The organism is Curtobacterium guangdongense (assembly GCF_049341845.1).
Lineage (GTDB): Bacteria > Actinomycetota > Actinomycetes > Actinomycetales > Microbacteriaceae > Curtobacterium > Curtobacterium guangdongense.
Window position 1 is genome coordinate 1 of sequence record NZ_JBMPIT010000016.1, and the last position, 50,741, is coordinate 50,741.

Consider the following 50,741-nt stretch of genomic DNA (forward strand, 5'->3'; position numbering starts at 1 on the left):
TTCGGGGTGTCGGTTGCGGTGGACATGCGTCCCACCTTGCCAGCGTCCCCCGGCAGCCCGCCTGGAGGCTCGGCGCGCGTCGGGCGCGCGTGCCGCGCCCGACGCGTGGTGCGGTGCGCTTCCGCACAACCGAAAGCAGCTCGCGCCACGGGATTCCGTGGCGCGAGCTGCTTTCGGTTGTGCAAGCGGCGGCGGGGCCGCGTGCGAGGGCTACATGCGCTCGGGGGCGCTCACGCCGAGGAGCCCGAGGCCGTTGCGCACGACCTGGCCCGTCGCGTCGTTCAGCCAGAGTCGCGTGCGGTGCAGGTCGGTCACGTCCTCGTCCCCGAGCGGCGTCACCCGGCAGGCGTCGTACCAGCGGTGGTAGAGGCCGGCGAGCTGCTCGATGTAGCGCGCGATGCGGTGCGGCTCCCGGAGTTCGGCGGCCTGCCGGACCACCCGCGGGTACTCGGCGAGGGCGCCGAGGAGCGCACCCTCGGTGTCGTGCGTCAGGAGCGACGCGTCGAACGCCGAACGATCGACACCCGATGCCGCGGCGTTCCGTGCGACGGACTGCGTGCGGGCGTGGGCGTACTGCACGTAGAACACCGGGTTGTCGTTGGTGCGCTTGGTCAGCAGGTCGAGGTCGATGTCGATCGCGGTGTCGATCGCGAACCGCACGAGCGCGTACCGACCGGCGTCGACACCGACGGCCTCGACGAGGTCCTCCATCGAGACGATCGTGCCGTTGCGCTTCGACATCCGGAACGGCTGGCCGTCCTTCAGCAGGTTGACCATCTGCCCGATGAGGATCTCGAGGTTCTTGCCCGGCTCGTCGCCGAACGCGGCGCACATCGCCATCATGCGGCCGACGTAGCCGTGGTGGTCGGCGCCGAGCATGATGAGGTTCCGCTCGAACCCGCGCTCGCGCTTGTCGAGGTAGTACGCCAGGTCGCCGGCGATGTACGCGGGCTCCCCGTCGGACTTGATGACGACGCGGTCCCGGTCGTCGCCGAAGTCGGTCGTGCGGAGCCACTGGGCGCCGTCGGCCTCGTACATCTGGCCCTGCTCCTGCAGGCGCTCGATGGCGCGCTCGACGGCCTTCGACTCGTGCAGCGAGTTCTCGTGGAAGTAGACGTCGAAGTCGACGCCGAACTCGTGGAGGGACTGCTTGATGTCGGCGAACATGAAGTCCACGCCCTCACGGCGGAACATCTCCTGCGCCTCGTCGCGGGGGATGTCGCGGACGTCCCCGTCGAAGGTGGACAGCACCCGCGCCGCGATCTCGGCGATGTACGCGCCGCCGTAGCCGTCCTCCGGCGCCGGCTCCCCGAGCGCCGACGCGACGAGCGACCGGGCGAACCGGTCGATCTGGCTGCCGTGGTCGTTGAAGTAGTACTCGCGGGTGACGAGGCCGCCCTGCGCCTGGAAGACCCGCGCGAGGCTGTCGCCGACCGCGGCCCAGCGGACGCCGCCCATGTGGATCGGGCCGGTCGGGTTCGCGGACACGAACTCCAGGTCGATGCGCACGCCGTCGTACAGGTCGCCGTGCCCGAAGGACTCGCCGGACTCCACGATGGTGCGGGCGATCTCGCCGGCCGCTGCGGCCTCGAGCGTGATGTTGATGAAGCCGGGGCCAGCGACGTCCACCGAGTCGACGCCGTCGAGCTCGGTCAGCTCGCCGGCGATCTCGGTCGCGAGCTCGCGCGGGTTCGTGCCGAGGCGCTTCGCGAGCTGCATCGCGGCGTTCGACGCCCAGTCCCCGTGCGCCCGGTTCTTGGGGCGCTCGAGGGCGACGTGCGACTCCTCGACGGTCACGGTGTCGGACGCGCCTCGGCGCTCGACGATCCCGGTCAGGATCGACAGGTACGCGGCGGAGAGTTCGGCAGGAGTCACGGCGGACGAGTCTACCGGGCGAGCGGGAACCCACCGGTCCTATCCGGCGACGTGCAGCATCATGTCCGCATGACCACCCGACGATCCGCCCGGGCGATCAGCGTCGCCGCGCTCGCCGTCCCCGCAGCCCTCGTGCTCGCCGCCTGCTCCGGTGGCGACTCCGGCGGGTCCCCCACGCGGACCCCGACGACGGCTCCGAGCGCGAGCGCCACGGCCGCCCCGATCGGCAAGCGCATCAGCCAGACGTGCGCCGAGCTCGTCCCGGACACCGCCTTCGCCGTGTACGGGAAGCAGTTCGAACTCGACGCGTCAGCGACCCCGGAGAAGGGGTCGGCAGCGGCGAAGATCGCCCAGCAGCGCGGCCGCGTGTGCGTGTTCCACGAGGTGTCGGACGAGTCCGTCACGATCACGTTGGCCGTCGCGAACCTGCCTGAGAAGTCGCTCACGAACCTCAAGGACGCCCTCTACGAACGCGGTGGCTCGGTGCCGACCTACCGCGTCGAGGGGTACTTCGCCCTGACCGACGACGTCGGTCGCGCCGACGCGTTCGCCGATCCGTACTGGATCACCACGTCATCGACGCTGTTCACGGAGCCGGGCTCCGCCCAGCCGGTCGTGGACGCCGTCCGCCAGGCGCTCGCGCCGACCGCCTCCTCGACCGCGACCCCGGCAGGCTGACGCGGGTCGGACCGACTGGAGGCGCGGGGCCGGGCCGCCACGGGCCTCCCGTCGGTCGTCAGTCGCGTGACGGCAGCATCGCGACCAGCAGGTCGCGGAGCGCGGTGCCACGGGCACCGGAGTCCTCCGGGTGCCACTGCACCGCCCAGAGCGGCGCGGTCTCGTGCTCCACCGCCTCGACCGTGCCGTCCGGCGCGGTGGCGACCACGCGGAGTCCGTCGCCGACCCGCCCGACCGCCTGGTGGTGCGACGACCGCACGTCGAGCTCCTCGGACCCGAGCGCCGCTGCGAGCCGGCTGTCCGGCGCCACCGACACCCGGTGGTCGACCATGCTCTCCGCGGGGTCCCCCGGCGCCACGTGCCCGCCGTGCTCGAGGTGCTGGACCAGGTCGCCGCCGAGCGCCACGTTGATCACCTGCATGCCACGGCAGATGCCGAGCGTCGGCGACCCGTCCGTGACCGCCGCCCGGACCGCTGCGATCTGCGCGAGGTCGGCGACGGAGAAGTGCTGCCCGCGCCCCTCGTAGTCCTCGGGACCGCCGTAGTGAGCGGGGGCGACGTCCTCGCCGCCCATCACGAGCACCCCGTCGGCGTCCGCAAGCGCCCGCTCCAGGCCAGCGGTCCCGAGCTGCTCGGCGGCCACCCGACGCGGCTCCCACCCTGCGGCACGGGCCACCTCGACGGCGCGCCCGGTCAGTGTCGTGAGGGCGTCGTGGAACGCGGGATCGTGTCGGCCGGTGTCGCTGACGTCGACCACGGCGAGGACGGGACGGACTCCTTGCTGCATGGGACGATCCTGGCGCAGGTCGGGCACGCCCGGGTGAGGTCGGGTGGTCTCGGGGCCGCGTCGGGACCTGCTACGGTTGTTCCCACCCAGGGCCCCCATAGCTCAGGGGATAGAGCACTGCCCTCCGGAGGCAGGGGCGGAGGTTCGAATCCTCCTGGGGGCACAAGGACGGTAGCGTCCGGTGCATGTTCTCGTTTCCGGTGCACACCGCTGAGCCGCTTCGAGGCGGGCCGACACTGGGCTGGGGCGTGATCGGGCCCGGCGTCATCGCGAACGACTTCACGAGCACCCTGCACGCCAACTCCGACCAGCGCGTCGTCGCCGTCGGGTCCCGCTCCCCCGAACGCGCCGCGGCCTTCGCCGCCCGACACGGGATCGACGGCGTGCACGGCTCGTACGAGGCACTCGTCGCCGACCCCGCGGTCGACGTCGTCTACGTGGCCTCCCCGCACCCGCAGCACCTCGGACACGCACTCCTGGCGATCGCCGCCGGCAAGCACGTCCTCGTCGAGAAGCCGATGACGACCTCGGCCACGGACACCCGGCGCCTCGCCGAAGCAGCCCGCGCCGCCGGGGTGCTCGCCATGGAGGCGATGTGGACCAGGTACCTCCCGGGCACCACCGTCGTCGCGCAGCTCATCGCGGACGGTGTCCTCGGCGACGTCCACCTGGCGACCGTCGACGTCGGCTGGCCGCACGAGCCGGACCCGGCCGACCGGCCGGTACCCCTGGATCGGATCCACGACCCGGAGGCCGGCGGAGGCGCCCTGCTCGACGCCGGCGTCTACGGCCACTGGTTCGCCCGCTTCGCCACCGGTGCCCCGGCGACCAGTCGGACGACGGGAGCGGTCTCGGATCGCGGGGTGGACCTCCAGTCCGTCACCGTGTCGACGGCCACCGGCGGCGCGCAGTCCGTGGTGACCACCTCGATGACGGCGTGGACCCCCGGTCTCGCCGTGGTCGCGGGCAGCACGGCGACCGTGCGGTACACCGACCACTTCGTCTTCCCCGCCTCGTTCGTGCTGCACCACGCCGCCGGTGAGGACCGGTGGTCCGAACCGACCGGACTCCGCGGCAGGCAAGGTCTGGCGTGGCAGGCGGCAGCGCTCGCACGGTACGTCGCGGACGGCCGGACGGAGTCACCGCTGCACGGGCTCGACGACTCGATCGGACTCGCGACCGCGCTCGACGACGCCAGGTCAGCCCTCGGCGTCCGGGGTGTTTCCGAGCACGACACCTCGGCCCCCTAGGATCACCGGCCGGTCGACCAGTCCACGACCGGGAAGAGGACGCGATGCCCATCGTCACCGGGAACCCGCAGCGGGAACTCGCCCGCGGCGACCTCGCCGCCGACCCGCGGACGCTGCTCGACGTCCTCACCGCGACCGCGGACGCGCACCCGGAGGCCCTCGCGCTCGAGGACCCGGACGGGACCATCGACTACCGGACGCTCATGCGGCTGGTGCGCGAGCGGGCGGACGACCTCGCGGGGCGCGGTGTCCGGCGGGGCGACCGGGTGGGCATCCGGATCCCGTCCGGCGGCCGTGACCTGTACCTGTCGATCCTCGCGGTGCTCGCTACCGGCGCCGCGTACGTGCCCGTGGACGCGGACGACCCGGAGGAGCGCGCGACGCTCGTGTTCGGGGAGGCCGACGTCGTCGGCGTGATCGGCGCGGGCGGGGTGCTGCGGACCCGCGACGGCGACGCGATCCCGGTCGGCAGCGACGGGGACCAGGCCCGGACAGCGGGGGCTCCGACCGTCGACGACGACGCGTGGATCATCTTCACGTCCGGCTCCACCGGCGTCCCGAAGGGCGTCGCGGTGACCCACCGTTCCGCAGCGGCCTTCGTCGACGCCGAGGCGCGGATGTTCCTGCAGCGCGCACCGATCGGGCCGGGCGACCGCGTGCTCGCCGGGCTGAGCGTGGCGTTCGACGCGTCCTGCGAGGAGATGTGGCTCGCGTGGGGCCACGGCGCGTGCCTGGTGCCCGCGCCGCGCTCCCTCGTCCGGACCGGCGTCGACCTGGGTCCGTGGCTCATCGTGCACGGCATCACCGTGGTGTCCACGGTCCCGACCCTCGCGGCGCTCTGGCCGGACGACGCCCTCGAGCAGGTCCGCCTGGTGATCTTCGGTGGCGAGGCCTGCCCGCCGGAGCTCGCCGCCCGCATCGCCTCCAGGGACCGCGAGGTCTGGAACACCTACGGCCCGACCGAGGCCACCGTCGTCGCGTGCGGTTCCCTGATGGACGGGTCGGCACCGATCCGCATCGGCCTGCCGCTCGACGGCTGGGACCTCGCCGTCGTCGACCCGGCGGGCGCCAGGGTCGCCCCGGGCGAGGTCGGCGAGCTCGTCATCGGCGGCGTCGGACTCGGTCGGTACCTCGACCCGGCGAAGGACGCCGAGAAGTACGCGCCGTTCCCGTCGCTCGGGTGGGAGCGCGCGTACCGGAGCGGCGACCTCGTCCAGTACGACCCGGAGGGCCTCGTGTTCCAGGGCCGCGCGGACGACCAGGTGAAGCTCGGTGGGCGCCGCATCGAACTCGGCGAGATCGACGCCGCGCTGCAGGCCCTCGACGACGTCGCGGGCGGTGCCGCCGTCGTGCAACGGACCCCGGCGGGCAACCAGGTCCTCGTGGGGTACGTCGCCCCCGTCGCGGGTGCGACGATCGACACCGCGGTCGCGAACGCCCGGCTCCGCGAGGAGCTGCCCGCGGCGCTCGTCCCGTTCCTCGCCGTCGTGGACGCCCTGCCCACCCGGACGTCGGGCAAGGTGGACCGCGCGGCGCTCCCCTGGCCGCTGACCGGTCCCGCCGGCGGCGACACCGCGGTGCTCCCGCCGACGGTCGCCTGGATCGCCGAGCGCTGGGCCGCGATCCTCGGCGTGCCCGTCACCGGCGAGGACGACGACTTCTTCGCGCACGGCGGCGGGTCCCTGACGGCCGCGCAGCTCGTGTCAGCGATCCGTGAGCGCTACCCGACGACGACCGTGGCCGACGTGTACGACCACCCGCGGATCGGTGCGCTGGCCGACGCGCTCGACGCATCGGGACCGGTCGCCGCCGCCTCGCGCGACGTCCGTCCGACACCGCCGGCGACGGGGCTGGCACTGACGTTCCTCGGCCTCCCGGTGCAGCTGCTCCGCGGCCTGCGGGTCCTGACGTGGACGGCGCTCGTCGCCGGGGTCCTGCACGTCACCACACTGCCGTTCCTGCCGGCACTGCCGGTCCCGGTGCTGGTGGTCGCACTGCTCGTGTTCGTCACCCCGATCGGGAAGATGGCGCTCACCGTCGCCCTGGTCCGGCTCGTGCTGCTCGGCGTCCGCCCGGGTGACCACCCGCGCGGCGGATCGGTGCACGTCCGGGTCTGGCTCGCCGAACGCATCGCCGAGGCAGTCGACGGCCCGTCCACCGCCGGCGCCCCGTGGATCAGCTACTACGCCAGGGCTCTCGGCGCGACGATCGGCCGCGACGTCGACCTGCACACGCTGCCGCCGGTGACCGGCATGCTCACGATCGGCAAGCGTGCGTCGATCGAACCCGAGGTCGACCTCGCGGGCCACTGGGTCGACGGCGACGTGTTCCGACTCGGGCGCGTCCAGGTCGGCGCGGACGCGGTCGTGCACAGCCGCACGACGCTGATGCCGGGTGCCGCGGTCGGCGCGGGTGCCGAGATCGAGGCCGGCTCCGCCGTCGCCGGGCAGGTCCCGGACGGGGAGCGCTGGGCGGGATCGCCGGCGGAACGCGTCGGCTCGGCCCGGCACGACCGGGAGGCTCGTCCCCCGGCCCGTCGTCGCTGGCTCGTCGCCTACGGGGCCGGGTCCGTGGCCGTGGCCGGGTTGCCGGTGATCGGCGTCGCGGTCGGCCTGCTGGTCGCCGTCGCGATCGTCGGCCGCGCCCCCTCGCTCGGCGCCGCCGTGTTGCACGCCCTCGCCCTGGTCCCACTCGCGACGGTCGTGGCCGGCGCCGTGTACGCCGGGCTCGTCGTGGCGGTCGTCCGGCTGCTCGGGATCGCCCTGCACGAGGGCAGGCACCCCGTCCGCTCCCGGATCGGCTGGCAGGCGTGGTGCACCGAGCGGGTCCTCGACGCGGCTCGGACGCTCCTGTTCCCCCTGTACGCGAGCCTGGTGACGCCGCTGTGGCTCCGGCTCCTCGGCGCCAGGGTCGGCCGCAACACCGAGATCTCCACGGTGCTCCTCCTGCCCTCCCTCACGCAGATCGCATCCGGAGCGTTCCTCGCCGACGACACCATGGTCGCCACGTACGAGCTCGGCGGTGGCCGGGTCACCATCGGGAAGTCCAAGGTCGGGCGTCGTGCGTTCCTCGGCAACAGCGGCATGACCGGCGCCGGACGGAGCGTCCCGCGCGAGGCGCTCGTCGCGGTGCTCTCCGCCGTGCCGAAGAAGGCCAAGCGCGGGTCGTCGTGGCTCGGCTCCCCGCCGGTCCGGCTCCGACGTGCAGCCACGACGTTCGACGAGGAGCGCACGTTCCGTCCGCCGGCGCGTCTCCGTGTCGCCCGCGGCTGCTGGGAGGTCCTGCGGGTGCTCGCACCGATGGTCTCCGCGGCGATCGCGCTCGGCGTCGGCGCCGCCCTCGTCGCGCTGTGGTCGGCCGTCGGGATCGGGTGGACGGTCCTCCTCGCCGCGCCCGTCCTGATCGTCGCCGGAGCCGTCGCCGCGATCGTGTCGACGATCGCGAAGTGGGCGTTCGTCGGTCGGATCACCGCCACCGAGCACCCGCTCTGGTCGTCCTTCGTGTGGCGGAACGAGGTGCAGGACACGTTCGTGGAGACCGTCGCACGGCCGTGGTTCGCCGAGCAGGCGACGGGGACGCCGGCGTTGGCCGCGTGGCTCAGGAGCCTCGGGGCGACGATCGGGCGGGGCACCTGGCTGGAGACGTACTGGCTGCCGGAGGCCGACCTCGTCACGATCGGCGCCGGGGCGACCGTCGCGCGCGGCACCGTCGTGCAGACGCACCTCTTCCACGACCGCGTGATGCAGCTCGACGAGGTCCGCATCGATGCCGGCGGCACGCTCGGGCCGCACAGCGTCGTCCTGCCCGCCGCCGGCATCGGCCCGGGCGCCACCGTCGCACCGGCGTCCCTGGTGATGCGCGGCGAGCAGGTCCCTGGTGGCACCCGCTGGGCAGGGAACCCCATCGCGCCGTGGGAACAGGCGCCGTGGGAGGACTCCGCCGGGGAGTCCGCCTGGGATGGGCCGTCCGCCCGCGTGGCAGACTCGACGGCACCGTGAAGCCGACGAACGCAGCCGACCCGTACACCCCGCACAGTGGAGACCGTCGTTGGCGTGCCGACCACTACGACCTTCGACTCGACTACCGCGTCGCGACGAACCGGCTCAACGGCACCGCGACGATCACCGCGACCGCCCTCGAGGACCTGGAGAAGGTCCCCCTGGACCTGCACGGACTGTCGGTCGACCGGGTCGACATCGACGGGCAGCGTGCCAGGAAGACGACCACCGCCGTCCACAAGGCCACGGTGACGCCGGCGACCCCGATCGCATCGGGGACCGAGTTCACGGTGCACGTCCGGTACCGCGGCACCCCGCGACCGCTCCGGAGCCCGTGGGGTCAGATCGGCTGGGAGGAACTGACCGACGGTGTCATCGTCGCGGCCCAGCCCACCGGTGCGCCGTCGTGGTTCCCGTGCAACGACCGTCCGGATGACAAGGCCACCTACCGCTTCGAGATCTCGTGCGAGACCGGGTACGACGTCGTCGCGAACGGCGAGCTGCTCGGCAAGGAGCGCACCGGGCGCGGCACCAGGTGGACCTACGCGACGACCGACCCGATGGCCACGTACCTGGCGACCGTGCAGATCGGGCGCTACCGGACGCACGCGCTCCGCCGTGCCGACGTCCCCGTGACGCTCCACCATCCCGCTGACCTCGCCGCTGCGGCGAAGACCGACTTCGGCCGGGTGTCGGACATGCTCGCGCTCTACGCCGACCGGTTCGGGCCGTACCCGTTCCCGGCGTACGGCGTGGTCGTGACCGACGACGAGCTCGAGATCCCGCTCGAGGCCCACGGCCTGGCGGTGTTCGGCCGGAACCACGTCGACGGCGAACACGGCACCGACCGGCTCATCGCCCACGAGCTCGCGCACCAGTGGTTCGGCAACTCCGTGACGCTCGGACGATGGCAGGACATCTGGCTGCACGAGGGCTTCGCCTGCTACGCGGAGTGGCTCTGGTCCGAGCACCGCGGTGGTGACGACGCCGATCGACTCGCCGCCGAGCACCGCGCCGGACTGCTCGACCAGCCGGAGGACCTCGTCGTCGCGGACCCCGGGCCGAAGGACATGTTCGACGACCGGGTCTACAAGCGCGGTGCACTCGCCCTGCACGCGCTGCGGCGGACCATCGGGGACGACGCGTTCTTCGACGGGCTGCGCACGATCACCGAGCGACACCGCCACGGCACGGTCGCACCGGCCGACGTGCTGGACGCGTTCGCGACGGCGTCCGGCCGGGGTGTCACCGCCATCGACGCCGTCGTCTCGCCGTGGATCGACGACCCGGGCGTCCCGGAGCTCCCCTAGCGGCGGTCCTCGAGCTGCAGCGGCACCCCGTCCGCTGCGACGGCGAGCACGAGGTCCTCGTCCAGGCGCACGACGGTGACCGCATGCGTGACGCCCTCGAGGACGGCCGACCCCGCTGCCACGTCGACGTCGACCGCGCCGGGATCGACGCGCATGCCCCTGCCGTCGCGCTTCAGGACGGCTTCCTTGCCGGCCCAGCACGCTGCGAGGAGCGCCGCATGGCCAGCAGACCGTGCACGCTCCCCCGGGGCGAACACGTCGAGCGGCGCCGCGGCCACCCGTCCGACGCGCTCCACGTCGACGCCGAGCGCTGCTGGACAGAGCGCTCCTGGACCGACCGCGAGTGCGAGGGCGCCGTCCGTCCGCGACAAGCTCACGCCGAGCTGCCGGTCGCCCACCGCGGCCCACGGCCGCCCGTGCGCGGTGCTGCCGCAGTGCGCGCACCGACGGCCGCCACTGACCATCGTGGGGTCCGCTCCGGTGACCTCCGCGACGAACGCGAGCAGGGCCTCCCTGTCGGCGGTCCGCGTCTCGCCGGGCGCGCTGACGCGCACCGACACGGTCTGGAGGCCCGGATCACCCACACAGGCACCATACGGCCGCGCGTGCCGACGTCCCGCGAACACAGCGAGACACCGCCGGACGCGGCGGTGTCTCGGAGGTGGTGCGGTGTTCCGGAGGATCAGGCGTGCGTCAGTGCGATGAGCGCGACGTTCATCGTCGAGTAGAGCCCCTCGGAGCGAGTTGCCTGGCGCACGCGTCCACGGAGTACCTCGTACCGGCCGTCGTGCTCGCGCACGAACCCGATCACCCCACTGGCGGGCGTCGAGACCCGGTGGAAGCCGTCCTCGAGCGGGACGACCTCCGTGCTGGTCGTTCGTTCCATCGTCGACCCCTTTCGTCGTCGAAACGGTCACCGCGGATACTACCCCGACCGGGGGACAGACGGTGTCCCCCGTGAGTGTTCTCCACAGGTGCGACGCTTCCCGGACGAGTGCTGCACTGCCTGGATAGACTCCGGGCGACGGCGCCCTTCCGCGGCGTTCCGGGGATCCACCGGGGCGGTCGGGACGGTGCCGCCGACGGACGGAGGACGGATGCGAGCGGTCCAGGGCGGATCGAGCAGGATCGGGTCGACCACGGGCAGGGGGACGTCCAGGCGCTGGGCAGCGCGACTCGCTGCGGCGACGATCACCGCCCTGCTGGTGCTCGCGCCGGCGACCGCGGCTCGGGCGACCGCGCCGGTGGACCTCGGGGGCGCCTACGTCCTCGACGACGCCGATGCGCTGACCTCGTCGCAGCAGTCCGACGTCGAGCAGGCGGTGCAGGACCTCTACTCGGAGACGAAGACGCAGCTCTACGTCGTGTTCGTGCCGGAGTTCACGGACCCGACCGACCACGGCGCCTGGGGCGACGCGGTGATGAGCGGGAACCAGATCCAGAACGACAGCATCCTGCTCTCGATCGCGGTGGACGAGCGCAACTACGACGTCCAGCAGACGAACGAGACCTCGATCAGCTCCGGCGACGTCGAGTCCGCCGTCAACGACGACCTGCTCCCCAAGCTCAAGGCGAACGACTGGGCCGGGGCCGCCACCGCCTTCGCGAACGGACTCGCCCAGACGCAGCAGCCGCCGAACCTCACGTGGCTCTGGATCCTGCTGCTCGTCGTGGTGATTGCGATCGTCGTCATCGTGCTCGTGATCCGGACGCGGAACAAGCGGAGGACGGCTGCCGCGACCAAGGCGCAGCAGGCGTCCCTGGCGGATCTCGAACGCACGGCGGGCGCCGCGCTCGTGACCATCGACGACGAGCTCAGGACCGCCGAACAAGAAGTCGGGTTCGCGACGGCCCAGTTCGGCCCCGACGCCGCGAAGCCCTTCGCCGACGCCGTCGCCACCGCGCAGAAGAACGTCCGCAAGGCGTTCACGTTCCAGCAGCAGCTCGACGACGAGATCCCGGACTCCCCCCAGCAGCGGGCCGACTGGTCGAACCAGATCATCGCGATCTGCGAGCAGGCCCACGCCTCGATCGAGGAACAGACCGACTCGTTCGACAAGCTGCGGTCGCTGGAAGACGGCGTCGAGGCGGCGGCCGTGTCCCTCGGTGAGGCAGTCCGTGCCGCCCCGGCGGCGGTGACCGAGGCAGCCGCATCGCTGGAACGGATCAGGAGCACCTACAGCGGCCGCACCCTCGCGACCGTCGCCGACAGTGTCGACCAGGCGCGCGAGGTCCTCGGCTACGCGACCGAACGGTCGCAGGCAGCAGACGCCGCCATCGCGAACGGCGACAAGGGCCAGGCCGTCGTCGCCGTCCGGGACGCCCAGCACGCACTCGCGCAGGTGCAGCAGCTCAGCGCGTCGGCGACCGGCGCAGAGGCGTCGTTCCGCGAAGCGACCGCTCGGGTGGACGCGATGCGCCTCGACATCGAGGGCGACGTCGCGGCGGCCCGCGCCATGAAGACCGGCGATCCTGACCTGGCGTCGGCCGTGGTCACCGCGGAGACCGTCCTGCGAGAACGCCTCGACCCGAAGGACCCGATCGCCGCCGTCGACGCGCTGACCCAGGCGAACACCGCGATCGACGCCGCGCTCGCCTCGGCCCGTGGTGCCGAGGAACAGAACCAGCGCGCGATGCAGGCCCTCGACGCGGCACTCCGTGACGCCCGGACCAGGATCAGTCAGGCGCGCGAGTTCATCTCGTTGCGTCGCGGTGGCGTCGGCCCGACGGCACGGACCCGCCTGTCCGAGGCGGAACGGGCACTCGACGACGCGGTCCAGCTCGCCACCACCGACCCGCAGCGGGCGCTCCAGGCGGCCCGCGCCGCCGAGCAGTACGCGGCGGCGGCGATGGACGAAGCCGGCAACGACATGGGCGGGTGGCCCGGCGCAGGCGGCGGGGGCGGCGGGAACGGCGCGCAGCTCGGCGGCCTCGTCACCGGCATCATCCTCGGTGGGCTCCTCGGCGGCCGTGGCGGCAGCTACGGCGGCGGGTCGTTCGGCGGCGGCGGGTTCGGCGGCGGGGGCGGGGGCTTCGGCGGCGGAGGCGGCGGCGGCGGCGGCGGGGGCGGCTTCTCGGGCGGAGGTCGCTTCTGAGCTGATCCGCTGAGTCGCACCACCTCGCACGGCACAACCACCATCCCAAGAAGGGGAAACAGCAATGGCAAAGCAGTCGATCTTCGGTCGCATCTCCACGCTCGTCCGGGCGAACATCAACCAGCTCATCGACAACGCGGAAGACCCGCAGTTGATGCTCGACCAGCTCGTGCGCGACTACACGAACAACATCGCGGACGCCAAGAGCGCGGTCGCCCAGACCATCGGCAACCTCCGCCTGCTCGAGCAGGACAACGAGGAGGACGTCAAGGCCGCGCAGGAGTGGGGCCAGAAGGCGCTCAACGCGTCGGCAGCGGCGGACAAGTACCGCGCAGAGGGCAAGACCGAGGACGCCGACAAGTTCGACAACCTCGCGAAGATCGCGATCGGCAAGCAGATCGCCGCCGAGCAGGAGGTCAAGGACAACGCCTCGCCGCTCGCCACCCAGAACGAGCAGGTCGAGAAGCTCAAGACCGGCATCACGAACATGGAGCAGAAGCTCGAGCAGCTGAAGTCCAAGCGCGACAGCCTGGTGGCGCGGTCGAAGACGGCGGAGGCCCAGTCGAAGGTCAACGACGCGATCGGCAACATCGACATCACCGACCCGACGAGCGACCTCAACCGCTTCGAGGAGAAGGTCCGCCGCGAAGAGGCGAAGGTCATCGGCCAGCAGGAGCTCCAGTCGTCCAGCCTGGACTCCCAGTTCGAGAGCCTCGAGGACGTCGGCAAGGACGCCGAGGTCGAGGCGCGTCTCGCTGCCCTGAAGTCCGGCGGCTCGTCGACGCTCTGAGCTGAACCGGCCACGCACTGCGGACGACGCTGGACCCGCCTGACAGACTGAGGAGATGCAGTTCCTCGTCGTCGGTCAGTGGCAGGGTTCGGCGTCGTCGCGTGCGATGCGCCTCGGCGACGGTGCCGCAGCCATAGCAGCCGATCTCCCCCGCACCGCGACCACCGTCGTCGACGTCCCGACCGGGGCCGGCGACCGACTCGAGACCGCGCTCGCCCGCTACACCTCCGTGCTCCACGTCGCGGAACGGGTGGCCGAGGAAACGTCGATCGCATCCGAACCGGTGCTCGTCATCGGCGGTGACGGGTCGAGCGCCCTCGGCGGCAGCGTCGCCCTCGAGCCCGGCACCGCGTTCGTGCGCATCTCGGGGTCGAGCGGGTACCGGGCGCTGAACCGGGCGCAGCCGATCGCCGCCGAGACCGCTGCGCTCCGGATCCTCGTCGACCGTCCGACCGACCTGTTCCCGTCGCTGCCCACCCTCGCTCCTGCGTCGGTGGTGCTCGCCGGGACGCGGGGTGTCGACGAGGCCGAGGCGAACGCCGTCGCGAGGGCTGGCATCACCCACCTCGACGTCGACGCGGCGACTCCCGAGGCGATCTCGGCTGCGGTCGACGCGACCGGTTCGGAGTCCGTCTACGTGCACGTCGACCTCGACGTCCTCGACCCGTCCGAACTCGACGGGCTCCTCGAACCCGTCCCGTTCGGCCTCGACGGCGCCGGACTCGTCGAGCGGATCCAGGCCGCCACGCGCGGACGCCGCCTCGTCGGTGCGGCACTCACCGGCTTCGCACCGGTCGATCCGGACCGTGCTGTCGACGACATGGGCGTCATCCTGCGGGCCGTCGGTGCCCTGAGCGCGGCCGCCCGGGTGGCGTAGCCCGGGGGACGCACCGCATTCGGAGTGGTTCCATGCCACTCCGAATACGCTCGGCCGCATGACGGACTACGACCTCATCGTGATCGGCGCCGGCGCTGTCGGCGAGAACGTGGCGGACTACGCCCACAAGCGCGGCCTCTCGGTCGCGATCGTGGAGTCGGAACTCGTGGGTGGTGAGTGTTCGTACTGGGCGTGCATGCCCTCGAAGGCGCTCCTCCGCAGTGGCCACGCGCTCGCGGCGGCGAAACGGCTCGCGGGCTCGGCAGAGGCGGTCACGGGTTCGCTCGACGCCGCGGCGGTCCTCGCGCGACGCACCTCCTTCACGAGCGACTGGAAGGACGACGGGCAGGTCTCCTGGCTGGAGTCCGCCGGCATCGACCTCGTCCGCGGGCACGCCCGCATCACCGGCCCGAAGACCATCGAGGTCGACGGCACCACCCACACCGCCCGTGCAGCCGTCGCCGTCGTCACCGGGTCGCTCCACGCCCTCCCGGACGTCCCGGGGCTCGCGGACGCGAAGCCGTGGGGCACCCGGGAGGGCACGAGCGCCCAGTCGGTGCCGGAGAGCCTCCTGGTGATCGGTGGCGGCGTCGCCGGGACCGAGCTCGCGACCGCATGGGCGTCCCTCGGCGCGAAGGTGACGCTCGTCGCTCGCCACGGGCTGCTCGGCGGGATGGAGCCCTTCGCCGGGGAGCTCGTCGCGGACGCCATGCGCGAGTCCGGCATCGACGTCCGCACGGGCGTGAACCCGACGCGCGTCGACCGCGACGAGCACGGACTCGTCACCACCACCCTCGACGACGGCACCACGGTCATCACCAGCGAGGTCCTCGCGGCCACCGGGCGCACGCCGCACACCGCCGACCTCGGGCTCGAGTCGGTCGGGCTCACCGCGGGCGACTGGCTCGACGTCGACGACACGATGCTCGTGACGGGGACCGACTGGCTGTACGCCGTGGGTGACGTCAACCACCGCGTGCTCCTCACCCACCAGGGCAAGTACCAGGCCCGTGCTGCCGGCGAGGCGATCGCCGCGCGGTACCAGGGCACGCCGCTGCACACCGAGCCGTGGGGCGCGCACGTCGCGACGGCCGACCACGCCGCGGCACCGCAGGTGACCTTCACGGACCCCGAGGTCGCGAGCGTCGGCCTGACCGAGGCGAAGGCGAAGCAGCAGGGGCTGAACGTCCGCGCGGTCGAGTACGAGCTCGGGAACATCGCCGGCGCGGCCCTGCAGGCGGACGGCTACACCGGCCGCGCGAACATGGTCGTCGACGAGGACCGCGGGGTCGTCGTCGGCATGACCTTCGTCGGCCAGGACGTCGCGGAGATGCTCCAGGCGGCGACGATCGCCGTCGTCGGGGAGGTCCCGCTCGACCGCCTGTGGCACGCCGTCCCCGCGTACCCGACGATGAACGAGATCTGGTTGCGCCTGCTCGAGACCTACGGCCGCCCGGAGTAGCCGATGCGCAACCCGCTGCTCGACTCCCCCGTGTCGTGGGCGGGCTGGGCGTTCGCGACGCTCGTCGGGTTGTCGATCGGCGTCCCGCTGTCGACCGGGCCGATCCGCCGCGTCGACGGGTTGATCGTGTGCTCCGGCCTGCCGCGGTGGGTGTTCCGTCGCGGCGGCACCTGCGTCGGGTCGGTGTACCTCACCCGGGACAACGACGGCGACCGGGTGCTCCGGCACGAGCGCGTCCACGTGTCGCAGTGGCGTCGGTACGGCATGCTCATGCCGTTCCTGTACGCCGTCGCCGGCCGCGATCCCCTCCGCAACCGCTTCGAGATCGAGGCCGGGCTCGAGGACGGCGGCTACCGCTAGTCCCGCGCGGTGCCCGCCCGCACGCCGCCCTGCTCTCCCACTCCCCGACGCGGTGCCACAACTCGCCGCTCAGTTTCGCCGAGGTTCCACGACACGCGGGCGCGGACGTCCGAGATGCCCTAATTACGGCATCTCGACGCGAACGCGGCGACACCCGAGACCGCGCGCGCCGCGCGCCGCGCGCTCAGCGCGGGCGGCGCGGGACCACGAGGGGCGTGCCCGTCTCGGGGTCGGGGACGACCACGCACGGCAGCCCGAAGACGTCCTCGACGAGGTCCGCCGTCAGGACGGACGCCGGCGGACCGGACGCGACGATCGACCCCGCCCGCATCGCGATCACGTGCGTGGCGTAGCGCGCGGCCTGGTTGAGGTCGTGCAGCACCGCGACGACGGTCCGACCGGCCGCGTGCAACGTCGCCGCGAGCTCGAGCACGTCGTACTGGTGCGCGATGTCGAGGAACGTCGTGGGTTCGTCGAGCAGGACGATGTCGGTCTCCTGCGCGAGCACCATGGCGATCCACACCCGCTGCCGCTGCCCACCGGAGAGCTCGCCGACCGCGCGGTCGGCGAGCGACACCGTGTCGGTCTGCTCGAGCGCCCGCTGCACGGCGATGCGGTCGGTGCCGGACGTCGGGTGCAACAGGTCCTGGTGCGGGAAGCGTCCGCGGGACACGAGGTCGCGGACGGTGATGCCGTCCGGCGCGATCGGGGTCTGCGGCAGCATCGCCACGCGGCGCGCGACGGCCTTCGGGCGGAACGACGAGATCGGCGCACCGTCGAGGTACACCGCGCCGGCGGTGGGCTTGAGCGTCCGCGCGAGCGACTTCAGCAGCGTGGACTTCCCGCACGCGTTCGGTCCGACGATGACGGTCAGTTCCCCGTCGGGGATGTCGACGTCGAGCCCGTCCACGACGACTCGGTCGTCGTAGGCGAGCGTCAGGCCCCTGGCGCCCAGGGCAGTGGCCGGCGCAGCCACCGCCGACGAAGCCGCGGCACTCAGTTCTCGGCCTTGCCGTGCCGCCAGTAGCCCATGAACGCGACCTGCTTGCGGTCGAGCCCGACGCCACGCACGAGGTGCCGCCGGAGTTCCGTGATGCACCCGGCCTCCCCGGCGATCCAGGCGTAGAGCTGCGAGTCGGTCACGGGCGGGATGTCCCAGAGGACCTGCTGGTCGACGTCCACGTCCACCAACTCGTCCGAGGAGGAACAGGCACCACCGGCCACCGCCGTCGACGCCCATGCGTGCACCTGGTCGGTCATCCGCACCCCGTGCGACGCGCCGTTCCGGGCGATCCAGCGGACCTCGACCCCGGCGGGTGCGGTGACCGGCAGCCGGTCGGCGTCGGTCGGCACCTCGATGAAGACGTGTCCGACGGTGCTGACGTCGAGGGCTTCGAGGATCGCGCAGATGGCCGGAGCGGCGGTCTCGTCACCGGCGAGCAGGATCCGGTTCGCGGAACCGGGCGCGAACTCGGCGGCACCGGTCGGCAGCTCCGCGGGGGACGACGGCACCGCGGGTCCGACGATCCGGAGCTCGTCGCCGACCCGGCAGGACGACACCCACCGCGACGCGGGACCGACGTCACCGTGGGCGACGAAGTCGATGTCGAGCTCGTGGGCGTCCGGGCGGAACGAGCGCACCGTGTAGGTGCGGAGCGGGTTGCGTGCCTCGTCGGGCAGTGCGCGCCAGGCCGCGTACCAGTCCTCGCCGTCGGGCAGGTCCGTGAACCCCAGTCCGGGGATCGGCAGGACGACCTTGATCCGCTGGTCGAGCCCGACCGAGGAGAACGCGCCGAGCTCGTCGCCGGTCAGCGTCACCCGGACGAAGTGCGGGGTGAGCGACGTGACGGCTGCCACGCGGACGGAGAAGACACGGTACCGGGCTGCCACGAGTCGAGTATGGCATGCCTTACCTAACGACTCCAGGGCACCGACCACCTGCGAGACTGGCGCTCGTGCCCGATGCCGACGACGAATTCCGCGACCTGGCCGACCTCGCCCGCGCGAGCGGCGTGGCGGAGCCGCTCCGCGCCTCCCGGCAGGAGATCCGGACCACGACGGGAGGCGCCGTCTCCGCGATCCGGTGGCAGGATCCAGCGGCACTCGGCCGGGAGGCTCGGATCACCTACCTGCACGGGCTCGGGATCGACGCCCACAGTTTCGACCAGACGGCCATCGCCGTCGGCCAGCCGGCCGTCGCCCTCGACCTGCCAGGCCACGGCCGGTCGGCGTGGCGGGACGACGCCGACTACGCGGCGTCCGCGACGGCGCCCACCGTCCTCGCCGCGATGGACGCGCTCGAGGTCCCGCCGGGGGTCCTCGTCGGGCACTCCCTCGGTGCGATCCTCGCGGCGCGCATCGCCGCCGCCGCCCCGGAGCGCGTCACCGGACTCGTGCTCGTCGACATGTCGCCGGACTTCGCCCAGCGCGCCGTGGACCGGATCGCGCGGGCGCTGGAGACGGAACCGCCGTTCACGTCCCTCGACGAGGTCGTCGACCGGGCGATCGAGGCCCGCGTCGGCGACGACCGTGCGGTGCTCCTCCGCGAGGCCCGGCACACCACCCGACTCGGCCAGGACGGACGGCTCGTCCGACGGCACCACTTCCCGCACCTGCCGGAGGGACGGACGTCGTCGGTGGGTCGATTCGCGGACGCCTGGCCCGACCTGGAGTCGCTCGAGGTCCCGATCCTGCTTGTCCGCGGCGACCGGGGCTACGTGTCCCCGAAGCTCGTGACCACGTTCGCGGAACGACTCCCCCACGCGACGATCGTCACGGTCGAGGCACGGCACGCGGTGCAGACGCAGGCACCGCTCGAGCTCGCGGCGGCGATCCGGGAATGGGCGGCTGGTAACGGTTTGTTGCACGGGATCGAAGAAACCCCCGTGCGCCGGTAGCCTCTTCCGAGCGCCAGCGACGACCGTCGTGGTAGCCCGGAAGGAACCCACAACCCATGAGCCCCCTCCTCTCCCGCCCTCGACGCCGTCGCACCGCGATGGTCGCGACCGCCGTGGCACTCGTCACCGGCATCGCGCTGGCGGGCTGCGCCGGATCGTCGAACGAGACCGGCGGCACCGACGCCACGGTCCGGGTCGGCCTGGTCCTCGAGCCGACGAGCCTCGACATCCGCACCCAGTCGGGCGCCGCGCTCGACCAGGTCCTCATCGACAACGTGTACCAGGGCCTCGTCGGGCGCACCGCCGACGGCGACGTCCGCGACGTGCTCGCGTCGAAGCACGAGGTGTCGAGCGACGGCCTGACGTACACGTTCACGCTCCGCTCCGGCACCACATTCCAGGACGGCAAGCCCGTCACCGCGGACGACGTCGTCTGGTCGCTCCAGCAGGTCAAGGACAACGCGTCCTACGTCGACTCGGCGAAGCTCGCGAACGTGTCGTCGATCGCGTCGCCGTCCGCGGACACCGTCGTCCTGCAGCTCTCGAAGCCGGACTCCGACCTGCTCTGGAACCTCACCGGGCGCTCCGGCCTGGTGCTGGAGAAGGCCGCGAAGAACGACCGCTCGGACACCGCGAACGGCACCGGCCCGTACGAGGTCGCGAGCTGGAAGCAGGGCGACTCCCTGACGTTCAAGCGGAACGCGGACTACTGGGGCACGAAGGCGAAGGTCGCGAAGATCGTCTTCCGGTACATCACGCAGCCCTCGACGGCCGTGAACGCGATGGCGAACGGCGACCTCGACGTGCAGACCGCCGTCGACGGCACGCTGAAGAGCCAGCTGCAGAACTCCTCGGACATCACGCTCCACACGGGCAAGACGACCGACAAGTACACGCTCGCGTTCAACGACCAGGCGGCGCCGTTCACCGACAAGCGGGTGCGTCAGGCGATCCGGCAGGCGATCGACTCGAAGGCGATCATCAAGGCCATCGGTGGTACGGGCGTCGAGCAGGGCGGGCCGATCCCCGCGCTGGACCCCGGGTACGAGGACCTCACCGACATCGACGCGTACGACCCGTCGAACGCGAAGAAGCTCCTGGCCGAAGCGGGCTCCCCGAAGCTCGACCTCGCGCTGACCTACGCGAACATCTACCCGTCGACGATCGGCGACGTGCTGAAGTCGCAGCTCGCCGACGTGGGGATCACCCTGACGGTCAAGCGCGTCGACTTCGCCACGTGGCTCTCGCAGGTCTTCGAGAAGAAGGACTTCCAGCTCTCGATGGTCGACCACGTCGAGGCCCGAGACTTCGGCAACTGGGCGAACCCGGACTACTACTTCGGGTACGACAACGCCGAGGTGCAGCAGCTCTACGCGGACTCGGTCGCGGCGACCAGCGCGGACGAGAAGGCGGCCGACCTCCGGAAGGCGGCGAAGATCGTCAGCGAGGACGCGGCCGGTGAGTGGCTGTACACGTCGACGTCGATCACGGCCGTCCGGAAGGGCGTCACCGGGGTGCCCTTCGACGGCACGAACTCGCGCTTCGACCTCTCGAAGCTCGCGGTGCAGTAGCCGCTGACTAGCATCGACTCGTGACCCGGTTCCTCGTCGGGCGACTGCTCCTGCTCGTCGTCGGTCTGCTCGTGGCGAGCATCATCATCTTCGCCACGCTCCGCGTGCTCCCCGGCGACGTCGCGCAGATCGTCGCCGGCACCCAGGCCACCCCGGCGCAGGTCGAGGAACTCCGGCAGCAGCTGGGCCTCGACCGCCCCGTGGTGGTGCAGTACCTCGACTGGATCGGCGGTGTGTTCCGCGGGGACCTGGGCAGGTCGCTCGTCACGAACGGCGCGGTCGCGCCCGAGATCACCGAGAAGCTCGGCGTGACGCTCCCCCTCGCCGGCATGTCGCTCGCCGCCGCCCTCGTCCTCGGTGTCCCCCTCGGGGTCGTCGCGGCCGTGCTCCGTCGCCGAGCGGGCGGTGCGGTCATCGCCTTCGTCGCCCAGGCGGTCGCGGCGGTCCCGATCGTGTGGGCCGGGATGCTGCTCGTCGCACTCTTCGCGGTGACCCTGCACTGGTTGCCGACGCAGGGCTTCCCGCTCGACGGCTGGTCCGAACCCGGACGGGCGTTCTCGTCGCTGGTGCTCCCCGCGCTGACGATCGGTGCGGTCGAGGGCGCCGTCATCCTCCGCTTCACCCGCTCCGCCACGCTGTCGGTGCTCGACGCCGACCACGTGCGGACGGCCGCGGCCATCGGGCTGACCCGGAACGGCGCGCTCGTCCGGCACGGCCTGCCGAGCGTGGCGCTCACCGTGTTGGCGGTCCTCGGCGTGCAGATCGCCGGGCTCCTCGTCGGCGCGGTCGTCGTCGAGCAGTTGTTCTCGCTACCGGGCGTCGGACGGATGCTCGTGACCGACGTCGGTCGCCGCGACATCACGAAGGTGCAGTCCGAACTGCTGGTGCTCACCGGCTTGGTGCTCCTGGTCGGGTTCGCCGTGGACGTCGTCCACCGTGCGCTCGACCCCCGACAGCGGGAGGCGTCGTGAAGGGCTTCCGCCGCATCGTCGCCCGGCCGACGGGTGTGTTCGCCGTCGTCGTGCTCGGCTTGCTCGTGGTGCTCGCCGTCGTGTCCCTGTTCTGGACGCCGGAGAACCCGTTCCGCACGGACCCGTTCCACCAGTGGGAGCCACCGAGTGCGGCGCACTGGTTCGGCACCGATGGGGTCGGGCGCGACATCGCGAGCTACCTGCTCGCCGGCACCCGCACCACCGTGATCGTCGCGGTCGGGTCCGGGGTCATCGCGAGTGTCGTCGGGATCGTGCTCACGGCGATCGGAGCGCTCACCGCGCGGTGGGTGCGCGAGGGCATGGCCGTGCTCCTCGACATCTTGGTGGCCTTCCCGACGCTGCTCACGGCGATGCTCCTCACCGCGATCTTCGGCGGGTCGCTCGGCGTCGTCATCGTGTCCGTCGGCCTGGCGTTCGGCGTGACGATCGCCCGCGTCGCCCGCGGTGAGATCCGGCGCATCGCCAGGAGCGACTACGTCGTCGCGGCCAAGGCGTCCGGTGTCGGCCCGTGGGGCGTGCTCGTCCGGCACCTCGTCCCGAACGCCGCGCCGCTCTTCACCGTGCAGCTCTCGCTCGCGATGGCGACCGCGGTCCTCGCCGAGGCGGGCCTGTCCTACCTCGGCTACGGCGCGGGTTCGGGGACGGCGTCGTGGGGCAGCCTGTTGTCCGACCTGCAGACGTACATCGGCGTGCACCCGTGGAGCGCGACGTGGCCGGGTGCCGCGATCGCCATCGTCGTGGCGGCGCTCTCGCTGCTCGGCGACGCCATCCGCGACGCCTCCGACCCGCGCCTGACGACGGGCGACGCCGCGCGGGACGCCGATCGTGCACCGGGCACCGACCCCGTGCCGGGCACGGACTCCGCACGGGTGACCCGGACCGAGGGGATCGCATGACGCCCACCGACGCGACCAGCGCGGCGACCACTGACGCGACCGCGACTGGCGGACTCGAGGTGCGCGACCTGTCGGTCCGCATCACGGGGCGGACGGTCCTGGACCGCGTGACGTTCACCGTGCCTCCCGGCCGGCGGGTCGGCGTGATCGGCGCATCCGGATCCGGCAAGTCCATGACGTCGCTGGCGCTGATGGGCCTGGAGCCGAGCGGCGCCGACGTGACCGGCAGCATCCGCCTGGACGGCGAGGAGCTCGTCGGGATGCCCGACCGGCAGCGTGCCGCGTTCCGTGGCGCGCGGATCGGCATGGTGTTCCAGGAGCCGGGAACCGCGCTCGACCCGCTTCGCCGCGTCGGGAGGCAGATCGCCGAACCGCTCCGCCTGCACCGTGGACTCGACCGGCGGGCCGCCGACCGTGCAGCGGTCGAACTCGCCCAGCAGGTCGGGCTCCCCGACCCCGCGTCGCTGCTCCGGCAGTACCCGCACCAGCTCTCCGGTGGACAGCGGCAGCGCATCTGCATCGCGATGGCGATCGCCGGCCAGCCGGACCTGCTCGTCGCCGACGAACCCACGACCGCGCTCGACGTCACCACCGAGGCGCGGATCCTCGACCTGCTCGAGGGACTCGACGTCTCCGTGCTGTTCGTGACGCACGACCTCGCCGTGCTCGCCAGGATCGCGGACACGGCCGTCGTGCTCGATGCCGGCCGGGTCGTCGAGACGGGAACGGTCGCCGACCTGCTCGCCGCCCCGCAGCACCCCGCCACGCGGGCGCTCGTCGATGCGGCCCGCGCCACCGCGAGGAGGACCCCGTGACCGCACTCGAAGCCGTCGGACTGCACCGCACGTACCGACTCCCCCGCCGCGGCCCGTTCGAGCCCGGCCCGGTCCGCACCGCCGTGGACGGCGTGGACCTGACGGTCCCCGACGGTGCCCGGCTCGGGATCATCGGGGAGTCCGGTTCCGGCAAGTCGACCCTCGTCCGCCTGCTGGCCGGACTGGAGGCCCCTTCCGCAGGCACCGTGTCGGCCGGCGGTCGTCCGGTGACCGCGTCCGGGTCCGCGGCCGCGATGCGTTGGTTCCGTCGCGAGACCGGGGTGGTGTTCCAGGACCCGTACTCGTCGCTGGACCCGCGGATGCGCGTGGGGGCGATCGTCGGGGAGCCGCTGCGGGCGCTCCGGGGCCCGGGGTCGCACCCGTCCCTGGTCGCGTCGGCGCTGTCGCGGGTGGACCTGCCCGCCGACGCCGCGGACCGGTACCCGCACGAGTTCTCGGGTGGGCAGCGGCAGCGGATCGCGATCGCCCGGGCGGTGGTGCACGGGCCGCGGATCCTGTTCGGGGACGAGCCGATGAGCGCCCTCGACGTGGTCGTCCGGGCGCGGGTGATCGACCTGTTCCACTCGCTCGCCGCGGAACTCGGGCTGACGCTCGTCCTGGTGTCGCACGACATCGGCGTGGTGCAGCGGCTGTGCGACTCGGTCGCGGTGATGTCGGCCGGCCGCATCGTCGAGCACGGCCCGGTGTCCCTGCTCGACGCCCCGGCACACCCCCTGACGCGCGCGCTCGTCGACGCCGCTCCCACGCTCCCGTAGCGCCCGCCCGTCGTCCGTCGTCCGTCGTCCGTCGTCCGGTGAGATCGCACTTCGTGTCGGAACGTCGACGGAGGTTCCGACACGAAGTGCGATCTCACGGCCTCGAGACGGCCCGCTCTCCGTTCCCCGTCGCCCCCCGGCTCGAGATGCCGTAATTCGGGAATCTCGGCGCCCCGCGCCCGTGAGTCGTGGAACCTCGACGAACATCGGCGGCGAGTCGTGGAATCGCGAACGGGGACCGTGGGCCCTGGGGCCGGATGGGGCCGGACGGGAGGCACGGGGCGGCGCCGCCACGAGCCTCCCGTCCGTCGGTGGGCAAGGCGGGCGGCTGTTCGTCACGTCCGCGGTGGTCGTTGCGTCCGCGGTGGTCGTTGCGTCCGCAACCAGCGATATTATCGTTCCGAGTCGGCACCCGTCGGGTCCCCCGTCGGTCCCCCGCCGGCACCCGTGAGTCAGGCGCGAGTCGGCGCCCGTCGGTCCCCCGTCGCCCCCTCACCACACGGGCGGGTGCCGCCGCTGCCAGCGCATGCGCCGCTCGAGCTGCGCGCCGAGCGCCAGCAGCGTGCGCTCCCCACCCGGCCGGCCGATGAGCTGCACCCCCATCGGGAGCCCGGCGCCGTCGGGGTGCGACTCCTCGGTCACCCCCACCGGCAGCGTGATCGCCGGGAGCCCCGCCACGTTCGCCATGGACGTCCACGGCGAGTACGCGCACTGACGGCGGAAGTCCTCCTCGGGGTCCTCGCCGTACCAGCCGAGCCGCCGTGGGGTGAGCGCGAGCGTCGGCGTGACCACGGCGTCGAATCGGTCGAACGCGCCGATGAGCGTCGCCGAGAACAGGTCGAGCGCCGTCATCGCGTCGAGCACCTGCGTGCCGGTCAGCGCACGACCACGCGCGACCAGCCAGGACACCAGCGGCGTGAGCGCGGACAGGTCGATGCCGGGGACCGAGGGCAGTCGCGCCGCAGAGCTCTCCCATGCGACCCGGAACGCCGACGCGTACGGCACGCGCGGCATCGCGACGTCCTCGATCCCATGGCCGAGCTCCCCGAGCACCCGGAGTGCGGTGTCCACCGCCGCCCGTGCCGCCGGATCGACCACGACGTCGACCGTGTCGTCCCACGGGGAACCGTCGAGCACCCCGAGGACGAACCGCCCCTCGCCTCGCACGGCCGCCGCGGTGAAGGGCCCGTCGCCGACGTCCGGTGTCACGAGCGCGTACGGCGCGGGCTCGTCGAGGCCCGTCGGCGCCACGAGAGCGTCCAGGTACATGCCCGCGTCGGCGACCGTCCGCGTCAGCGGCCCGGCCACCGAGAGCCCACCCACGCCCGAGCGCCCGGGCATCGACGGCACCCGGCCCCGGCTCGGCTTCAGACCGACGAGGCCCGTCGCCGCCGCGGGGATCCGCACCGATCCCCCGCCGTCGGAGCCGACGGCCGCCGGCAGCAGCCCCGCCGCGACCGCGACCGCGGCACCGCTCGACGACCCTCCGGGAGCCCGGCTCGTGTCGTACGGGTTCCGCGTGACACCGCGCGCCGTCTCGGACGACGACGACATCCCGAACTCCGGGCTCGCCGTCTTGCCGAGGCCCACCGCACCGGCGGCGTCGAGCGCCGTCACGAGCGGGTGGTCGGCCGCCGCCGGCCGCTCCGGCAACGACACCGTTCCGGATCCGGTGGGCACGCCGGCGCGGTCGTACAGGTCCTTGTCTCCGGACGGGAGGCCCCACAGCGGCCTCGACGTCGGCACCAGGTGGCCGAGACGGTCGGCTCGCTCGCGCGCGGCGTCCGCGGTGACCGTCACGAAGGCACCGAGTCCCGGGTCCAGCCGCTCGATGCGGGCGAGGAAGTGCTCGGTCGCTTCGCGGGCCGTCGTGTCGCCGCGGCGGATCCAGTCCCAGAGTTCCTGCGCGGAGAGGTGGTGGAGTTCGAACACGGTTCCCGAGCCTATTCGCCCTGGTCCTCGTGCCTGCCTGCCGCTGAGCGGGAACCCGGCGCCGGTACGCTCGACGGGTGAGCCATCGGTACCCGTCCACGATCGCGGCCACGGTCGAGCACGAGATCGTCATCACGAAGTCGCGGTTCGTCACCACCGTCGTCCCGGTGTCCGACCCGGACGCGGCGGACCGCGCGATCGCCGAGGTCCGGAAGCGGTTCTGGGACGCGCGGCACAACTGCACCGCGATGGTGACCGGCGTCCTCGGTGACCAGGCGCGCTCCTCGGACGACGGCGAACCGTCCGGCACCGCGGGTGTGCCGATGCTCGAGGTCCTCCGACGCCGCGAGCTGACCGACGTCGTGGCGATCGTGACGCGGTACTTCGGCGGCGTGAAGCTCGGTGCCGGCGGACTCGTCCGCGCGTACTCGACCTCCGTGTCCGAGGCGCTCGACCGTGCTGAGACCGTCCGCCGCGAAGCCCTGACGTCGGTGACCGTCGACGTCCAGCACGCGGATGCCGGGCGGGTCGACAACGTGCTCCGCGACTGGGTGCGGCACCACGATTCGACGCTCGCGGCGACCCGGTACGGGACGGCGGCGACCTTCGAGCTGTGGGTCCCCGCTCCGGCGATCCCGACCCTCGTGGCGGACCTCGCAGCCACGTCCGCCGGCACGCTCGCCCCGGTCGTCGGCGCCGAGCGGATCGTCGACGTCCCGGCTTCCTGATCGACGTCCGCGCTAGCGTCGGTGTCGTGATCGTCTGGCTGAACGGCACGCACGGGGTGGGCACGACCACGACGGCTGCGCTCGTGGTGCCGATGACGGTGCTGGTCGAGGCGTACTGGCGCGAGATCAGCGACGGACTCGCCCGGTACGACGTCCCGATCCGGCACGTCGTCCTGCACGCCGAGCCGGACACGCTCCGGGCGCGGATCGACGGCGACGACACGACCACGACCCCGGCGCCCGATGTCGCCAGGACGATCGCGGAACGCGTGCGCCGATGACGACGGACCGCGCACAGGCTCAGGCGGCACTCCGCGACGCGTCGACCGTGACGGGACGGCGCTGGCACCTCGCGGAACGGCTCGACGGTGGTCGGCAGACCGGCGCCTGGCTGGTCCGCGCCGAGGACGGCACCGATGCCGTCCTGAAGACGACCGCCGACCTGGAGTGGGCAGCGCGGATCGTCACCGCCCGACACGCGGTCGACGTCGCTCGGCACGCGGGCTACCCGACGCCGGCGTGGCTCGCCGCCGGGACGACCAGGGCCGGCATCGGGTACCAGGTCCAGGAGTGGTGCCCGGGACACACGTCCGACGACGTGGACACGGCGACGGCGGAGGCGCTGATCGCGGTCGTCGAATCGCAGGCCGGGATCGACCCGTCGCCGGAGCACTGCTGGACGGACTTCCTGCTGGAGCAGATCGGGGCGGGTCAGGAACGGCTCCGCGCGGAGTCCGGCGCGCCGACGCCGATGCTCGACGTCTGCGACCGACTCGTCCGGGACGCGGACCGTGCCACGTGGCCGCGCACGGACATGGTGCACGGGGATTTCCGGCCGGCGAACGTCCTGTTCGACGGGGGCTCGGTCAGTGGCGTGGTCGACATCGAGGCGATCGGCAGCGGACCGCGTGCGTTCGACCTCGCGACGCTGCTGAGCCACGACCGGGTCGACCAGGACGCGCTCGTGCGCATCGTCGCCGCCGGGACCGACGCCGCCGAACCGGTCGTGTTCCGCGCGTGCGTGGCGGTCGTGTTCCTCGACCTGCTGCGGTTCAGCCGACGCGACGAGCACTCCACCGCCGACGGTCGCGCGCGGCAGCGTCGCCTGCTCACGGAGCGCGCCGAGTGGATCGAGCTGCTGACCCGGTGATCCCGGCGTGCCGATGGATGCCCGACGCTGACACGGAACGGTCCCGCGTCACGCCTCGACGAACAGGTACACGGCCAGCACGAACCCGCAGACGGCGATCGCGATGCGCAGTGGGTCCACGGGGTCCGTCACGGGGCGCGGGTCGGTCTGCACCGGCCCGGGCACCACGATCCGCCCGGTCGTGTCCACGAGCTCCAGGTGGTCCCGAGCCGTGCGACCGAACAGCAGCGGCGTCCGACCGGCGTCGTGCAGTGCTGCGGCGACGACGGTCCCGATGGCTCCCGGCCCGACCACGGCCAGTGATGCGTCCATGGGACGATTGCACCATGACCGCCACGCTCGTCGCCAAGGGCCTCGCCGGCGGCTACGCCGCACGCACGCTGTTCGAGGGGCTCGACCTCACGGTCGCCCCCGGGGACGTGATCGGCGTCGTCGGCGTGAACGGTGCCGGCAAGTCCACCCTGCTGCGGCTCCTCGCGGGCGTCGACGAACCGCTCGCGGGCACCGTGTCGCTCGCACCGGCGGACGCGTTCGTCGGCTGGCTGCCCCAGGAACACGAGCGGGTCGTCGGGGAGACGGTGACCGGGTACCTCGGTCGACGGACCGGCTGCACCGCGGCGACCGCGGAGATGGACATCGCCGCGGCCGCGCTCGGGGACCCGGACGCCCCGGCCGACGCCGCCGACCGGTACTCCACCGCGCTCGACCGGTGGCTCGCGTCCGGGGCGGCCGACCTCGACGAGCGCGTCCCGGCCGTCCTCGCGGACCTCGGACTGACCGTGGACACGGACGCGCTCATGACGTCGCTGTCCGGCGGCCAGGCCGCTCGGGTCGGACTGGCGGCGCTGCTGCTGTCCCGGTTCGACGTCGTCCTGCTCGACGAACCCACCAACGACCTCGACCTCGACGGCCTGGCGAAGCTGGAGGCGTTCGTCACGGGCCTCCGCGGCGGGGTCGTCCTCGTCAGCCACGACCGCGAGTTCCTCGCACGGTCGGTCACGAGCGTCCTCGAGCTCGACCTCGCGCAGTCGTCGAACCGGCTCTTCGGCGGTGGCTACGACGCCTACCTGGAAGAACGCGAGATCGCGCGTCAGCACAAGCGGGACGCCTACGACGAGTACGCCTCGACGAAGGCCGATCTGGTGTCACGAGCCCGGACGCAGCGGGAGTGGTCGAGCCAGGGCGTCCGGAACGCGATGAAGAAGGCCCCGGACAACGACAAGATCCGGCGCAAGGCGGCGTCGGAGTCAAGCGAGAAGCAGGCGCAGAAGGTCCGTCAGATGGAGTCCCGCATCGCACGCCTGGACGAGGTCGAGGAGCCCCGCAAGGAGTGGCAGCTCGAGTTCACGATCGGCCAGGCGCCGAGGAGCTCCGCGGTCGTGGCGACCCTGTCGGACGCCACGTTCACCCAGGGCGACTTCACGCTCGGCCCTGTCTCGCTGCAGGTCGACGGCGGCGACCGCATCGGGATCACCGGCCCCAACGGCGCCGGCAAGTCGACGCTGCTCCGCGCCCTGCTCGGCAAGCAGTCGCCGACGACCGGGACGGCGAGCACCGGGTCGAGCGTCGCGATCGGCGAGATCGACCAGGCCCGCGGGTCGTTCACCGGCGCGGAGCCCCTCGCCGCGGTGTTCAAGGGGCTCGTGCCGGAGCTGGCCACCGCCGAGGTGCGGACCCTGCTCGCCAAGTTCGGGCTCAAGGCGGACCACGTGGGCCGCGCGGCCGGCGAGCTCTCCCCCGGCGAACGGACCCGCGCCGGCCTCGCGCTGCTGCAGGCCCGTGGCGTGAACGTCCTGATCCTCGACGAGCCGACGAACCACCTCGACCTGCCCGCGATCGAGCAGCTGGAACAGGCACTCGACTCGTACGACGGCACGCTCCTGCTCGTCACGCACGACCGGCGGATGCTGGAGACGGTCCGGCTGGACCGCCAGTGGCGCGTCGATGCCGGCCGCGTCACGGAACGCTAGGACCGGACAGGAGGCCCGTGGTGCGACGGCGGACGTGGATCGTGGCGAGTGTGGCCGGTGCTGCCCTCGTCGGGACAGTCGTGTGCGTCGGGCTCGCCCTGGTACCAGACCGCGACCAGGCGAGCCCACCGACGACCACCGCCGCCCGACAGCAGACGCCGACGCCGACCCCGACACCGACACCCGCCGCCGTGCCGGCGGCACCGTCGGCGGCGGAACTCGCGGCGCTGCCGCTCGCGTTCCACGACGCGGTGATCCCCGGGCTCCTCGACGGCTCGGACGTCCACCCCGAGAACGGCTGGCAGATCGCGACTCCGAACGCGCAACTCGTCGCGCTGTACGCCAGCCCGGACGCCGACGCGGCGCCCGTCGGGACGCTCTCGGCGACGGTGTCGACGGTCGAGCTCCCCGCTGCCACCGCCGTGTGGGGTCGCTCCCCCGGTGTCGACGGCGGGATGCTCCTGGTGTCGACCCCGGCACGGAACCGCACGCCGGGTGACGGTGGCGTGCCCGACGCGCCGAGTGCGACGTTCGCGTGGGCCCGAGCCGCCGACTTCCGTGTCGCGGACACGGACCGGACGATCCGGGTCGACGTCGCCGCGAGCACGGTCTCGGTCGTCGCACGGAGCGGGCAGGTCATCGCGAGCGAAGCGGCACGGCTCGGCACACCGGAGGACCCGACCCCGACCGCCACGGCGACCTACGTCGAGGCGGCGTACGTCGACGCGCGCGTGACCTACACGCAGGGCAACCCGATCATCCTGACCGGGGCACACTCCTCCCGCATCCCGTCGTACGGGGGAAACGCCGCACTGACGGCGCTGCACTACTACCCGGACCCGACCGGCAGTTCGCACGGATGCGTGCGGATCTCCGCCGCGATGACGAAGACCCTCGCGGCGCTGCCGGTCGGGACCCCGATCCAGTTCACCTGACGCCGGGTCCGAGACCCAGCCGCTCGATCACCTCGTCGCGCTCCTGCTCCGGGGTGCGGTCGGCGGCGACGGTGATGTGCGCCTCGTCGTCCTGCGGCGGCTCCAGGGTGGCGAGCTGCGACGCCAGCAGCGACGTCGGCATGAAGTGCCCGGACCTGGCCGTCATCCGGTCCTCGATCAAGGAGTTGTCGCCGGCGACGTGCACGAACACCACGCCAGGCGCCCGGAGGACGTCGCGGTACGAGCGCTTCAGCGCCGAGCACGTGACGACACCGTTCGTGCCGGAGTCCAGGTGGTCGCGGATCCAGGCCGCGATCACGTCGAGCCACGGCCAGCGGTCGTCGTCGTCGAGCGGGATCCCGGCGTGCATCTTGTCGACGTTCGCCTGCGGGTGCATCGCGTCGCCCTCGGCGAAGTCCCACCCGAGCCGCTCCGCGACCATCTCGGCCACGGTCGACTTGCCCGAACCGGAGACCCCCATCACGACGAGGACGCGGGCGTCGAGTGCGCTCATCGGATGAAGATCCCGGCCAGCAGGACCCCGAGCAAACCGAACACCGAGATCAGGCACTCGAGCACCGTCCACGTCTTGAACGTCTGCCCCACCGTGGTGTTGAGGTACCCCTTCACCAGCCAGAACCCGGCGTCGTTGACGTGCGACAGGAACACCGATCCCGCGCCGATCGCGAGCACCAGGAGCGACACCACCGGCGACGACAGGTCCTGCGCGATCGGGGCCATGATGCCGGCGGCCGTGACGGTCGCGACCGTGGCCGACCCGGTGGCGACCCGGACCAGCGCCGAGACGACCCATGCGACGAGGAGCACCGAGATCCCGGAGTCCTTCACCGCGTCGGCGATCACCCCGCCGATCCCGGTGTCGATCAGGACCTGCTTGAAGCCACCGCCCGCGCCGACGATGAGCAGCACACCGGCGACGGGCGGCAGCGCGCTCTCGAGCGAACGGGACACGGCCGAGCGGTCCATGCCGCCGCCGATCGCGAAGAAGACGATCGCGTACAGCGCGGCGAGTCCGATCGCGACCATCGGCGAACCGAGGAAGTCGAGCAGGCTCACCCAGGTGCCCGTGGCGTCGGGCATCGTCGCCTCGCGGATCGCCTGCGCGAGCATGAGGACCACCGGCAGCAGGATGCCGATCAGCGCGACCGTGAACGACGGACTGCGCGGTTCGCTGATGACGCGGGTGAAGTCGCTCTTGCCGTTCGGCAGGGATGCGGTGTCCTGCGTGGCGGGGCCGCGCCGAGCCTCCCGTCCTTCGTGAGCCGGGTCGCTGCCACGCGAGCCGAACAGGTCGGGTGCCGGGATGTCGACCCAGCGGGCCGCGAAGCGGGCGAAGACCGGGCCGGCCAGGATGATGACCGGGATCGCGAGCACGATGCCGAAGGCGAGCGTCGTGCCGAGGTTCGCACCGACCGTGGAGATCGCGACGAGCGGTCCGGGGTGCGGCGGGACGAACGCGTGCATCGTGGACAGACCGACCAGGGCGGGGACGGCGATCTTCATGATCGGCACGTCGCTGCGCTTGGCGACCAGGACGATGATCGGGATGAGGAGCACCAGGCCGACCTCGAAGAACATCGGCAGACCGATCAGTGCACCGATGAGCGCCATCGTCCACGGCAGCGCCGCCTTCGACGACTTGCGGACGAGGGTGTCCACCACCCGATCCGCAGCGCCCGAGTCGACGAGCATCTTGCCGAACATGGACCCGAGCCCGACCAGGATGCCGACGCTCGTCATGGTCGCGCCGAAGCCGACCCCGAAGCTCGTCACGGCCTTGTCCGGTGCGAGTCCGGCGCCGATGCCGACGCCGACCGCGCCGATCGTCAGCGCGATGAACGGGTGGATCTTGAGCCACGTGATCAGGACGATGATCACGACGATGCCGATGAGCGCCGCGATCACGAGCTGCGAGACCGGACCGGACGGGTCGACCGTGTCGGTGCCGGCAGCGAGCACGGTGCTCGCGCTGGTTGGTGCGAGGTGAGGCATCTGCGCCCCTTCCTGGAGACGCTTCCGCGCGGCTCCGTCGCCTTGGTTCCGGGTTGCGATGCCGTTCGGAGCGACATCGAATAATCTGATTAATCAGACTATACGTCGATCCTCCGCGCGGCACACACCCGTCGGGGCAGTCTGCCGGTCTGATGGAGCACACGTCGCACCCGGTGCGCGATCCGTACTGCATGGAGGAACGATGACCACGCCCCGCGGGCTGCACGCCCAGGTGCTCGACACCCTCGGTCAGCGGATCGTGTCCGGCACCTCGGCTCCGGGCGTCGTGCTGCGCCCCGAGGAGATCGCGACCGAGTTCGGCGTGTCGCGCTCCGTCGTGCGCGAGGCACTCCGCGTCCTGCAGTCACTCGGACTGGTCGAGCCGCGACAGCGCATCGGGACCCAGGTGCTGCCCGTGACGTCATGGGAGCTGCTCTCGCCGTCGGTCATCCGGTGGCGAGGACTCTCCGACGAGTACTTCGCCCAGCAGCGCGAACTCCTCGAGCTCCGGCTCGGGATCGAGCCCGTCGCGGCGTCGCTGCTCGCCGGCCGTGGGGCCGAGGCCGGCGCTCCGGTGCTGGCCGCGGCGCTCGACATGGTCGCCGCGGCGTCGAGCGGGGACGGCCGCGCCTACCTCGAGGCGGACGTCCGCTTCCACCGCGCGCTCCTCACCGGGTCGGGCAACGCCGTGTTCGGGCACTTCGCCGGCACCGTCGAGGCGCTCCTCCGCACCCGCACGTCGGAGTCGCGCGACACGATCACCCGGTGGACGGGCGCCGCGGCCGCCCGGCACGAGGCGGTCGGGCGGGCCGTGGCCGCCGGGGACGCCGACGCTGCCGCGGCCGCCGCGGCCGCGATGGTCGGCGCAACGCGCGACGAGTTCATCGCGGAGGCCGCGGGGCGCTCAGCCTGACGTTTCGCACTCAGCGACAGTTCACGCCGTCACAAACCCGTGAGGTGTCGCTCAGCGCGAAAACCTGCCCGACCTGCCCGACCCGCCCGAGGCACCGCGCCGCGTCCGCGGACCCCGCAGGCGCAACCGCATCGTGACGGTCCCGAGCCACCGGTCGTATTTGTACCCGACCTTGCCCATGCGGCCGATCTCCTCGAAGCCGAGCCGTCGGTGCAACTTGATCGAGGCATCGGCTGACCGGTCGGCGATCACCGCGACGACCTCGCGGACCCCAGCAGCACGGCACTCGTCGAGCAGCGCCTCCATCAGCGCACGCCCGAGCCCCTTCCCGCCCGAGGCCGGCCCGAGGTAGATCGAGTTCTCGACCACGTGGTTCGACCGGTCACGCGGGTTCCAGGGGTCGACGAGCGCGTACCCGAGCAGCTGCCCCGACGGGTTCACCGCGACCAGGAACGGGAGCTTCCGCCGGCGGATCTCGTCGTACCGCTGCTTCCACGCAGCGAATGTCAGCACGGCGCCGTCGAACGTCACCGACGAGTTCCGCACGTAGTGCGCGTGGATCTCGCGGATGTCCGGCAGGTCCGACGGCTCGGCGGCGCGGATCGACCAGGCGAACGCGGTCTCGGACGGCGCGGGCGCACGCAGGTGGCGCGGCAGCACGCGCCGCTGGCGGTATTCCTCCTCGAGCACGGTCACGAGCCTACGGGTCGCGTCCGGCACGCGGTCACGGCACCGGCCTGGAGGCTCGTCACACCTGGGCGGGCAGCGTCCAGTCGACGGGGTCGGCACCCTGGGCGACGAGCAGCTCGTTCACCTGGGAGAACGGGCGGCTCCCGAAGAACCCGCGGGACGCACTGAGCGGGCTCGGGTGTGCCGACGCGACGATCGGCGTGTCCCCGAGGAAGGGCCGGACGGACCCGGCCTGCGCGCCCCAGAGCACGGCGACGAGCGGGCGGTCCCGGGCGACGAGCGCGCGGACGGCCTGCTCGGTGACCCGTTCCCACCCCTTGCCCCGATGGCTGCCGGCGTCCCCGGCGCCGACCGTCAGGACGCGGTTGAGCAGCATCACGCCCCGCTCCGACCACGGACGCAGGTCACCGTGCGCCGGTGCGGTGACGCCGAGGTCGTCGTGGAGTTCGCGGTAGATGTTCGCGAGGCTGCGCGGCACCGGACGGACCCCGGGGTCGACGGCGAACGACAGACCGATCGGGTGTCCCGGTGTCGGGTAGGGGTCCTGCCCGACGACCAGGACCTTCACCTCGTCGAACGGGTACTCGAACGCCCGGAGCACGGATGCGCCGGCGGGCAGGTACGGACGCCCCGACGCCGTCTCCTCCCGGAGCCACGCACCGAGTCGGTGGACGTCGTCCTCGACGGGGGCGAGGGCCTCGGCCCACCCAGGGTCGACCAGTTCGGCGAGCGGCAGGGCCTGCATCGGAGTCGCTACGCGCCCATCGTGGCGACGGAGACCGACTCGTCGCCGGCGACCACGCGCCAGACGCTGCCGGCCCCGCGGACCTCGAGCGCCCCCTCACCGACGACCAGGACGGTGTCCTCGTCGATGGCGAGCCCGGCGGTGACGAACTCGGCCTCGGCGCTGGCGATGAGCCGCGCGATCGTGCCGGCCTGCACGGCGTGCACGTCGATCGTCAGGTCCACGAGCCCGAGTCCTTCGCGGAGCTCGACCTCGTCGAGGCCCTCTGATGCGCCCTCGGGGCAGACCTCGACACCGCCGACGCGCCAGCCGCCGACGAGCGCACGGTCGGACGCGATCATCGCGCCGGCGGAGTACCCGAGGTACGGCAGGCCGTCGGAGACGAGCAGGCGGATCTGGTCGACGAGGGGCGCGATCGCGTCGAGGTAGTCGGGGGTCCGCCCGCCGCCGATGACGAGGGCGTCGATGTCGCTCAGGACGGCCGTGGTGAACGGTTGCCCCGGAGCGACCTCGGTCACGAGGACCTCCGCCGCGCGGGCACCACCGAGGACCTCCGCGATGTCGGCGGTCGACGACGGGCTCGTGCCCGTGGCGTCGGCGACGGAGAGCAGCCCGATCCGTGGGACGGTGCGGCCGACGGCGGCGGAGCGGGCGGTCGCCTCGGCGAGGAAGGGCGCAGCGGCGTCGGAGGCGGCGAACGGTCCGCCGCCGACGAGGTGGATGCTCACGACTCGGCCGTCACCGGTGCGAGGGCACTCCACGGGAACGTGATCCAGCCGTCGACCCGCCGCCAGACGTGGTCGGGCTCGAGCACGGTGCCGGGCTTCGAGTACAGGCAGGCGCTCCGCACGTCGGCGCCGGCCTTCGCGATGATGTCGACGACGAGCGCCAGGGTGCGCCCGGAGTCGGAGACGTCGTCCACGACGAGCACGCGCTTGCCGGCGAGGCTCGGGGCGTCGAGCGCCGGCGCGAGCACGACGGGCTCGTCAAGACGCTGTTCGACGTCGGTGTAGAACTCGACGTTGATCGAGCCGCACTCCTTGGTGCCGAGCGCGTAGGCCACGGCGCCGGCGATGATGAGTCCGCCGCGGGCGACGGCCACGACGACCTCCGGCTCGAAGCCGGACGACAGGACGTCCTTCGCGAGGAGCCGAGCGGCGTCCCCGAACTCGAGCCAGCCGAGCACCTCTGGCCCGCTCGTCACGGTCACGACGGCCGGCGAGGAGGGCTCGGCGGGTTCGCTGCTGATCGGCATCCGTCCACGGTACCGGCAGGTACCCCGCGTCCGCGACCCGAGTTCCCCGCCCGGGCGCGTGTGGGGCGGGGAACTCGGGTCGCGAGCTCGATCAGGACTTGGGCGACAGGTGTCCGCGCGCCAGCTTGTGCTGGGCGGACTGCGCGACCGGGCGGATCGTGACGAGGTCGAGGTTCACGTGCGCCGGCAGCTCCACCGCGTGCACGATCGCCTCGGCGACGTCGTCGGCCGTGAGCGGGTCCTCGACACCGTCGTAGACCGCCGCGGCCTTCGACTCGTCCCCGCCGAACCGCACGAGCGCGAACTCGTCGGTCTTCACGAGCCCGGGAGCGATCTCGACGACGCGGATCGGTTCGCCGTTCAGCTCCAGGCGCAGCGCGCCGACCAGGGCGTGCTCGGCGGCCTTCGCCGCGTTGTACCCGCCACCGTTCTCGTACGACACGAACCCGGCAGTGCTCGTGACGGTGACGATGTCGGCGCCCCCGGCGGTCGCCGCACGCCGTCGGAGGTGCGGGAGCAGCGCCGCGATCACGCGCTTCGTCCCGATCACGTTGACCTCGAACATGGCGCGCCAGTCCTCGACGTCCGACTCCTCGACGCTCGCCGAGCCGAACGCTCCCCCGGCGTTGTTGACGAGGACGTCCGCGCCGCCGAGCTCTGCGACCCGCGCGGCGAGACGCTCGACGTCGGCGGCGTCGGTGATGTCCGCCGTGAGCGTGTCGATCCCGAGCTCCGCGGCGAGCGCCTCGAGCCGGTCGGCACGGCGGGCGACGGCGAGCACGTCCCAGCCCCGTTCACGGAACAGTCGGACGGTGGCCGCCCCGATCCCCGAGCTCGCTCCCGTGACGACCGCGCGTCGTGCTGCCATGTCCGTGCCTCCAGTGCTCCGTCGACGAATGTCACGACAACGGTACCCAGTACAGCGAAGGTCACGTTCCGGTAACGTCACGAGGGATGACGATGGACGCCGCCCCTCCCGCGCCCGCTGCGCCGACCACGAACCTCGAACCGGGTCGCGCGAAGCGGCGCATCCCGATGTGGGACACGGCGCGGTTCGTCGCCGTGACGCTCGTCGTCATCGGGCACGCGATCCAACGGCAGACCACCGCGAGCGAGCACGCCCTGGCGCTGTACACGTTCATCTACGCGTTCCACATGCCGGCGTTCGGGGTGATCAGCGGGTACTTCTCGTCCGCGGACACCCCCACGGCGAAGCGCATGCGTCGGACGATCACGGACATCGTGGTGCCCTACATCATCATGCAGACGATCTGGACGGTCGTGCAGTCACTGGTCGAGGGCGGCAAGAAGTTCAACCCGACCCAGCCGACCTGGACGCTCTGGTTCCTGCTCGCACTGGGGATCTTCAAGCTGATCCTGCCGTACCTGGCGCAGCTGCGGTGGCCGCTGTTCTGGGCCGTCGTGTTCAGCATCGGGGTCGGGTACTTCGACAACGTCGACTCCACGCTGTCCCTCTCCCGCGCGATCAGCCTGCTGCCGTTCTTCCTGGTCGGCTGGCAGGTGAAGCAGTGGGGACTGTTCGACCGCTGGTACGAGGCGCCACGGAGGATCGTCGTGCGGCTCCGGATCGTGGCCGGCGCGGTGTTCGCGGCGTGGGCGGTCGCCTGCGCGGTGTGGATCCCGCAGTTCAAGGAGTTCGACCTGCACCACTGGTTCTTCTACGACGACTCGTACTCGGGTCTCGGTGAGGACGCCTGGTGGGCGGGTGCCGTGCGCTTCGGGCTGATGCTCCTCGCCGCGCTGCTCACGGCGTCGTTCCTCCTGCTGGTGCCCCGACGGAACGTCTGGATCACGCAGTTCGGCGCGGCGACGATGTACGTGTACCTGCTGCACACGTTCGTGCTCTACCCGGTGCGCGAGTCCGGCATCCTCGCCGGAGCGCACTCGGCGTGGCCGTACGTGCTCCTGATGGTCGCGTTCGCCTGTGCGGTGAGCCTCTTCTTGGCACAGCCGTTCGTCAGGAGGGGCATGCGCTGGCTGCTCGAGCCGAACGTGCGCTGGCTCTTCCGCAGGGACCCCGCCTGACGCGCGTTACGTCACGAGACTCCGGCGGTGGTGGAGACCCGGCCACCCCTCGTACCGTGAGGCTCGACGTGAAGACGCGCCCAGCCTCCCGGCCGAGCGCACGGCGACCCGACGACCGACCGCACCGGACAGGAGCACGAATGACCGAGAACGACGCCGCGCAGTGGCGGTTCGAGACCACGCAGGTCCACGCCGGGGCGCAGCCCGACCCGACGACCGGTGCCCGCGCCACCCCGATCTACAAGACGACCTCGTACGTCTTCGCGAACTCGGACGAGGCGCGTGACCTCTTCGCCCTCGCGAAGCCCGGCAACATCTACTCACGCATCATGAACCCGACGAACGACGTCCTCGAGCAGCGGATCGCCGCGCTCGAGGGGGGCTCCGGTGCGCTCCTGGTCGCGAGCGGTCAGGCGGCGGAGACCTACGCCGTCCTCAACATCGCGCAGGCCGGTGACCACATCGTGTCCTCGTCGTCCATCTACGGCGGGACGTACAACCTCTTCAAGTACACGCTCGCCCGGCTCGGCATCGAGACCACCTTCGTCGAGGACCAGGACGACCCCGAGGAGTGGCGTCGCGCCGTCCGCCCGAACACGAAGCTGTTCTTCGCGGAGACGATCGGCAACCCGAAGATCAACGTGCTCGACATCACGACGGTCGCGGACATCGCGCACCAGGCCGGTGTGCCGCTCATCGTCGACAACACGATCGCGACGCCGTACCTGATCCGTCCGTTCGAGCATGGTGCCGACATCGTGGTGCACTCGGCGACGAAGTTCCTCGGCGGGCACGGCACGGTCATCGGCGGCGTCATCGTCGACGGCGGCACGTTCCCGTGGTCGCAGCACCCGGAGAAGTTCCCGGAGTTCAACACACCGGACCCCTCGTACCACGGGGCGGTCTTCGCCGAGGCGGTGGGCAACTCGCTCGCCTACATCATCAAGGCGCGCGTGCAGCTCCTCCGCGACCTCGGTGCGTCGAGCTCCCCGGACACCGCGTTCGCACTGCTGCAGGGCATCGAGACGCTGTCGCTCCGCATCGAGCGGCACGTGGCGAACGCGCAGGAGATCGCCGAGTGGCTCGATCAGCACCCGGACGTGGCGACGGTGGCGTACGCCGGCCTGCCGACCTCCCCCTGGTACGGAGCCGCGACGCGGTACGCACCGAAGGGTGTCGGCGCGGTGCTGTCGTTCGAGCTGAAGGGCGGTGTCGACGCGGGTCGTGCACTCGTCGACAACCTGACGCTGTTCTCGCACCTCGCGAACATCGGCGACGTGCGCTCGCTGGTGATCCACCCGGCGTCGACCACGCACTCGCAGCTCACGCCGGAGCAGCAGCTGACGACCGGTGTGACGCCGGGCCTGGTGCGCCTGTCAGTGGGCATCGAGAACGTCGAGGACCTGAAGGCGGACCTCGAGGCCGGGCTCGCCGCCGCTCGTGCGGTCGCCCAGGCGGGCTTGCGCGCGTAGTCGCACGCCGGGCTCCCGACTCCCTCCGAAGCCGACTCGGAACGACGAAGTCGCTGTCGTACGACAGCGACTTCGTCGTTCCCGCGCGTGTGCAACTGTTGCGTCCGCCTGCTTGCGACAACGTCGATGTCGTACGACAGCGGTCTTGTCGCCCCTTGCAGACGCAACCACCCCACCGGACCCGACCCGAGCCTCCCGTCCGCCCCGATCCGGCCACGCAACCGACGTAACACGGCGTCCGGACGGTCCAACGACCGGGACAATGGACGGACCATGGACTGGCAGACGACTCCCGAGGACTCCGTCCCGTCCACCCTGGTTCCAGGGACCGCGCTCGGGGCCATCGGCAAACCCCCGGTCACCGGTGCCTGGCGCCCGGGCGACCACCCCGGCTCCCGACAGTTCGTCGCGCTCGGCGAGCAGTGGGTCCGCGGCGGACGGCTGCCGAGCGTCCGGATCGCCTACGAGTCCTGGGGCACGCTGAACGACGCGAGGGACAACGCCGTCCTCGTGTTCCACGCACTGACCGGGGACTCGCACGTCACCGGTGATGCCGGCCCCGGGCACAAGACCGCCGGGTGGTGGGGCGACGTCGTCGGACCGGGTCGGGCCATCGACACCGACCGCTGGTTCGTCGTCGCGCCGAACATGCTCGGCGGCTGCCAGGGCTCGACCGGTCCGTCGTCGGTCTCCCCCGACGGCGTGGAGTGGGGGTCACGGTTCCCGTTCGTCACCGTGCGCGACCAGGTCGCCGCACAGGTGCAGCTCGCCGACGCGCTCGGCATCGACCGCTTCGCCGCGGTGGTCGGCGGATCGATGGGCGGGATGCACGCGCTCGAGTTCGCGGCGTCGGCCCCGTCCCGCGTCGCACGACTGGCGATCCTCGCCAGCACGGCCCAGACCACGGCGGACCAGATCGCGGCGAACTCGCTGCAGCGCGCCGCGATCCAGATGGACCCGGGCTTCGCGGGCGGCGACTACTACGAGGCCGAACCCGGCGACGGGCCGTCCAGGGGGCTGTCCCTGGCGAGGCGGATGGCGATGATGACCTACCGCGCGTCCGACGAACTCAACGGGCGGTTCGACCGCTCGTGGCAGTCGGACGTGTCCCCGCTCGGCGACGACGGCCGGTTCTCGGTGGAGAGCTACCTCGACTTCCACGGCAACAAGTTCACCAGGCGCTTCGACGCATCGACGTACGTGACGTTGACGCACGCGATGGACTCGCACGACGTCGGCGCGGGACGAGGCGGCGTCGCGTCGGCCCTCGGCGCCATCACGGCGAGGACGCTCGTCGTCGGCATCTCGAGCGATCGGCTCTTCCCCGTGGAGGACCAACACCGGATCGCCGCCAGCATCCCGGACACCCTCGACGGCGAGCACGCGGCCGTCATCGAGAGCGAGTTCGGCCACGACGGGTTCCTCATCGAGCACGCAGCGGTCGGTGCGCACCTCCGTCGCCTGTTGGGCTGAAGCGACGTACGTCTGTTGGGCTGAATCGACGTATTCATCGCATTCGCTATAACAAAACCGTTTCCAATCGGAACGACCGGGCGTGCCGAACACCCCCCAACGGGTGCCGCGCGTGGAATGATGGCTCCGAACCGATCAACCGTCGGTTTCACGACCTTCCCTGCACCCACACGAGAACAGCACCAGGACACCGATGGAACTCATCGCACAGGAACGTGACCGGCTCCTCCGGTCAACGACCCGTGTCGTCGGCATCGTCTGCACGCTGATCAGCCTGGTCGGCGTCCTCTGCGCGTTCGCCGTCCCGGCCGGTCCACTCGCCGGTGGGATCGCCTGCATCGCGGTGATGATCGGTGCGCTCGTCGCGTTCGGGTGGAACGGCTCGACGTGGTGGACCGCGCTCACGCTCGCGGCGGGCCTCGGCGCCATGGTCATCCTGACGACGAGCGTCGACGGTCTCGCCCGCACCGTGGTCGCGAGCGCACTCGTCCCCCTCGCCGCCGGAGGGCTCTCCTCGCTCCTCATGGCGCAGCGCGGGCACCTCATCGGGCTCGGGCTGACCATCCTCGGTGGCGTCGGGTCGATCGTCGTGATGGCCTTCGCCGCCGGCGGACTCGTCTCCAACGCCGTCGGCGGGACCGTCCTCGGCTGGGTCCTCACTGCCGTGGTCGCGTACTGGATCTCACGGAGCATCCCCCGCGTCGCGCGCCGCATCTACAGCATCGGCACCGCGCACCGTGCGGAACGCCAGGCCAGCGAGACCGAGGCACAGCGCCGCCAGGGTGCCCGGCTGCTCCACGACACCGTCCTCGCCACGCTCACCCTCCTCGCCCACTCCGGTGTCGGCGTCTCCGAACAGGCGATGCGCGAGCAGGCCGCCGAGGACGCCAGGCTCCTCCGCCACCTCCGGCTCGGCGCGACGCCGCAACCGCAGCAGTCCGGCGACTACTCGCTCACCAGGACCGAGGAGTCTCCGCTCGGCCAGACGCTCGAGTCCGTCAAGCAGCGCTTCGGCCGGATGGGACTCGAGGTGAGCTGGCACGGCACCGGGCAGGTCCTCTTGCCGTCGAACGTCCTCGACGCGTTCCTGCTCGCCCTCGCGGAGTGCCTGGAGAACGTCCGTCGCCACGCCGGCGTCGCCGAGGCACACGTCACGATCGTGCACGACAACGACATGGTCCGCGCGATGGTCACCGACTCCGGTGTCGGCTTCGAACTCGGCGCCATCGACGAAGAACGTCTCGGCTTCAAGGAGAGCGTGGTGAACCGCCTCCGCGAGGTCGGCGGGGACGCACGGCTCTTCTCCGCGCCCGGATCGGGCACCACCGTCGTCCTGGAGGCACCCCGATGAGTCGCGTCCCCGAGGACACGATCGGCCGCGGACTCCCCGGCGAGACGCAGCAGCCCGCTCCGCGGACCCGACGGGAGGCTCGGGAACGCTACCGGGGCACGGAACGTCGGCAGGCGCGCGGCCTCCCCTCCACCTCCACCGGTGCGCGGTCGCTGCGGCAGGCCGCGAAGCCCGGCGCTTCGCTCGGAGCGGGGCACCTCGGGCTCGGCGCGGCGGTGCTCACCGCACTCGAGGCCATCGCGGGCATCGTCTTCTTCCTCGCACACTGGACGGACTTCTCCGACCCGTGGCTCCCCGCTGCCGCGTGGATGCTCTTCGTCATCGCGGCTGTCGGCGTCGGCCTGAGCGTCCTGACCTACGGCGAACGACTGACCGGGCTGGCATTCGTGCTGATCTGCGTCGTGCTCGGGTGCGTCGTCACCCTCGACTTCATCGGCATCTGGCCCGAGCACGATCTCGCCCACACCGCCAGCGCCTCGATCGCCGCCGGGTTCGCCCTGCTCCCCGTCGCGACGCTCCGTCCTGCCCGCGAGGTCGCCGCCGCGATCACGGTGCTCGGGCTCGCGTTCATCGGTATGGCGGTCGCCTCGACCCCGATCACGACCGACACCATCCCCGGGCTGTTCTCGCTGCTGGCGCTCGTGATCGTCCCGCCGTCCGTGGCGATCTTCGTCACGCACCGCTTCCGGCAGCTCGTGCAGCGCGAGCTCGACCGTGTGCTCGTGCAGTCGAACGTCTCCGCACCCCAGTTCGCCGTCGGCATGCTCGCGTCCGACGAACTCGCCCGGCTCGACCTCGCCGCCGAGAAGCTCCTCGACGCCGTCGCGAACGGGACCGATCCGCTGCCCCTGTCGGACGCGTCCGCGTCGGTGGCGGCGTCCCTGGCCACCGAGCTCCGCCTGCACCTCATCGAGGGCCGTCGCGAGACCTGGCTGTACCACGCCATCACCGAGTCGGACCACCTCGGCCGTGCCGTCAGCGTGGCCGACCCCGGATCGCTCGCCGGGCACCTCTCCCCCGCACAGCGCGACGGACTGCTCCAGGCGCTCTGGCAGATGGTCGGCGACGGCCGCGGCCTGCAGCCCGGCGTCCCGATGGTCTCCGTCACGCTCGGGCCGGTCGGGTCGGACGGGCACCCGGTCTCCGACGAGGAGATGGACGTGCCGATCGTCATCGAGTCCCGCGGCGTCCCGCGCCGACGGCTCGGCCCGACGGCCTGGAGCGGACTCGCCCGAATCGGGAGCTACACCGACACGGTGCGGGACGGGGCGCTCCACATCGTCGCCCACTGCGTCGTGAGCCGACATCCCACGATGTGACGGGTTGTCGGACACCCTGACCAGCCTGCGCTCGCCGAGTGGGCCCACCACCTAGGCTCTGCCACGCAGACCACGAGAAAGGACGCCAGCATGGCGACTCCAGAGGAACCGATCCGACTCGCACTCGTCGACGACCACAAGATGCTGCTCGGCGCCCTGACGGAGTGGATCCGTGGCGCTGCCGACGACATCACGCTCGTCGCCGCCGTCACGACCTGGCCCGAGCTGCTCACCAGCCCGTCGTTCCCGGTCGACGTGGTGCTGCTCGACCTGGACCTCAAGGACTCCATCCCGGTCTCGCTGAAGATCTCGACGCTCAAGACGGCCGGCGTGAAGACCGTCGTCATGAGCACGTACTCGGAGCCGAACGTGGTGCGCGAAGCCCTCGGGTCCGGCGCCCTCGGGTACCTCGTGAAGAGCGAGGACGCCGAGATGATCGTCGAGGCGATCCGCTCGGCCCAGCGCGGCGAGCAGTACGTCTCCGCCGAGCTCGACCTGGCGATCAACTCGGGCGACGTCGGTGGCGTGCCGAAGCTCAGCGCCCAGGAACGCCGCGTCATGGCGCTCTACGGCGGTGGCGAGCCGGTGAAGAGCGTCGCGTACCAGCTCGGCATCTCCGAGGAGACGGCGAAGAGCTACCTCAAGCGCATCCGTGAGAAGTACCGCGTGGCCGGGTTCGACGTCGGCACGAAGGTCGCCCTCCGGAAGCGTGCGATCACCGACGGCATCATCTTCGAGGACGGCAGCCCGCACGGCCTGTAGGTCCCTGGGTCGCTCGCCCGCGCTCGCCGGCGCTTGCCCGCGCTTGCCCGCGCCCGCCCGCGCCCGCCCGCTGAGATCGCACTCCGTGTCGCCTCGACTCCGGTCGTTCCGACGCGGAGTGCGATCTCAGTGGTTCCGGAAGGTCGTGCGGGCCCGGAGACGGCCCGCGCGCGTCAGACGAGCGGGATCGGAGACGTGATCGGGCCGGTCGTGGGGTGCGGGGCTGACAGGGCCGCGCGGCGGTTCGACCGACGCTCGACGGCGTAGCTGATCGACGTCATCACCACACCGAGCAGCGCGAGCACGATGCCGAGCCACCCCGGCGCCACGAAGCCGAACCCGGCGGCGATGACCGCGCCACCGAGGGCGGCACCGAGCGAGTTCCCGATGTTGAACGCCGAGTGGTTCAGCGCCGCGGCGATCGTCTTCGCGTCCCCGGCGACGTCCATCAGGCGCGACTGCACCGCCGGCGGGATCGCCGACGAGGTCGCACCGAGCAGGAACGCCCCGACGAACACGCCGACGGCCCACTGTGCGGTGAGCACCGTCACGAGCAGCGCACCGATCAGGGCGAACATGCCGACGTAGATCGTGCGCTTGACGCTGTGGTCCGCGAGGTGTCCGCCGAGGACACCACCCACGACCATGCCGAGGCCGACGACGACGAGCACCAGCGGCACCACCGACTCGGACAGCCCCGTGACGTTCGTGACGAGCGGCGAGATGTACGAGTACACCGCGAAGAACCCGCCGAACCCGACCGCGCCGAGCCCCATCACGAGCCAGACCTGGGGCACACGGAACGCCCGGAGCTCACGACCGATGGACGCGTGCTCGTCGCGGGCCGAGCGCGGGACGAAGGCAGACACGGCGAAGAACGTCGCGGCGAAGAGCACTGCGACGACGCCGTAGGCCACGCGCCACCCGGCGTTCTGCCCGATGAACGTGATCGCCGGGACGCCGATGACGTTCGCGACCGACAGGCCGAGGAGCACCATCGCGATGCCCTTGCCGCGCTTGCCGGGACCCATGATGTCGCCGGCGACGATCGAGGCGATGCCGAAGTACGCACCGTGCGGCAGGCCCGCGACGAACCGGGCGACGAGCACCAGGCCGAACGACGGCAGCAGCGCGCTGGCGATGGTGGCGAGGACGAACCCGACGAGCAGCACCATGAGGAGCCCCTTGCGCGGGAACTTCGCCGACATCGCGGCGATCGTCGGCGCACCGACGACCACGCCGAGCGCGTAGGCGCTGACGAGCCACCCGGCATGTGCGATGCCGGCGTCCGGGTTCGCCGCGTACTGCGTCGGCAGGAGCGCCTCGGCGATGTTCGGGAGGAGCCCCATCGCGACGAACTCGGTCGACCCGATGGCGAACCCGCCGAGGGCGAGGGCGATGAGCGCGAGCGCGCGACGCGCCGGCGTGAGCTGGGACATGGTGCCTGTTTCGGACGTGACGGACGGTTCGGGGCCAGCCACGGGGCTCACGGAGGAGGGGCTGGAGGTGCGGCGCAAGGCGGAGCGCGCCGGGCCTCCCGTCCGGGACGGCGTCGTCGCGACCGGCGTCGGCCGGTCCGCTCGACGGTGAACGGAAGAGACCGGTCCGACTGCACGGCCCGGTCGGATCAGTGTAGACCGCTCCAAACGGTCAACGGAACCCACCGGACCGAATCGATTCGATCGCCGTCGTTCAGGCTGCGCGACGCTCCGGCTGCCGGTGGGCGACCACGGGCGCGGGGATCTCGTCACGGTGCACCCAACCGGCACCGCACTCGGTGCAGGTGGCCCAGGCGTTCTGGTCGTCGGAGTCCACGTCGATGACGACCGTTCGCAGGTCGCAGTCGGGGCACCAGCCGTCGTGCATCATCACGATCTCCTCGTCATGTCGGTGACCGCCCGGTGCGACCATCTGCGCAACATGACACACCCGACCACCGACATCCTCGGGAGGGCGGCGGCGTGTCGTCGGCGCCGCGGCGAGGACTCAGGAGTCGAGCGCCGCTTCGAGCCGCTCGAGCTTGCCGTCGATCTCGCCCGTGTGCCCAGGTCGGATGTCGGCCTTCAGCACCAGGGACACGCGCGTGCCGTAGGCGCCGACGGCCTCGGTGGCGCGCTTGACGACGTCCATGACCTCGTCCCACTCCCCCTCGATCTCGGTGAACATCGACGAGGTGCGGTTCGGGAGGCCCGACTCGCGGACGACACGGACGGCCGCCGCGACGGCGTCGTGGACGGAGCCGTCGGACGAGGCTGACGGGCCACCGGAGGGAGCGACGGAGAAGGCGACGATCATGGGTCCATCCTGCCCTCCGCGACGGCTCCCGGCCCGTACTCGGCAGCGCCGGGCTGGGATCCGGCAGCGCCCGACCGGGACCCGGCGAGTGCACCCCGCCGCGCCCGGAGCCCGATCCGGACGACCAGGACGAGGGCCCAGACCAGGATCGCGACCTCGAGGGCGTTCCGGGTCGTGAGCACCACGAGGATCCACGGCTGCACGAGGAGCACCTGGTCGTAGTAGGCGGGGTAGATCAGCTGTGTCAGGAACGCCATCGGCAGCGCCACCATCGCAATCGGCAGGAACCGGCGTGCACTCCCCCGGCCGGCGATCAACCCCCAGACGATCGGCACCGCGAACCACCCGATGTACTGCGGCGACCCGACCTTGTTCGTGGCGATGAGCGCTGCGACGAGCACCAGTGCGAGCAGTGGCGCGACCTCGGCTCGACGGGCACCGCGGACGACGGCCCACACGGCGAGCGCGATGCCGCCGAGGACCACGAGCGCCATCAGCGGCGTGGATGCGGCCGCAGCCAAGTGGGTGCCGTTCCCCGAGACCTCGAAGGTCAGGATCTCCCGGTCGTAGAACACCGCGGCGCCCGGGACGTGCGCGGCTGCCGCCCACATGAACGGCGTCGCGAGCGGCGCCTCGATCTGGAGCGCCCGACCGCTCTGCTGCCCGACGAAGGACAGCAGATGGGCGGCTCCGCCGAACAACACGTCGACGAGGACGATCAGCGCGGTGACGACGAGCGCGCCGACGAGGACCCCGCGCCGGTGCCCGCGTCGTACGACGAGCAGCACCCCGACGAGCGCGGCCGGCCACACCTTGATCCACGCGGCGGCGGTGAACACGGCGGAGGCAACGGCCGGCCGGGACGCGACGAAGCACACGCCGACCATCGCCACCGCGGTCGCGACGGTGTCGATCCGCCCGAGCCCGATCGGCCCGAGCGCGAGGAGGAACACGAGCCACCACCAGACGACCCGCACGCCGAGGGCCCGGAACCGCCAGAGGAACGCGCACGCAGCGGCGTCGAGCAGGACCATCAGGACGAGCCACCCGGTGCCGATCGACGCGGCTCCTCCGAGCGCGGCGGCGGCCATGGGGACGATCGCCAGGATCGGGTACACCCAGTCCGAGTCGATGCCGACCCAGTAGTGCGACGTGAGCCCCGTCTCGATCCAGCGGCGATAGGTGATCGTGACGTCGCCGAGCGGCAGGTTCGCGGTCGTCGCGGTCAGCCACCACAGCACGGCGTGCACCGCGACGAACGCGACGGCGAAGCCCACGACCTCGAACCACCTGGACCTCAGCACCCCAGGATCGTAGCGGCGCGATCCCCAGGTCTTCCCGAGGATGACGTGTCACCGTCTCACCGTGACCACTCCACGCACTCGCAAGCGCACAGGCAAGCGCAGGGCCACCATCTGGATCTCGATCGCGGCGGCCGTCGTGGTCCTCGGCGTCGTCGGGACCGTGATCGGCACGACGGTGTACTCGAACTCCGAGAACGCGAAGGCCGAGGCGGAGCCGAGCGTCGCCGCGAGCCGTGCACCGTCGACACTCGACGCGAGCGATCTCACCGGCGACTGGACCGTCGGCAGTGGCTCCGAGGCCGGCTACCGGTTGCACGAGGTGCTGAACGGTTCCGACGTGACCGTCACGGGGCGGACGGACAGCGTCACCGGGACCGCGACGGTCGACGGCTCGTCGATCACCGCGGCGTCGATCGAGGTCGAGGTCGCCGACATCGCCACCGACTCCGCACAGCGCGACTCGTACTTCCGCGATTCTGCGCTCGACACCGCGGCGTTCCCGAAGGCGACCTTCACGCTGACGAGCCCGGTCGCGGACGCGGTCCCGTCCGGCAGCGGGACCACGACCGTGCGGGCCGCCGGCGACCTGACGCTGCACGGCGTGACGAAATCGGTCACCGCGACGCTGCAGGTCGGCCTGAACGGCGACGGCGTCGACATCTCCGGCTCGATCCCGATCACCTTCGCCGACTACGGCGTGCAGGCACCGAGTCTCGGCTTCGTGAAGGTCGACGCGGACGGCGCGGTCGAGTTCCTCGTCCACGCGACGCCGGCCCGGTAGCCAGGCGACGCGCCGCCGCGCGACCCCACGCTCCCCCGCTTCAGCGGTCCCAGGTCTTCACCCAGTCGATCTCGAGGTGCCCGGGCTTCCCGTAGTCCCCGATCTGGAACATGAACCGGTGCGCGGTCGTCGGCACGTGCTGCGTGACCGTGAGCACGAGTTCGCCGTCCACGAAGTACCGGACCGCGACGCCCGGGTCCCACTCGGTCGTGTAGGTGTGCCACTGCCGCCAGGTCGCGTCCGTGTGCAGGCCGATCGCGCTCCGCTCCTGACCGGGCACCATCGAGTGGCTGAACGCCCCGACGGTCCCCTGGAAGGTCCCCTCCGGGAAGTCCAGCTCCCCCTCCGACCACACGTTCGACGTCGGCCACAGCATGAAGGCGGCGCCGTTGCCGTCCCCACCGCTGGCGCGGGCTCGCACGCTGAAGGTCCCGCCGACGTGCGACCAGGCCCCGTCCGGCGTGCCGAACGTACCGGCCGCCCCGCGCCTCCCGTCCATCGCGACGTCCATGATCCCGTCGTGGGCGCTGATCACCTCTCCCGACCAGTACTTGCCGCTCATGCCGTCCGGGTAGGGCTGCCACGATCCCGCGTACGTTGCCGCGAACTGTCCGCCGGCGGCCGCCGGGGTGTCGAAGTCCTCCGAGAACGTCGGGGCCGCGCCGCCCGCAGGTGCCGTCGGCGTCGGCGTCGGTGCCCCGGCGGCGGTCGGTGCGGGCGACGCCGGATCGCCGACCCAGGGGCGGGCGTCGGCGCTCGTGACGGCACCGAGCGTCACCGCGGCGGCGATGACGGCGGAGAACACGAGCAGCGTCCGAGTGACCTTCATCGGTCGTCCCGGTGCTGGACGGAGTGCTGTGCGTACTGCATGGTCGTGGATCGCCTTCCGGGGACGGACCTCCGTGTCTGATCGGTCGGGTGTCGTCCCTCGGCTGTCTGTCTACGCGCCCTCCGGCGCTCCCACGAGGCCCTGCACCACCGCTGGCGGGATCGGTGCGGGCTCCAACGCGCCGTGCGTGTTCCCGCTGCGGTTGCGTGTTCCCGCGACCCTGCACGCGAGGCTGCAACCGCGCCGTGACGCGCGACCAGCGACACAGTCGCTGGGTGGATTCAGGTGGTGGTTGCAACACCTGTTTCTGTTGGTCGTGAGAGTAGTTGCTTGAGTGCTTCGGCGGGAG

General features: G+C 72.0%; 48 protein-coding genes and 1 tRNA gene. 29 read left to right on the forward strand and 20 right to left on the reverse strand.

Annotated features, from left to right (window positions below; all coding sequences use genetic code 11):
* Positions 1 to 210 precede the first annotated feature (210 nt).
* Entirely contained in the window at positions 211 to 1,875 is a 1,665-nt protein-coding gene (gene argS, locus ACO0E1_RS17810) for an arginine--tRNA ligase (RefSeq protein ID WP_422875384.1), read from the reverse strand.
* A gap of 69 nt (positions 1,876 to 1,944) precedes the next feature.
* Here argS and ACO0E1_RS17815 point away from each other — a divergent pair, with 69 nt between their 5' ends.
* Complete coding sequence (locus ACO0E1_RS17815; RefSeq protein ID WP_422875385.1) at positions 1,945 to 2,553, forward strand: hypothetical protein; 609 nt, start codon at positions 1,945 to 1,947, stop codon at positions 2,551 to 2,553.
* Positions 2,554 to 2,611: 58 nt separating this feature from the next.
* Here ACO0E1_RS17815 and ACO0E1_RS17820 read toward each other — a convergent pair whose 3' ends face one another.
* On the reverse strand, positions 2,612 to 3,340 hold the full coding sequence (locus ACO0E1_RS17820; RefSeq protein WP_422875386.1) for a gamma-glutamyl-gamma-aminobutyrate hydrolase family protein: 729 nt from the start codon (positions 3,338 to 3,340) through the stop codon (positions 2,612 to 2,614).
* A 91-nt stretch (positions 3,341 to 3,431) separates the two neighbouring features.
* On the opposite strand from ACO0E1_RS17820, the gene ACO0E1_RS17825 reads away from it, so the two are divergent.
* From ACO0E1_RS17825 to ACO0E1_RS17840, 4 genes are all read left to right on the forward strand, one after another.
* Positions 3,432 to 3,503 (forward strand) — tRNA-Arg (locus tag ACO0E1_RS17825).
* Positions 3,504 to 3,525: 22 nt separating this feature from the next.
* Positions 3,526 to 4,590: a Gfo/Idh/MocA family protein gene (locus tag ACO0E1_RS17830; RefSeq protein WP_422875387.1), complete on the forward strand. Its 1,065-nt coding sequence runs from the start codon at positions 3,526 to 3,528 to the stop codon at positions 4,588 to 4,590.
* 44 nt (positions 4,591 to 4,634) lie between these two features.
* Positions 4,635 to 8,588, forward strand: coding sequence for a Pls/PosA family non-ribosomal peptide synthetase (locus tag ACO0E1_RS17835; protein WP_422875388.1), 3,954 nt, complete (start codon positions 4,635 to 4,637; stop codon positions 8,586 to 8,588).
* Positions 8,585 to 9,898, forward strand: coding sequence for a M1 family metallopeptidase (locus ACO0E1_RS17840; RefSeq protein ID WP_422875389.1), 1,314 nt, complete (start codon positions 8,585 to 8,587; stop codon positions 9,896 to 9,898). Before ACO0E1_RS17835 ends, ACO0E1_RS17840 begins: the two co-directional genes overlap by 4 nt.
* Here ACO0E1_RS17840 and ACO0E1_RS17845 read toward each other — a convergent pair.
* On the reverse strand, positions 9,895 to 10,482 hold the full coding sequence (locus tag ACO0E1_RS17845) for a 4'-phosphopantetheinyl transferase family protein (RefSeq protein ID WP_422875390.1): 588 nt from the start codon (positions 10,480 to 10,482) through the stop codon (positions 9,895 to 9,897). The genes ACO0E1_RS17840 and ACO0E1_RS17845 overlap by 4 nt on opposite strands.
* A 98-nt stretch (positions 10,483 to 10,580) precedes the next feature.
* Positions 10,581 to 10,784 carry a hypothetical protein gene (locus ACO0E1_RS17850; protein ID WP_144765352.1) on the reverse strand — a complete coding sequence of 68 codons (204 nt, stop codon included), beginning with the start codon at positions 10,782 to 10,784 and terminating at the stop codon, positions 10,581 to 10,583.
* A 211-nt stretch (positions 10,785 to 10,995) separates the two neighbouring features.
* Here ACO0E1_RS17850 and ACO0E1_RS17855 point away from each other — a divergent pair, with 211 nt between their 5' ends.
* The 5 genes from ACO0E1_RS17855 (at position 10,996) to ACO0E1_RS17875 (ending at position 16,482) form a co-directional block, all read left to right on the forward strand.
* Positions 10,996 to 12,993: a TPM domain-containing protein gene (locus ACO0E1_RS17855; RefSeq protein WP_422875391.1), complete on the forward strand. Its 1,998-nt coding sequence runs from the start codon at positions 10,996 to 10,998 to the stop codon at positions 12,991 to 12,993.
* A 64-nt stretch (positions 12,994 to 13,057) separates the two neighbouring features.
* Positions 13,058 to 13,783, forward strand: a complete 726-nt coding sequence (locus ACO0E1_RS17860) for a PspA/IM30 family protein (RefSeq protein ID WP_422875392.1) — start codon at positions 13,058 to 13,060, stop codon at positions 13,781 to 13,783.
* Between the two features lie 55 nt (positions 13,784 to 13,838).
* Complete coding sequence (locus tag ACO0E1_RS17865; protein ID WP_422875393.1) at positions 13,839 to 14,660, forward strand: arginase family protein; 822 nt, start codon at positions 13,839 to 13,841, stop codon at positions 14,658 to 14,660.
* Between the two features lie 58 nt (positions 14,661 to 14,718).
* On the forward strand, positions 14,719 to 16,122 hold the full coding sequence (locus tag ACO0E1_RS17870) for a dihydrolipoyl dehydrogenase family protein (protein WP_422875394.1): 1,404 nt from the start codon (positions 14,719 to 14,721) through the stop codon (positions 16,120 to 16,122).
* A gap of 3 nt (positions 16,123 to 16,125) precedes the next feature.
* Complete coding sequence (locus tag ACO0E1_RS17875; protein WP_422875395.1) at positions 16,126 to 16,482, forward strand: Fe-S oxidoreductase; 357 nt, start codon at positions 16,126 to 16,128, stop codon at positions 16,480 to 16,482.
* 184 nt (positions 16,483 to 16,666) lie between these two features.
* Here the strand turns inward: ACO0E1_RS17875 and ACO0E1_RS17880 are convergent, their stop codons facing one another.
* Together ACO0E1_RS17880 and ACO0E1_RS17885 are read right to left on the reverse strand one after the other, a co-directional pair.
* The gene (locus ACO0E1_RS17880; protein WP_422875396.1) at positions 16,667 to 17,458 is read right to left on the reverse strand and encodes an ABC transporter ATP-binding protein; all 792 of its coding nucleotides are present in this window, start codon (positions 17,456 to 17,458) and stop codon (positions 16,667 to 16,669) included.
* A gap of 20 nt (positions 17,459 to 17,478) precedes the next feature.
* Entirely contained in the window at positions 17,479 to 18,372 is an 894-nt protein-coding gene (locus tag ACO0E1_RS17885) for a siderophore-interacting protein (protein ID WP_422875397.1), read from the reverse strand.
* A 65-nt stretch (positions 18,373 to 18,437) separates the two neighbouring features.
* Here ACO0E1_RS17885 and ACO0E1_RS17890 point away from each other — a divergent pair, with 65 nt between their 5' ends.
* The 6 genes from ACO0E1_RS17890 to ACO0E1_RS17915 are packed head-to-tail and all read left to right on the forward strand — an operon-like array spanning position 18,438 to position 24,429.
* The gene (locus ACO0E1_RS17890) at positions 18,438 to 19,379 is read left to right on the forward strand and encodes an alpha/beta fold hydrolase (protein WP_422875398.1); all 942 of its coding nucleotides are present in this window, start codon (positions 18,438 to 18,440) and stop codon (positions 19,377 to 19,379) included.
* Positions 19,380 to 19,435: 56 nt separating this feature from the next.
* Positions 19,436 to 20,950: an ABC transporter substrate-binding protein gene (locus tag ACO0E1_RS17895; protein ID WP_422875399.1), complete on the forward strand. Its 1,515-nt coding sequence runs from the start codon at positions 19,436 to 19,438 to the stop codon at positions 20,948 to 20,950.
* Between the two features lie 20 nt (positions 20,951 to 20,970).
* Complete coding sequence (locus ACO0E1_RS17900) at positions 20,971 to 21,921, forward strand: ABC transporter permease (protein ID WP_422875400.1); 951 nt, start codon at positions 20,971 to 20,973, stop codon at positions 21,919 to 21,921.
* A complete protein-coding gene (locus tag ACO0E1_RS17905) occupies positions 21,918 to 22,838 on the forward strand; it encodes an ABC transporter permease (protein WP_422875401.1) in 921 nt (306 codons plus the stop codon). Before ACO0E1_RS17900 ends, ACO0E1_RS17905 begins: the two co-directional genes overlap by 4 nt.
* Complete coding sequence (locus tag ACO0E1_RS17910) at positions 22,835 to 23,653, forward strand: ABC transporter ATP-binding protein (protein WP_422875402.1); 819 nt, start codon at positions 22,835 to 22,837, stop codon at positions 23,651 to 23,653. The genes ACO0E1_RS17905 and ACO0E1_RS17910 overlap by 4 nt, the downstream gene beginning before the upstream one ends.
* The gene (locus ACO0E1_RS17915; protein ID WP_422875403.1) at positions 23,650 to 24,429 is read left to right on the forward strand and encodes an ABC transporter ATP-binding protein; all 780 of its coding nucleotides are present in this window, start codon (positions 23,650 to 23,652) and stop codon (positions 24,427 to 24,429) included. Before ACO0E1_RS17910 ends, ACO0E1_RS17915 begins: the two co-directional genes overlap by 4 nt.
* Before the next feature lie 492 nt (positions 24,430 to 24,921).
* Here ACO0E1_RS17915 and ACO0E1_RS17920 read toward each other — a convergent pair whose 3' ends face one another.
* Positions 24,922 to 26,361, reverse strand: coding sequence for an amidase (locus tag ACO0E1_RS17920; protein WP_422875404.1), 1,440 nt, complete (start codon positions 26,359 to 26,361; stop codon positions 24,922 to 24,924).
* A 77-nt stretch (positions 26,362 to 26,438) separates the two neighbouring features.
* Between ACO0E1_RS17920 and ACO0E1_RS17925 the strand changes: the two genes are divergently transcribed.
* From ACO0E1_RS17925 to ACO0E1_RS17935, 3 genes are read left to right on the forward strand one after another with little or no spacing between them, the layout of a single operon-like run.
* Positions 26,439 to 27,089, forward strand: a complete 651-nt coding sequence (locus ACO0E1_RS17925) for a YigZ family protein (protein WP_422875405.1) — start codon at positions 26,439 to 26,441, stop codon at positions 27,087 to 27,089.
* Positions 27,090 to 27,115: 26 nt separating this feature from the next.
* Positions 27,116 to 27,370, forward strand: coding sequence for a hypothetical protein (locus ACO0E1_RS17930; RefSeq protein WP_422875406.1), 255 nt, complete (start codon positions 27,116 to 27,118; stop codon positions 27,368 to 27,370).
* Positions 27,367 to 28,239 (forward strand): phosphotransferase family protein, encoded by an 873-nt coding sequence (locus ACO0E1_RS17935; RefSeq protein ID WP_422875407.1) that lies wholly within the window; start codon positions 27,367 to 27,369, stop codon positions 28,237 to 28,239. The genes ACO0E1_RS17930 and ACO0E1_RS17935 overlap by 4 nt, the downstream gene beginning before the upstream one ends.
* A gap of 48 nt (positions 28,240 to 28,287) precedes the next feature.
* On the opposite strand, the gene ACO0E1_RS17940 is transcribed toward ACO0E1_RS17935, so the two are convergent.
* Positions 28,288 to 28,551, reverse strand: coding sequence for a 2-dehydropantoate 2-reductase N-terminal domain-containing protein (locus ACO0E1_RS17940; protein ID WP_422875408.1), 264 nt, complete (start codon positions 28,549 to 28,551; stop codon positions 28,288 to 28,290).
* Positions 28,552 to 28,565: 14 nt separating this feature from the next.
* On the opposite strand from ACO0E1_RS17940, the gene ACO0E1_RS17945 reads away from it, so the two are divergent.
* Complete coding sequence (locus ACO0E1_RS17945) at positions 28,566 to 30,209, forward strand: ABC-F family ATP-binding cassette domain-containing protein (protein ID WP_422875409.1); 1,644 nt, start codon at positions 28,566 to 28,568, stop codon at positions 30,207 to 30,209.
* Between the two features lie 20 nt (positions 30,210 to 30,229).
* Positions 30,230 to 31,144, forward strand: a complete 915-nt coding sequence (locus ACO0E1_RS17950) for a L,D-transpeptidase (RefSeq protein ID WP_422875410.1) — start codon at positions 30,230 to 30,232, stop codon at positions 31,142 to 31,144.
* Here the strand turns inward: ACO0E1_RS17950 and ACO0E1_RS17955 are convergent.
* Positions 31,137 to 31,658 (reverse strand): gluconokinase, encoded by a 522-nt coding sequence (locus ACO0E1_RS17955; protein ID WP_422875411.1) that lies wholly within the window; start codon positions 31,656 to 31,658, stop codon positions 31,137 to 31,139. The two genes, ACO0E1_RS17950 and ACO0E1_RS17955, sit on opposite strands and share 8 nt — an antisense overlap.
* Positions 31,655 to 33,157: a GntP family permease gene (locus tag ACO0E1_RS17960; RefSeq protein ID WP_422875412.1), complete on the reverse strand. Its 1,503-nt coding sequence runs from the start codon at positions 33,155 to 33,157 to the stop codon at positions 31,655 to 31,657. Before ACO0E1_RS17960 ends, ACO0E1_RS17955 begins: the two co-directional genes overlap by 4 nt.
* 202 nt (positions 33,158 to 33,359) lie before the next feature.
* Between ACO0E1_RS17960 and ACO0E1_RS17965 the strand changes: the two genes are divergently transcribed.
* Positions 33,360 to 34,070, forward strand: a complete 711-nt coding sequence (locus ACO0E1_RS17965; protein WP_422875413.1) for a FadR/GntR family transcriptional regulator — start codon at positions 33,360 to 33,362, stop codon at positions 34,068 to 34,070.
* A gap of 51 nt (positions 34,071 to 34,121) precedes the next feature.
* Here ACO0E1_RS17965 and ACO0E1_RS17970 read toward each other — a convergent pair whose 3' ends face one another.
* From ACO0E1_RS17970 to ACO0E1_RS17990, 5 genes are all read right to left on the reverse strand, one after another.
* Positions 34,122 to 34,760, reverse strand: coding sequence for a GNAT family N-acetyltransferase (locus ACO0E1_RS17970; RefSeq protein WP_422875414.1), 639 nt, complete (start codon positions 34,758 to 34,760; stop codon positions 34,122 to 34,124).
* A gap of 58 nt (positions 34,761 to 34,818) precedes the next feature.
* Positions 34,819 to 35,505, reverse strand: a complete 687-nt coding sequence (locus ACO0E1_RS17975; protein WP_422875415.1) for a uracil-DNA glycosylase — start codon at positions 35,503 to 35,505, stop codon at positions 34,819 to 34,821.
* A gap of 8 nt (positions 35,506 to 35,513) precedes the next feature.
* The gene (locus ACO0E1_RS17980; protein ID WP_422875416.1) at positions 35,514 to 36,233 is read right to left on the reverse strand and encodes a Type 1 glutamine amidotransferase-like domain-containing protein; all 720 of its coding nucleotides are present in this window, start codon (positions 36,231 to 36,233) and stop codon (positions 35,514 to 35,516) included.
* Positions 36,230 to 36,760: a phosphoribosyltransferase gene (locus ACO0E1_RS17985; RefSeq protein WP_281264794.1), complete on the reverse strand. Its 531-nt coding sequence runs from the start codon at positions 36,758 to 36,760 to the stop codon at positions 36,230 to 36,232. Before ACO0E1_RS17985 ends, ACO0E1_RS17980 begins: the two co-directional genes overlap by 4 nt.
* Positions 36,761 to 36,851: 91 nt before the next feature.
* Positions 36,852 to 37,628 carry an SDR family oxidoreductase gene (locus tag ACO0E1_RS17990; protein WP_422875417.1) on the reverse strand — a complete coding sequence of 259 codons (777 nt, stop codon included), beginning with the start codon at positions 37,626 to 37,628 and terminating at the stop codon, positions 36,852 to 36,854.
* A gap of 86 nt (positions 37,629 to 37,714) precedes the next feature.
* Here ACO0E1_RS17990 and ACO0E1_RS17995 point away from each other — a divergent pair, with 86 nt between their 5' ends.
* The 6 genes from ACO0E1_RS17995 (at position 37,715) to ACO0E1_RS18020 (ending at position 45,183) form a co-directional block, all read left to right on the forward strand.
* Complete coding sequence (locus ACO0E1_RS17995) at positions 37,715 to 38,806, forward strand: acyltransferase family protein (RefSeq protein ID WP_422875418.1); 1,092 nt, start codon at positions 37,715 to 37,717, stop codon at positions 38,804 to 38,806.
* Between the two features lie 140 nt (positions 38,807 to 38,946).
* Positions 38,947 to 40,278, forward strand: coding sequence for a bifunctional o-acetylhomoserine/o-acetylserine sulfhydrylase (locus ACO0E1_RS18000; protein ID WP_281264797.1), 1,332 nt, complete (start codon positions 38,947 to 38,949; stop codon positions 40,276 to 40,278).
* Positions 40,279 to 40,551: 273 nt separating this feature from the next.
* Positions 40,552 to 41,751 (forward strand): homoserine O-acetyltransferase MetX, encoded by a 1,200-nt coding sequence (metX, locus tag ACO0E1_RS18005; protein ID WP_422875419.1) that lies wholly within the window; start codon positions 40,552 to 40,554, stop codon positions 41,749 to 41,751.
* A gap of 193 nt (positions 41,752 to 41,944) precedes the next feature.
* Entirely contained in the window at positions 41,945 to 43,102 is a 1,158-nt protein-coding gene (locus ACO0E1_RS18010) for an ATP-binding protein (RefSeq protein WP_422875420.1), read from the forward strand.
* Complete coding sequence (locus tag ACO0E1_RS18015) at positions 43,099 to 44,421, forward strand: hypothetical protein (RefSeq protein WP_422875421.1); 1,323 nt, start codon at positions 43,099 to 43,101, stop codon at positions 44,419 to 44,421. Before ACO0E1_RS18010 ends, ACO0E1_RS18015 begins: the two co-directional genes overlap by 4 nt.
* Before the next feature lie 90 nt (positions 44,422 to 44,511).
* Entirely contained in the window at positions 44,512 to 45,183 is a 672-nt protein-coding gene (locus ACO0E1_RS18020) for a response regulator (RefSeq protein ID WP_402728925.1), read from the forward strand.
* Positions 45,184 to 45,356: 173 nt separating this feature from the next.
* Here ACO0E1_RS18020 and ACO0E1_RS18025 read toward each other — a convergent pair whose 3' ends face one another.
* The 4 genes from ACO0E1_RS18025 to ACO0E1_RS18040 form a co-directional block, all read right to left on the reverse strand.
* Complete coding sequence (locus ACO0E1_RS18025) at positions 45,357 to 46,622, reverse strand: MFS transporter (protein WP_422875422.1); 1,266 nt, start codon at positions 46,620 to 46,622, stop codon at positions 45,357 to 45,359.
* A gap of 253 nt (positions 46,623 to 46,875) precedes the next feature.
* Positions 46,876 to 47,094: a hypothetical protein gene (locus ACO0E1_RS18030; protein ID WP_422875423.1), complete on the reverse strand. Its 219-nt coding sequence runs from the start codon at positions 47,092 to 47,094 to the stop codon at positions 46,876 to 46,878.
* Positions 47,095 to 47,169: 75 nt separating this feature from the next.
* On the reverse strand, positions 47,170 to 47,478 hold the full coding sequence (locus ACO0E1_RS18035; RefSeq protein WP_281264807.1) for a thiamine-binding protein: 309 nt from the start codon (positions 47,476 to 47,478) through the stop codon (positions 47,170 to 47,172).
* Positions 47,475 to 48,782 carry a hypothetical protein gene (locus ACO0E1_RS18040; RefSeq protein WP_422875424.1) on the reverse strand — a complete coding sequence of 436 codons (1,308 nt, stop codon included), beginning with the start codon at positions 48,780 to 48,782 and terminating at the stop codon, positions 47,475 to 47,477. Before ACO0E1_RS18040 ends, ACO0E1_RS18035 begins: the two co-directional genes overlap by 4 nt.
* A gap of 61 nt (positions 48,783 to 48,843) precedes the next feature.
* Here ACO0E1_RS18040 and ACO0E1_RS18045 point away from each other — a divergent pair, with 61 nt between their 5' ends.
* Positions 48,844 to 49,563, forward strand: a complete 720-nt coding sequence (locus ACO0E1_RS18045) for a YceI family protein (RefSeq protein WP_422875425.1) — start codon at positions 48,844 to 48,846, stop codon at positions 49,561 to 49,563.
* A 40-nt stretch (positions 49,564 to 49,603) separates the two neighbouring features.
* Here ACO0E1_RS18045 and ACO0E1_RS18050 read toward each other — a convergent pair whose 3' ends face one another.
* Positions 49,604 to 50,392: a glycoside hydrolase family 16 protein gene (locus ACO0E1_RS18050; RefSeq protein ID WP_422875426.1), complete on the reverse strand. Its 789-nt coding sequence runs from the start codon at positions 50,390 to 50,392 to the stop codon at positions 49,604 to 49,606.
* Between the last annotated feature and the right edge of the window lie 349 nt (positions 50,393 to 50,741).

What these genes read in the sequence shown, in the direction of transcription:
- ACO0E1_RS17815 (WP_422875385.1), top strand. Translation starts at nt 1,945, where the DNA reads ATGACCACCCGACGATCCGCCCGGGCGATCAGCGTCGCCGCGCTCGCC.
- ACO0E1_RS17820 (WP_422875386.1), bottom strand. Translation starts at nt 3,340, where the DNA reads ATGCAGCAAGGAGTCCGTCCCGTCCTCGCCGTGGTCGACGTCAGCGAC.
- ACO0E1_RS17830 (WP_422875387.1), top strand. Translation starts at nt 3,526, where the DNA reads ATGTTCTCGTTTCCGGTGCACACCGCTGAGCCGCTTCGAGGCGGGCCG.
- ACO0E1_RS17835 (WP_422875388.1), top strand. Translation starts at nt 4,635, where the DNA reads ATGCCCATCGTCACCGGGAACCCGCAGCGGGAACTCGCCCGCGGCGAC.
- ACO0E1_RS17850 (WP_144765352.1), bottom strand. Translation starts at nt 10,784, where the DNA reads ATGGAACGAACGACCAGCACGGAGGTCGTCCCGCTCGAGGACGGCTTC.
- ACO0E1_RS17855 (WP_422875391.1), top strand. Translation starts at nt 10,996, where the DNA reads ATGCGAGCGGTCCAGGGCGGATCGAGCAGGATCGGGTCGACCACGGGC.
- ACO0E1_RS17860 (WP_422875392.1), top strand. Translation starts at nt 13,058, where the DNA reads ATGGCAAAGCAGTCGATCTTCGGTCGCATCTCCACGCTCGTCCGGGCG.
- ACO0E1_RS17865 (WP_422875393.1), top strand. Translation starts at nt 13,839, where the DNA reads ATGCAGTTCCTCGTCGTCGGTCAGTGGCAGGGTTCGGCGTCGTCGCGT.
- ACO0E1_RS17870 (WP_422875394.1), top strand. Translation starts at nt 14,719, where the DNA reads ATGACGGACTACGACCTCATCGTGATCGGCGCCGGCGCTGTCGGCGAG.
- ACO0E1_RS17875 (WP_422875395.1), top strand. Translation starts at nt 16,126, where the DNA reads ATGCGCAACCCGCTGCTCGACTCCCCCGTGTCGTGGGCGGGCTGGGCG.
- ACO0E1_RS17895 (WP_422875399.1), top strand. Translation starts at nt 19,436, where the DNA reads ATGAGCCCCCTCCTCTCCCGCCCTCGACGCCGTCGCACCGCGATGGTC.
- ACO0E1_RS17910 (WP_422875402.1), top strand. Translation starts at nt 22,835, where the DNA reads ATGACGCCCACCGACGCGACCAGCGCGGCGACCACTGACGCGACCGCG.
- ACO0E1_RS17935 (WP_422875407.1), top strand. Translation starts at nt 27,367, where the DNA reads ATGACGACGGACCGCGCACAGGCTCAGGCGGCACTCCGCGACGCGTCG.
- ACO0E1_RS17940 (WP_422875408.1), bottom strand. Translation starts at nt 28,551, where the DNA reads ATGGACGCATCACTGGCCGTGGTCGGGCCGGGAGCCATCGGGACCGTC.
- ACO0E1_RS17945 (WP_422875409.1), top strand. Translation starts at nt 28,566, where the DNA reads ATGACCGCCACGCTCGTCGCCAAGGGCCTCGCCGGCGGCTACGCCGCA.
- ACO0E1_RS17955 (WP_422875411.1), bottom strand. Translation starts at nt 31,658, where the DNA reads ATGAGCGCACTCGACGCCCGCGTCCTCGTCGTGATGGGGGTCTCCGGT.
- ACO0E1_RS17960 (WP_422875412.1), bottom strand. Translation starts at nt 33,157, where the DNA reads ATGCCTCACCTCGCACCAACCAGCGCGAGCACCGTGCTCGCTGCCGGC.
- ACO0E1_RS17965 (WP_422875413.1), top strand. Translation starts at nt 33,360, where the DNA reads ATGACCACGCCCCGCGGGCTGCACGCCCAGGTGCTCGACACCCTCGGT.
- ACO0E1_RS17975 (WP_422875415.1), bottom strand. Translation starts at nt 35,505, where the DNA reads ATGCAGGCCCTGCCGCTCGCCGAACTGGTCGACCCTGGGTGGGCCGAG.
- ACO0E1_RS17985 (WP_281264794.1), bottom strand. Translation starts at nt 36,760, where the DNA reads ATGCCGATCAGCAGCGAACCCGCCGAGCCCTCCTCGCCGGCCGTCGTG.
- ACO0E1_RS17990 (WP_422875417.1), bottom strand. Translation starts at nt 37,628, where the DNA reads ATGGCAGCACGACGCGCGGTCGTCACGGGAGCGAGCTCGGGGATCGGG.
- ACO0E1_RS17995 (WP_422875418.1), top strand. Translation starts at nt 37,715, where the DNA reads ATGACGATGGACGCCGCCCCTCCCGCGCCCGCTGCGCCGACCACGAAC.
- ACO0E1_RS18000 (WP_281264797.1), top strand. Translation starts at nt 38,947, where the DNA reads ATGACCGAGAACGACGCCGCGCAGTGGCGGTTCGAGACCACGCAGGTC.
- metX (WP_422875419.1), top strand. Translation starts at nt 40,552, where the DNA reads ATGGACTGGCAGACGACTCCCGAGGACTCCGTCCCGTCCACCCTGGTT.
- ACO0E1_RS18010 (WP_422875420.1), top strand. Translation starts at nt 41,945, where the DNA reads ATGGAACTCATCGCACAGGAACGTGACCGGCTCCTCCGGTCAACGACC.
- ACO0E1_RS18015 (WP_422875421.1), top strand. Translation starts at nt 43,099, where the DNA reads ATGAGTCGCGTCCCCGAGGACACGATCGGCCGCGGACTCCCCGGCGAG.
- ACO0E1_RS18020 (WP_402728925.1), top strand. Translation starts at nt 44,512, where the DNA reads ATGGCGACTCCAGAGGAACCGATCCGACTCGCACTCGTCGACGACCAC.
- ACO0E1_RS18025 (WP_422875422.1), bottom strand. Translation starts at nt 46,622, where the DNA reads ATGTCCCAGCTCACGCCGGCGCGTCGCGCGCTCGCGCTCATCGCCCTC.
- ACO0E1_RS18030 (WP_422875423.1), bottom strand. Translation starts at nt 47,094, where the DNA reads ATGGTCGCACCGGGCGGTCACCGACATGACGAGGAGATCGTGATGATG.
- ACO0E1_RS18035 (WP_281264807.1), bottom strand. Translation starts at nt 47,478, where the DNA reads ATGATCGTCGCCTTCTCCGTCGCTCCCTCCGGTGGCCCGTCAGCCTCG.
- ACO0E1_RS18050 (WP_422875426.1), bottom strand. Translation starts at nt 50,392, where the DNA reads ATGAAGGTCACTCGGACGCTGCTCGTGTTCTCCGCCGTCATCGCCGCC.